At 69.8% G+C, this 57,671-nt stretch carries 45 protein-coding genes and 1 pseudogene (2 of these 46 cut by a window edge); 11 read left to right on the top strand and 35 right to left on the bottom strand.

The window, feature by feature from the left end:
- From ACWDEW_RS27775 to ACWDEW_RS27755, 5 genes and pseudogenes are all read right to left on the bottom strand, one after another.
- On the bottom strand, window positions 1-2,047 hold the 5' portion of the coding sequence (locus ACWDEW_RS27775; RefSeq protein WP_450515986.1) for a LamG-like jellyroll fold domain-containing protein. 1,490 nt of this gene lie to the left of the window's left edge; the window shows 2,047 of its 3,537 coding nt (coding positions 1-2,047); it begins with the start codon at window positions 2,045-2,047; the stop codon falls past the left edge of the window.
- Between the two features lie 1,133 nt (window positions 2,048-3,180).
- Entirely contained in the window at window positions 3,181-3,549 is a 369-nt protein-coding gene (locus ACWDEW_RS27770; protein ID WP_450515985.1) for a hypothetical protein, read from the bottom strand.
- Window positions 3,550-3,617: 68 nt separating this feature from the next.
- On the bottom strand, window positions 3,618-4,391 hold the full coding sequence (gene istB, locus ACWDEW_RS27765) for an IS21-like element helper ATPase IstB (protein ID WP_450515983.1): 774 nt from the start codon (window positions 4,389-4,391) through the stop codon (window positions 3,618-3,620).
- Entirely contained in the window at window positions 4,388-5,983 is a 1,596-nt protein-coding gene (gene istA / locus ACWDEW_RS27760; protein ID WP_450515982.1) for an IS21 family transposase, read from the bottom strand. The genes istB and istA overlap by 4 nt, the downstream gene beginning before the upstream one ends.
- 534 nt (window positions 5,984-6,517) lie before the next feature.
- Window positions 6,518-6,643, bottom strand: a pseudogene (locus ACWDEW_RS27755) (citrate synthase/methylcitrate synthase); the annotation flags it as partial.
- 97 nt (window positions 6,644-6,740) lie between these two features.
- On the opposite strand from ACWDEW_RS27755, the gene ACWDEW_RS27750 reads away from it, so the two are divergent.
- The 4 genes from ACWDEW_RS27750 to ACWDEW_RS27735 all read left to right on the top strand — a co-directional run bounded on the left by ACWDEW_RS27750 (window position 6,741) and on the right by ACWDEW_RS27735 (window position 11,476).
- Window positions 6,741-7,997, top strand: coding sequence for a citrate/2-methylcitrate synthase (locus ACWDEW_RS27750; protein ID WP_450515981.1), 1,257 nt, complete (start codon window positions 6,741-6,743; stop codon window positions 7,995-7,997).
- A gap of 54 nt (window positions 7,998-8,051) precedes the next feature.
- A complete protein-coding gene (locus tag ACWDEW_RS27745) occupies window positions 8,052-8,990 on the top strand; it encodes a sucrase ferredoxin (RefSeq protein WP_450515979.1) in 939 nt (312 codons plus the stop codon).
- A 138-nt stretch (window positions 8,991-9,128) separates the two neighbouring features.
- Window positions 9,129-10,799: a sensor histidine kinase gene (locus ACWDEW_RS27740; RefSeq protein WP_450515978.1), complete on the top strand. Its 1,671-nt coding sequence runs from the start codon at window positions 9,129-9,131 to the stop codon at window positions 10,797-10,799.
- Window positions 10,796-11,476 carry a response regulator gene (locus ACWDEW_RS27735; RefSeq protein WP_450515976.1) on the top strand — a complete coding sequence of 227 codons (681 nt, stop codon included), beginning with the start codon at window positions 10,796-10,798 and terminating at the stop codon, window positions 11,474-11,476. The genes ACWDEW_RS27740 and ACWDEW_RS27735 overlap by 4 nt, the downstream gene beginning before the upstream one ends.
- A gap of 13 nt (window positions 11,477-11,489) precedes the next feature.
- Here ACWDEW_RS27735 and ACWDEW_RS27730 read toward each other — a convergent pair whose 3' ends face one another.
- The 3 genes from ACWDEW_RS27730 to ACWDEW_RS27720 form a co-directional block, all read right to left on the bottom strand.
- Entirely contained in the window at window positions 11,490-12,551 is a 1,062-nt protein-coding gene (locus ACWDEW_RS27730; protein WP_093629563.1) for an ABC transporter substrate-binding protein, read from the bottom strand.
- A 75-nt stretch (window positions 12,552-12,626) separates the two neighbouring features.
- Complete coding sequence (locus ACWDEW_RS27725) at window positions 12,627-13,505, bottom strand: ABC transporter permease (RefSeq protein ID WP_450515973.1); 879 nt, start codon at window positions 13,503-13,505, stop codon at window positions 12,627-12,629.
- Complete coding sequence (locus ACWDEW_RS27720) at window positions 13,495-14,310, bottom strand: ABC transporter ATP-binding protein (protein WP_019072927.1); 816 nt, start codon at window positions 14,308-14,310, stop codon at window positions 13,495-13,497. Before ACWDEW_RS27720 ends, ACWDEW_RS27725 begins: the two co-directional genes overlap by 11 nt.
- A 159-nt stretch (window positions 14,311-14,469) precedes the next feature.
- Here ACWDEW_RS27720 and ACWDEW_RS27715 point away from each other — a divergent pair, with 159 nt between their 5' ends.
- Window positions 14,470-15,162, top strand: coding sequence for a response regulator (locus ACWDEW_RS27715; protein WP_450515972.1), 693 nt, complete (start codon window positions 14,470-14,472; stop codon window positions 15,160-15,162).
- Between the two features lie 49 nt (window positions 15,163-15,211).
- On the opposite strand, the gene ACWDEW_RS27710 is transcribed toward ACWDEW_RS27715, so the two are convergent.
- The 6 genes from ACWDEW_RS27710 to ACWDEW_RS27685 form a co-directional block, all read right to left on the bottom strand.
- Window positions 15,212-16,804, bottom strand: a complete 1,593-nt coding sequence (locus ACWDEW_RS27710; protein ID WP_450515970.1) for a solute symporter family protein — start codon at window positions 16,802-16,804, stop codon at window positions 15,212-15,214.
- Window positions 16,801-17,361, bottom strand: a complete 561-nt coding sequence (locus ACWDEW_RS27705; protein WP_450515969.1) for a DUF485 domain-containing protein — start codon at window positions 17,359-17,361, stop codon at window positions 16,801-16,803. The genes ACWDEW_RS27710 and ACWDEW_RS27705 overlap by 4 nt, the downstream gene beginning before the upstream one ends.
- Window positions 17,362-17,430: 69 nt before the next feature.
- Window positions 17,431-18,117: a response regulator transcription factor gene (locus ACWDEW_RS27700; RefSeq protein ID WP_450515967.1), complete on the bottom strand. Its 687-nt coding sequence runs from the start codon at window positions 18,115-18,117 to the stop codon at window positions 17,431-17,433.
- On the bottom strand, window positions 18,114-19,265 hold the full coding sequence (locus tag ACWDEW_RS27695) for a histidine kinase (protein ID WP_450515965.1): 1,152 nt from the start codon (window positions 19,263-19,265) through the stop codon (window positions 18,114-18,116). The genes ACWDEW_RS27700 and ACWDEW_RS27695 overlap by 4 nt, the downstream gene beginning before the upstream one ends.
- Complete coding sequence (locus ACWDEW_RS27690; RefSeq protein WP_450515963.1) at window positions 19,262-19,786, bottom strand: DUF1453 domain-containing protein; 525 nt, start codon at window positions 19,784-19,786, stop codon at window positions 19,262-19,264. The genes ACWDEW_RS27695 and ACWDEW_RS27690 overlap by 4 nt, the downstream gene beginning before the upstream one ends.
- Window positions 19,787-20,035: 249 nt before the next feature.
- Window positions 20,036-22,156 carry a DNA gyrase/topoisomerase IV subunit B gene (locus ACWDEW_RS27685; protein WP_450515962.1) on the bottom strand — a complete coding sequence of 707 codons (2,121 nt, stop codon included), beginning with the start codon at window positions 22,154-22,156 and terminating at the stop codon, window positions 20,036-20,038.
- 441 nt (window positions 22,157-22,597) lie between these two features.
- On the opposite strand from ACWDEW_RS27685, the gene ACWDEW_RS27680 reads away from it, so the two are divergent.
- Entirely contained in the window at window positions 22,598-22,831 is a 234-nt protein-coding gene (locus tag ACWDEW_RS27680; RefSeq protein WP_019072919.1) for a DUF7455 domain-containing protein, read from the top strand.
- A 115-nt stretch (window positions 22,832-22,946) separates the two neighbouring features.
- Here ACWDEW_RS27680 and ACWDEW_RS27675 read toward each other — a convergent pair whose 3' ends face one another.
- From ACWDEW_RS27675 to ACWDEW_RS27640, 8 genes are all read right to left on the bottom strand, one after another.
- Entirely contained in the window at window positions 22,947-23,804 is an 858-nt protein-coding gene (locus tag ACWDEW_RS27675; protein WP_450515960.1) for a S1 family peptidase, read from the bottom strand.
- Window positions 23,805-23,936: 132 nt separating this feature from the next.
- A complete protein-coding gene (locus tag ACWDEW_RS27670) occupies window positions 23,937-25,478 on the bottom strand; it encodes an RNA polymerase sigma factor (protein WP_450515958.1) in 1,542 nt (513 codons plus the stop codon).
- A 430-nt stretch (window positions 25,479-25,908) separates the two neighbouring features.
- On the bottom strand, window positions 25,909-26,796 hold the full coding sequence (locus ACWDEW_RS27665) for a FadR/GntR family transcriptional regulator (RefSeq protein ID WP_086022045.1): 888 nt from the start codon (window positions 26,794-26,796) through the stop codon (window positions 25,909-25,911).
- A 162-nt stretch (window positions 26,797-26,958) separates the two neighbouring features.
- Entirely contained in the window at window positions 26,959-29,070 is a 2,112-nt protein-coding gene (locus ACWDEW_RS27660; RefSeq protein WP_450515955.1) for an ATP-binding cassette domain-containing protein, read from the bottom strand.
- 91 nt (window positions 29,071-29,161) lie between these two features.
- Window positions 29,162-29,920 carry an NUDIX hydrolase gene (locus ACWDEW_RS27655; protein WP_019072914.1) on the bottom strand — a complete coding sequence of 253 codons (759 nt, stop codon included), beginning with the start codon at window positions 29,918-29,920 and terminating at the stop codon, window positions 29,162-29,164.
- A gap of 130 nt (window positions 29,921-30,050) precedes the next feature.
- Entirely contained in the window at window positions 30,051-32,024 is a 1,974-nt protein-coding gene (locus ACWDEW_RS27650; RefSeq protein ID WP_450515953.1) for a glycogen debranching N-terminal domain-containing protein, read from the bottom strand.
- Between the two features lie 431 nt (window positions 32,025-32,455).
- The gene (locus tag ACWDEW_RS27645; protein ID WP_450515951.1) at window positions 32,456-33,958 is read right to left on the bottom strand and encodes a DUF4192 domain-containing protein; all 1,503 of its coding nucleotides are present in this window, start codon (window positions 33,956-33,958) and stop codon (window positions 32,456-32,458) included.
- A gap of 167 nt (window positions 33,959-34,125) precedes the next feature.
- Complete coding sequence (locus ACWDEW_RS27640; RefSeq protein WP_450515950.1) at window positions 34,126-36,285, bottom strand: RecQ family ATP-dependent DNA helicase; 2,160 nt, start codon at window positions 36,283-36,285, stop codon at window positions 34,126-34,128.
- Between the two features lie 392 nt (window positions 36,286-36,677).
- Here ACWDEW_RS27640 and ACWDEW_RS27635 point away from each other — a divergent pair, with 392 nt between their 5' ends.
- On the top strand, window positions 36,678-37,313 hold the full coding sequence (locus ACWDEW_RS27635; protein WP_019072910.1) for a hypothetical protein: 636 nt from the start codon (window positions 36,678-36,680) through the stop codon (window positions 37,311-37,313).
- A 288-nt stretch (window positions 37,314-37,601) separates the two neighbouring features.
- Here ACWDEW_RS27635 and ACWDEW_RS27630 read toward each other — a convergent pair whose 3' ends face one another.
- The 3 genes from ACWDEW_RS27630 to ACWDEW_RS27620 form a co-directional block, all read right to left on the bottom strand.
- Window positions 37,602-38,243 (bottom strand): hypothetical protein, encoded by a 642-nt coding sequence (locus tag ACWDEW_RS27630; protein WP_450515949.1) that lies wholly within the window; start codon window positions 38,241-38,243, stop codon window positions 37,602-37,604.
- A 68-nt stretch (window positions 38,244-38,311) separates the two neighbouring features.
- A complete protein-coding gene (locus ACWDEW_RS27625) occupies window positions 38,312-39,013 on the bottom strand; it encodes a ribonuclease HII (protein WP_450515947.1) in 702 nt (233 codons plus the stop codon).
- An 82-nt stretch (window positions 39,014-39,095) separates the two neighbouring features.
- Window positions 39,096-39,719 carry a TetR/AcrR family transcriptional regulator gene (locus ACWDEW_RS27620; protein ID WP_450515946.1) on the bottom strand — a complete coding sequence of 208 codons (624 nt, stop codon included), beginning with the start codon at window positions 39,717-39,719 and terminating at the stop codon, window positions 39,096-39,098.
- A gap of 187 nt (window positions 39,720-39,906) precedes the next feature.
- On the opposite strand from ACWDEW_RS27620, the gene ACWDEW_RS27615 reads away from it, so the two are divergent.
- On the top strand, window positions 39,907-41,454 hold the full coding sequence (locus ACWDEW_RS27615) for an MFS transporter (protein ID WP_450515944.1): 1,548 nt from the start codon (window positions 39,907-39,909) through the stop codon (window positions 41,452-41,454).
- Between the two features lie 240 nt (window positions 41,455-41,694).
- On the opposite strand, the gene ACWDEW_RS27610 is transcribed toward ACWDEW_RS27615, so the two are convergent.
- From ACWDEW_RS27610 to ACWDEW_RS27600, 3 genes are all read right to left on the bottom strand, one after another.
- Window positions 41,695-42,654, bottom strand: coding sequence for an ADP-ribosylglycohydrolase family protein (locus ACWDEW_RS27610; protein ID WP_450515942.1), 960 nt, complete (start codon window positions 42,652-42,654; stop codon window positions 41,695-41,697).
- A 12-nt stretch (window positions 42,655-42,666) separates the two neighbouring features.
- Window positions 42,667-43,326 (bottom strand): histidine phosphatase family protein, encoded by a 660-nt coding sequence (locus tag ACWDEW_RS27605; RefSeq protein WP_026179190.1) that lies wholly within the window; start codon window positions 43,324-43,326, stop codon window positions 42,667-42,669.
- Window positions 43,327-43,475: 149 nt separating this feature from the next.
- Window positions 43,476-44,081, bottom strand: coding sequence for a YdbC family protein (locus tag ACWDEW_RS27600; protein WP_450516053.1), 606 nt, complete (start codon window positions 44,079-44,081; stop codon window positions 43,476-43,478).
- Window positions 44,082-44,233: 152 nt separating this feature from the next.
- Between ACWDEW_RS27600 and ACWDEW_RS27595 the strand changes: the two genes are divergently transcribed.
- Entirely contained in the window at window positions 44,234-44,770 is a 537-nt protein-coding gene (locus ACWDEW_RS27595) for a TerD family protein (RefSeq protein ID WP_450515940.1), read from the top strand.
- A gap of 22 nt (window positions 44,771-44,792) precedes the next feature.
- Here ACWDEW_RS27595 and ACWDEW_RS27590 read toward each other — a convergent pair whose 3' ends face one another.
- The 3 genes from ACWDEW_RS27590 to nrdR all read right to left on the bottom strand — a co-directional run bounded on the left by ACWDEW_RS27590 (window position 44,793) and on the right by nrdR (window position 49,267).
- On the bottom strand, window positions 44,793-45,485 hold the full coding sequence (locus ACWDEW_RS27590) for a DUF6215 domain-containing protein (protein WP_450515938.1): 693 nt from the start codon (window positions 45,483-45,485) through the stop codon (window positions 44,793-44,795).
- A 170-nt stretch (window positions 45,486-45,655) separates the two neighbouring features.
- A complete protein-coding gene (locus ACWDEW_RS27585; RefSeq protein ID WP_450515936.1) occupies window positions 45,656-48,550 on the bottom strand; it encodes a vitamin B12-dependent ribonucleotide reductase in 2,895 nt (964 codons plus the stop codon).
- Window positions 48,551-48,715: 165 nt separating this feature from the next.
- The gene (nrdR, locus tag ACWDEW_RS27580; RefSeq protein ID WP_450515934.1) at window positions 48,716-49,267 is read right to left on the bottom strand and encodes a transcriptional regulator NrdR; all 552 of its coding nucleotides are present in this window, start codon (window positions 49,265-49,267) and stop codon (window positions 48,716-48,718) included.
- A 565-nt stretch (window positions 49,268-49,832) separates the two neighbouring features.
- On the opposite strand from nrdR, the gene lexA reads away from it, so the two are divergent.
- Window positions 49,833-50,612, top strand: a complete 780-nt coding sequence (lexA, locus tag ACWDEW_RS27575) for a transcriptional repressor LexA (RefSeq protein WP_026151025.1) — start codon at window positions 49,833-49,835, stop codon at window positions 50,610-50,612.
- A gap of 153 nt (window positions 50,613-50,765) precedes the next feature.
- On the opposite strand, the gene ACWDEW_RS27570 is transcribed toward lexA, so the two are convergent.
- The 3 genes from ACWDEW_RS27570 to ACWDEW_RS27560 form a co-directional block, all read right to left on the bottom strand.
- Window positions 50,766-52,754 (bottom strand): ATP-dependent DNA helicase, encoded by a 1,989-nt coding sequence (locus ACWDEW_RS27570; protein ID WP_450515932.1) that lies wholly within the window; start codon window positions 52,752-52,754, stop codon window positions 50,766-50,768.
- A 214-nt stretch (window positions 52,755-52,968) separates the two neighbouring features.
- Window positions 52,969-53,700, bottom strand: coding sequence for a GNAT family N-acetyltransferase (locus tag ACWDEW_RS27565; protein ID WP_450515930.1), 732 nt, complete (start codon window positions 53,698-53,700; stop codon window positions 52,969-52,971).
- A 65-nt stretch (window positions 53,701-53,765) separates the two neighbouring features.
- Window positions 53,766-55,811 (bottom strand): IucA/IucC family protein, encoded by a 2,046-nt coding sequence (locus ACWDEW_RS27560; RefSeq protein WP_450515928.1) that lies wholly within the window; start codon window positions 55,809-55,811, stop codon window positions 53,766-53,768.
- 297 nt (window positions 55,812-56,108) lie between these two features.
- Here ACWDEW_RS27560 and ACWDEW_RS27555 point away from each other — a divergent pair, with 297 nt between their 5' ends.
- Window positions 56,109-57,338, top strand: a complete 1,230-nt coding sequence (locus tag ACWDEW_RS27555) for a trypsin-like serine peptidase (RefSeq protein WP_450515926.1) — start codon at window positions 56,109-56,111, stop codon at window positions 57,336-57,338.
- 65 nt (window positions 57,339-57,403) lie between these two features.
- On the opposite strand, the gene hflX is transcribed toward ACWDEW_RS27555, so the two are convergent.
- Window positions 57,404-57,671, bottom strand: partial view of a GTPase HflX gene (hflX, locus tag ACWDEW_RS27550; RefSeq protein ID WP_362981215.1) — the final stretch only. The gene runs 1,226 nt beyond the window's last position; only the last 268 of its 1,494 coding nucleotides appear in the window; its start codon lies beyond the right edge, outside the window; its stop codon occupies window positions 57,404-57,406.

The following is a 57,671-nucleotide window of genomic DNA, read 5'->3' as shown; positions in this document are numbered from 1 at the left end:
CGTCGAAGCCCCAGACCTGGATGGTGTTCTCACCTGCCTGGTTCGGTGTGATCGTCTGGGTGGTGGCCGTGCCCTTGGCGACGGGGATCGGAGCAGAGACCGCGCCGCTGTTCAGCTTCCACTTGTAACTGACGACGTCCGACTGGATGCCGGCCGTGGTGGGGTTGGTGTCCGCGGGAGTGAAAGTGAACTGGCCCGGTGTGCCTACCCCTCCTGCGGCGGGATCGGTCTCGGCCGGCTTGTAGACGCCGTCCGCGCTGGTCACCACCGGAGGCGGCGGGGAATCGGTGTCGACCCGGAAGTAGCACCAGGACGACCAGGACGAATCCAGGACACCCGTGACGCCCCGGTCCGTCTTGTAGTACGCCTGCGTCTTGACCCGCATCCGGTAGTCCGTCTGCGCCGGCAACGCACTGGACGATGCGTTGCGCGACGCGTTGTCCGCCACCCAGGCGCCGTCCGGCGAGGCCGCGTACCAGGCACGGCTGGAGCCGTCGGCCTTCCACACCTCGAACAGGGCCCGCAGCTGGGCATTGGAGCCATCGGCCGACTGCACCGTGGCCAGCATCTTCGGCGTGGTGACGCTGGTGGCGAAGGGCAGCGAGGATGCGTTGCAGGCACGTCCGGTGGTGCCCTGTTGCACGCCGTACGAAGTCGGCTTGCCCGGGTAGGACACGTAGGTCACCGACAGCTTCGCGTCGTTGCGGAACCGCGCCCACGCGCCGGCGTCCGACTCGTCGTGCGCGGTCAGCGCGAAGGTGATCTGAGGATCCTTGTCGCTGGCGGCGGAGGCCAGCGTGGTCGTCAGGTTCTCGTTGGGTTCATCGGCCACGTTGTCGCTGAAGCGCACCCAGTTCGCCGGCTGTGACGGACTGCACAGGCTGCCCCGCCCGTAGGCCACGTTCCGGTCGCCCATCAGGTCGTCCGCCGCGGGGCGGGTCGACCACGTGGTGCTGGAGGAGATGCCCTTGGTGACATGGCTCAGGTCGTACCAGTGCGGGTCACAGCTGAAGGTCCAGAGCTGGTAGACCTCCATCGTCGCGTCCAGGACCTTCTTGCCGTGGATCGACGAGAGTGGGTACTCGAAGTACATGCGCTGGGTGTACGGGGTGTTGGAGCAGAGGTAGCCGGCATAGTTGGAGCACCGGCCCACCCCCTTGTCCCCGTCGAACTCCCAGTACTTGGTGCCGTTGGAGGCCAGAGCCGTCCAGTCACCCAGCACGATGCCCTTGGTCGGCGGGTCGATGTAGAGCGGGAAGACGGTGTCCTTGCCGTGAAGCAGCGCCGGATCGGGCGTGATCTCCAGGGTCGAGCCGACGACCTTGAGCGGGAGTTCGGCCGCCGTGTCGCCGGTTCCGGGGCCCTCCGAGGGGGTCGGCTCGCCGCTGGCAGCGGGCAGGGGGGTCTCGTCCGTCGGCGCCGGCTCCGGGGTTTCGGCTGCTGTCGAAGTGGCCACGCGGGAGAGCTGAGTGGTGACGTCGGCGGCCGGGGTGTCACCGGCCGAGTCCCACATCCGCCCAGCCGGGCTCTCGAAGACCGGGGTGCCATCGTTGTCACGCGCGACGAATCCGCCGTCTGCTGTCGGGGCGATGTCCAGGCCGCTGCCCGACACCGTCATCCTGATCGTCGCGAGCGCCGGGTTCTTCGCCGCCTCCGCGGTCTTGACCACGAGCACCGAGGTGTAGCCGGAGTCCAGCGCGGTCAACTTCAGGTCCACGTCCGGGAGAACGCCGGCGTAGGTGGCGGTGGCGCCGTCGAGCCGGGGCTCAGGGAGGACGGTGGGCCAGCCGAGCCGCAGCGCGTGCCCCTCGTCCTTGAGCGTGACCAGCCCGTCGCCGCTGCCGCCGCCCGAGAAGGTGAGACCGGCCGTGGTGTTCTTCGCCCGTGCAGAGCCGTCGGCTTCACGTACGAGGGTGGTGTCGATCGGGGCCCAGGTACCGTCGTCCTTGCGGGCGCGGACCGGGGCCGCGTTCATCTCCTGGGTGAAGGTGCCGTCCGGGTTGGCGAACACCTGGGACGACTCGGTCGTCGCTGCGTCCACGATCACTCGGTCGCCGGTCTTTGCAGCGAGAGAACTCGCCTGCGACTCCGGAGTCCTGTCAGCCGTTGCCGAGACCGGCTTGTCATCGGCGAGTGCCGCGGGCGCCCCGGCCACCGGAACCGCACATGCCAGGAGAGCGACGGCTATCGCCCCGTTCCGCACCGACTGGCGCCAACTGTGCCGCCGTTGTTGTGAAACCACACCCCACCCGTTTTCTTAACCTTTTCTTACAGGAAGCTGTGAGGATCATGTGTTGACCGATCATGGAGGTCAAGAGTGTCGGGTGTCACGTTGACCTGGCTTTATCTCGCGGGTATAGAGCGCTGGTTGGGCTGGTAGCTGTCGATGAGGAAAATGCCGACCATCGGTCTGACGGCCAAGCTCCACCGGATACCCGTGCCGTCTTCCCTGCCAACTGGCGCTGCGTCGGGCGCAGATCGGCTGCCGCTTGCAGTGCGGTGACATCCGCCCAGGTCGGGACTACCCCGCAGCAGCACCGCCAGAATTCGTGGTTCGAAGCGCCTGCCCGCGCCGTGGGGCTGCGGGACGGACCCATGCCATCGCTGACGCAATTCGAGCCGGGCTCGTAGCAGGCTCAGTCAAGATCCACCCGTCGCCGACACCAAATCGGGCCCCTACCCCGTCGCCTGCGCTGCGGCTTCCTGTTGAAGTTGCTTCAGTGAGCTGATTCCAACTTGAAAGCTGGCGGTCATGGGCCTGGAGTGAGCGAGCGATCGGGCGCTCGTGGTGGAGGCTGAGGGTCAGGGGCGGTTCAGACCCCCCTGATGAACGTACGACGCATATGCGGCAACTCCGGCTACGACAAGAGCACGCAAAGGCCGGACCCACAGATCCAGATCGAAGGGCCGCCTCCCTGCGACTCCCTCCCTTGGCCCGATGTCCTCACTCATGGAGGCACCTCCCCAGTGCACAACGGGTGCACACTTCCACGGGAACTCCCGGGAACTCACAGGTAAAAGCTGGAAGCCTCCGGGCACAGGAAAGGGCCCCGACCAGGCCATAAGGACAGGTCAGAATGTCGACGGTCAGCCGATTCCCCACCCCTCGTGGTCACGTAATTCCCCAGGTGGTGGCCGTAGCTGCGGCCGGGCCCCGCTGGTGATGCGGGGCCCGACGGGTCAGTCCTGCCAGTCCAGCTGTGGTTCGGGGATTCCGATGGAGCGTGCGTAGTCCTGCGCCTGTCGACGGCCTTCGGCCTGCTTGCGCGGATAGCGGAAGATCTTGTCGGCGAAGACCACGAACGCCTCCGCTGTGGTGTTGTAGTTGACATACCAGCCCCCGGTCGGGGCCAGGCAGGCGGCCAGCTGCTCGGCCAGACGCTCGGCGTCGGCCTCCTCGGCGGCGAAGTCCAGGAGAGTCCACTGCTGCGGCTGCTCGGCCGCCGCGTTGTTCACCTCCACTCTGGCGATCTTGGTGATGTGCAGCTGGACTCCGGCCAACTCCGTTCCGAGCCGCAGACTTTCCGCGATCAGCACGCCTTCAAGCACCTGGTCCTCCTTGATCTCGACGCGGTGAGAGTAGCGAGGACCTGTGACAGTGGCGGACCGGGATCGCATCAACCGTTTGCGGGGGTGCCCGGCTTCTCGGTGGGTCCCTTGGGCCGCTTGTTGGGCCGGTAGCTGGGGCCGTTCATGATGACCTGGTGGCTGGAGTTGATCAGCCGGTCCAGGAGCGATTCGGCGACGACGGGGTTGGGGAAGAGGGGATACCAGTCGCTGGGCGCCCTGTTGCTGGTGATGATCAGAGACCGGCCCTGCCGCTCGGAGACGAGTTCGTAGAGGTCGTCGGCCTGAGCGGCGGACAGCTGGCGCATGGCGAAGTCGTCGAGGATAAGCAGGTCGGGGCGGATGAGCTCGCGGATGCGTCGGTCCCAGGTGCGGTCCGCGTGGCCGCCGGCGAGCTCGGCGAGGATGCGGCTGGTCTTGGCGAAGCGGACGTTCGCGCCCTGGCGGACGGCCTGGTGGCCGAGGGCCTGGGCGACGTGTGTCTTGCCGACGCCGACGGGCCCGAACAGAATGACGGACTCGCCGGAGTGGAGCCAGCGCAGGGCCGCGAGGTCGCGGATCTGGGCGGCGGGCAGTTTCGGGGAGGCGTTGAAGTCGAAGCCTTCCAGGGTGGCCTGCTGCTCGAACTTGGCTTTGCGCAGGCGGCGTTCGAGCGCGACACTCTCGCGTCGGGTGATCTCGTCGTGACAGAGGACCTGGAGGAAGTCGAGGTGTCCGAGTTCGCCTTTCTGGGCCTGGGTGAGGCGGGCGTCGAGGGTTTCGAGCATGCCGGACAGCCGTAGGGTCTTGAGGGAATCGCGCAGGGCGGTGGTCATCACGCTCATCGGGCGGCCTCCTCGGCGTCACCGTGGCCCTGGTCGTCGGGGACGCTGCCGGGGGTCTGGGTGGGGATGCTGGCGGCGAACAGGCCCTCGGGCCCGTGCAGGAAGGCCGCGGCTCCGGCGTCGCCGGTCTCGGGTTCCGGATCGGTCTCGGTGCCGGCGACCAGGATGCCTTTGACGGTGCGGTAAGACGGGTCGCCGACCGCGATCGCCTTGCGGCAGGCGGCCTCCAGCCGGACGTCGCCGTACTTCTTGCGCAAGCCCAGGACCCCTTGGGCTGCGCGGAGCCGGTAGAGGGCGTTGACCTCCAGGAGCTGGTCGATCACCTCCCGGCAGGCGTCCCCGACCTGGGATGCCTGGCCGCGGCACCAGATCGGCGTCCGCATCTGGAAAGCGATCTTCTCGGGCGGGTAGTCGCCTCTGTCAGTGCGTTTGCCCTGTTCCAGGGCGGCGTGGGTCTTGACCAGCTCGCCCTCGTGGAAGATCTGCACCGTGACAGCGGTGGAGCGGACATCGACGCGGCGTCCGATCAGTTTCCAGGGCACCGAGTAGAGGGTGCGGCCGACCTTGATGTGGATGTCCGGGCCGACCGTCGCCTTCGACCATCTGGCCAGCACGAAGGGCTCGGCTGGCAGAGGGAGCAGGGCCTCGGCCTCGACCGCCTCGAACACCGACAGCGGCTTCGCGCCGTCCAGCGGCCGGCACTGCCGCTGACCAGCAACGTTTCTCGCCCAGAGCAGGGCCTCGGCCTGCATGTGCTCCAGCGAGGTGAACGTCCGCCCGCTCCAGAACGAGTCGCGGACATAAGGCATGGGCCGCTCCACTCTGGGCTTGTCCTTGGGCTTCGCAGCGCGGGCCGGGTCCACCAACGTGCCGTAGTAGGAGGCGAGTTCGGCGTACGACTTGTTGATCTGCGGGTCGTAGAGGTCCGGCTTGTCCACCCCGGTCTTGAGGTTGTCCGGCACCAAACGCCGCGGGATGCCCCCGAAGAAGCGGAAGGCTTCCGCGTGCGCCTCGGTCCAGGCGTGCTGGTCCATGTGCGCCACCGGGCGGACGAACATGTGCCGCGAGGCAGGCAGCACCATCACGAACGCCCAGATCCGGTGCCGCTTCCCGGTCGCCGGGTTGATCCACTGCCCCAGGAAGCCGTAGTCGATCTGGGCCTCCGAGCCCGGCTCGACGTTCTCCCGCAGCACCGTGACCTTCGAGCGGGCGGCCTCCTCGGGCAGGTTCTCGTGCACCCAGCGGCGGAACGTCGACAGCGACACCCTCAACTTGCCCTCGTCCCGCAGCCGTTGGTGGATCGTGGTGACCCTCGTGGTCTCCAGCAGGCTCTTGACGTAGTCCCGGTGCGGCTCGATCTCTGCCCACCGCACCTGGTTCAGCCTCCGGCCGGCCAGCTCCGGAAACCAGCTCTTGAGCAGTTTGGCCCAGTCCGCCTCGCTCATCGGCGGCCCTCCCGGAGTGATCCCGGCCGCCTCCGCCGGCGCCAGGTACTTCCTGATCGTCTTGCGGTCCACCCCCAGCGAAGCGGACACCTGACTTTTCGAGCGGCCCGCGTACCAGTGCACGTAGATCTCGACGATGTCGACCACGGTGAATGTTCTCCTTGCCATCCGGTGCGTCCGTCGGCCTCTCGGCTCGCAGATCGAGGGACCGCGGCGGCTCCGAGAGGCCAGGCCCTCAACCCGGGCACCGGCATGCCCATGGGGAACCCGACCGATTCGCAAGGCAGATCTAGAAGTTTCGCAAACCACCCAAAACAGGGAACATCAGGCTAGTTCGAGCGTGTTCAGCGGCACCATCGACGGTCAGCGTCCCCATGGGGAGTCGTGACCACAGGGGTGGGGAATTGGCTGACGCCGATCATGCAGATCGTGGGGAATTGTTTGACCGTCGACAGTCAGAACCCTGTCGACAGACGAGTCAGGCTGTACGCCCAGTTCTGTTCGAGCCGGAATCGATCCGAATTCGCCGATCGCCAACTCTCAGGATGAGACTCCCCAGCCATCCAGAGAATTGCCGTTTACTGCGCAGCCACTTCGACCCGGATTCGACCCCACACCTTCATGCGCCCCTGACGCACCCACCTGACCTGCACAAACAGCGACGGGAGGCAGTCAGAGGCCGTACTGGCGGTAGTGGTAGAAGCCCTCGGTCCCCCGGACGTCACCGATTCGGGTGTCGGTGACGACGACGCCCGCGAGTCCCCGCGGAACCTCGATACGAGCAGCAGCGGCCCTGTTGATGGACATGTTTCCTCCCTGGACTTGATTTCAATGTCCATGGTTGACTCAATCTCTGTCAATATTGATTCAATCAATATAATGAGGAGTGGATACGGTGACCTCCATGCGCGATCAAGAAACCGCTCCCGGTCACCCCGAGCGACGGCTGAGCACCAAGGAGACCGCCGAGCTGCTCGGCGTGAAGTCCGAGACCGTGTACGCGTACGTGAGTCGCGGGCAGCTGGGCAGTAGGCGCGAGCCCGGCGGCCGGGGCAGCACCTTCGACGCCAAGGAGGTGGAGGCACTCGCCCGGCGCAACAGGCGCGAGAGCAGCGGTAGTTCGAGGTCGGGAGGCGAGCTCTCCGTACGGACCCGGATCACGCTCATCGAGAAGGACCGGTACTTCTTCAGGGGCGTCGACGCGACCGAGCTGGCCGCGCGCCACTCCTACGAAGAGATCGCCGAGTGGCTGTGGACCGGGGAACTGCGTCCGGGGATCACGTTCACCGCACCCAGGGCGAGCGTCACCGTCGCCCGCCGCGCCGTGGACGCGCTGCCCGAACACACCGGCCCCACCGACCGGTTGCGGGTCGCGGCCATCGCGGCGGCGACGGCGGACCCGCTGCGCTTCGACCTGTCCGAGGACGCCGTGCTGGGCACGGGGCGGACCCTCATCCCCACCCTCGTCGCCGCCCTGCCACCGGTGCGGCGCGCGCATCGCGACGAGGGTCCGCTCGCCCACCGCCTGTGGGCACGGTTGAGCGGACAGACACCTGACGAGGCATCACTGCGCGCCCTGGACACGGCACTTGGCCTCCTCGTCGACCACGACCTGGCCGCGTCCACCCTCGCGGTACGGGTCGCAGCCTCGGCCCGCGCGCACGCCTACGCGGCCGTTTCCTCCGGCCTGGGCGTCCTCGAAGGCCCCCTGCACGGCGCGGCCAGCGGCCTGGCGCACCGGATGCTGCTCGACGTGCTCGACCAGGGCAGCGCCGCCCCGGTGGTCGCCGACGAACTGCGGGCCGGCCGCCGCATCCCCGGGCTCGGCCACCGGCTCTACCCGGGCGAAGACCCACGCGCGCGTGCCTTGTTCGCCCTCCTGAAGGACGTTCCCGGCGCCGGGCCCGCGCTCGCCGCGGCTCGCGACATCGTCGCCACCACGGCCCGCAACACCCCGCTGCACGCCAACGTCGACCTGGCACTCGCCGTGCTCACCGTCTCCTCCGGGATGCCCTCCACGGCAGGCGAGACGATCTTCGCGGTCGCCCGTACGGCGGGCTGGATCGCGCACGCCCTGGAGGAGTACGGCGAGCGCCCGCTCCGCATGCGGCCCAGCGGTCATTACGTCGGTCCGAAACCGCCTCAACCACTACCGGAGTAGGACATGAGCCCGGCCGGAAGTCACCCCGGGCCAAGTCAGGTTAGGCTCACCTCTGTGAGTACGTGCGCGACCGTCTCTCGGGACCTCGACGAGCCCATTTCCGGAACCGCGGCCACGGCGACGACGTGGCTGCTGCTGGAACAGCCCGGTCCTTGGGGTGCCAAGGCGCTCACTTCGAGCCACCTGGACCCCGCGCTGGGTCGCGCCCTGGAGACGGCGGCCGCGAACACGGGCGTACGGATCGCGCTCATCAGGCGTCCGGGGCGGCACGCCGACCCCGCGCCGTCACGGGTACGCCAGGTGTACGCGGCCCACACCGTTCCCGGAAACGCCTGGCTGCACAGCGCCACGACGACCGACCCGAGGCAGCTGCTCGGCCTCGACTTCGCGGCCCTCGGCGCGGGCGACCCGCACTCGTTCGGGTCGGCGCTCGGCGGACGGGTCCATACCGGCGATCCGCTCGCGCTCGTCTGCACCAACGGCAAGCGCGACCGCTGCTGCGCACTCCTGGGCCGTCCGCTCGCCGCCGAACTGGCGGCTTCCGGGGTCGACGGCGCCTGGGAGGTCACCCATCTGGGCGGCCACCGTTTCTCGCCCACCGTGCTCGTCCTGCCGTACGGCTACGCCTACGGGCGCGTCGGCGCCCATACCGTCAAGGAGATCCTCCAGGGCGTCCAGGAGGGCCGTGTGGTCGTCGAGGGCTGCCGGGGAGGTTCGGCCTGGGAGCGGCCCGGACAGGCGGCGGAGCTGGCCGTGCGGACGGCGGCGCGCGAGTACGCGACGGACGCGCTGAGTGTCGTACGGACGGACGGCGGAGCGCCCCGCTGGGAGGTGACGGTCGCGCACACCGACGGCCGCCACTGGCGCGTGATCGTCGCCCAGGGCGCTTCTCTGCCGCCCCGGCCGGAGAGCTGTGGGGCGTCGGTCCTCGGCGCGCCGGCGCGGATGGACGTGGTGGCGGTGCGTGAGCTGACGACCGCTCTGGCGGGCTGACTCGCCCTACGCCGGGCCGGGCGACCGGCTTCCACTGGAAACCGCCCTCTCCTGGAGGCTGCTTTCCCCAAGAATTGGTCAAGAGATCCACGCCACACCCCTGGGGCGGGCCCCGTCCCGGCACGTACCTTCGTGGGTATGAGCCCCACCCCTCTCGCACGCCGCCGTCGCCTCGGGCTGCCGCGGCGGGTGTTCTCGCAGGTGCTGCTGATGCAGCTGGCGATCGCCGCGGGAGTCGCGGTCCTGGCGACCGGGCTGTTCCTCGCGCCGCTGAGCAAGCAGCTGGACCAGGAGGCGATGAACCGCGCCCTGGCCATCGCCCAGACCACCGCGCAGCAGCCGCAGATCATCAAGGACCTGCAGAACACCCCTCCGCGCGCGGACGGACCCGTGCAGAAGGAGGCGGAGCGGATCCGCAAGGCCACCAAGGCCGAGTACGTGGTGGTGATGGACTGGCGGGGCGTGCGCTGGTCGCACACGACTCCGAGCGAGATCGGCCGGTTCGTCTCGACCTCCCCCGGCCAGCCTCTGGCCGGTCAGGAGGTCAAGGAGATCGACAAGGGCACCCTGGGCCGATCGGCCCGCGGCAAGGTGCCCATGCGCGGTGCCGACGGCACGATCATCGGGGCCGTCTCGGTGGGCATCAAGTACGACAGCGTCCGCGCACAGCTGATCAGCGCGATCCCCGGACTGCTGGCGTACGCCGGGGGCGCGCTCGCTGTCGGGGCGCTGGCGGCCTGGCTGGTCTCCCGGCGGGTCCAGCGGCAGACCCGGGACCTGGCCTTCTCGGACATCTCGGCGCTGCTCTCGGAGCGTGAGGCGATGCTGCACGGCATCCGGGAGGGTGTCGTCGCCCTGGACCGCGCGGGCCGCATACGGCTCCTGAACGACGAGGCGCGGCGGCTGCTGGGCATCGGTGACGAGGCGGTCGGCCGCTCTCTGGACGAGGCGCTCGGCGAGGGCCGTACGACCGACGTCCTGGCCGGCCGGGTGACCGGCACCGACCTGCTCGCCGTGCGGGGACAGCGGGTCCTGGTCACCAACCGGATGCCCACCGACGACGGGGGCGCCGTCGCCACCCTGCGCGACCGCACCGAACTGGAGCAGCTGGGCCGGGAGTTGGACTCGACGCACGGCCTGATCGACGCCCTGCGCGCCCAGGACCACGAGCACGCCAACCGGATGCACACCCTCCTGGGGCTGCTCGAACTGGAGATGTACGACGACGCCGTCGATTTCGTCGGAGAGGTGGTCGGCGATCACCGGGCCACCGCCGAACAGGTCACCGAGAAGATCCAGGATCCCCTGCTCGCCGCCCTGTTGGTGGGCAAGGCGACCGTCGCGGCCGAGCGGGGCGTCGCCCTGTGGATCTCCGACCGGACCTGGCTGCCGGACCGTCTGATCGACCCACGGGGGCTGGTCACGGTGGTCGGCAACCTGGTGGACAACGCGCTCGACGCCGTCGGAGGCACACCGCACGCGCGCGTGGAGGTCGAATTGCGGACGGAAGGGCGGACGACGGTGCTCCGGGTGCGGGACACAGGGCCCGGAGTCCCGGAGGAACAACGGGATTTGATCTTCACGGAGGGGTGGTCCACGAAGAAACCCCCGGCCCACGGCAAACGCGGGATCGGCCTCTCCCTGGTGCGCCGGCTCGCCGAACGGCAGGGCGGCAGCGCGATGGCGACCGAGGCGTTCGGCGGGGGCGCGGAGTTCGTGGTCGTGCTGCCCGAGGCGCTGACCGAACCGGGCCTGGAACCCGCTCTCACCGCCTCCGGGGAGACCGCCGCCGAGGAGGACACGCGATGATCGAGGTCCTGGTCGTCGACGACGACACCCGGGTGGCACAGGTCAACGCCGCCTACGTCGAGAAGGTGCCGGGCTTCCATGTGGCCGGCGAGGCCCACAACGCGGCCGATGCGCTGCGCCAGTTGGAGACGCTGCCCCGCCTCGACCTGGTCCTCCTGGACCATTACCTGCCCGACGAGACGGGCCTGGCGGTCGTCCAGGAGATGCGCCGGCGCGGCCACCAGACCGACGTGATCATGGTGACGGCGGCCCGGGACGTGACGACCGTACAGGCGGCGATGCGGCAGGGCGCGTTGCAGTACCTGGTGAAGCCGTTCGCCTTCGCGGGGCTGCGGGCCAAGCTGGAGGCGTACGCCGAACTGCGCCGCACCCTCGACGGCGGCGGCGAGGCCGAACAGGCCGAGGTGGACCGTATCTTCGGCGCCCTGTCCGCGCCGTCGGAGCCCGGGCTGCCCAAAGGGCACTCCCCCACCACCGCGGAACTCGTGCGTCAGTCCCTGATGAACGCCGAAGGCCCCCTGTCCGCCCAGGAGATCGCCGACCGCACCGGGGTGAGCCGGCAGACCGCCCAGCGCTATCTGAAGCTCCTGGAGCGCACCGGACGGGCCAGGCTGACGCTCAAATACGGCGACGCGGGCCGCCCGGAACACCGTTACGTGTGGGCGACCCGCGCCTGAGAGGCACGGCCGGTCAGCCGGTCGCGTTCTTCACGAACTCGGTCGTGTACGTCTTGTCGAGGTCCACGTCGGCGTTCTTGATGGTGGGGTTGAACGCTTTGAGCACCTTCTCGACGGTCTCCGGCCCGTTGGCCGGCATCACGCCGTCCTTGGTGAACATCGGCAGCGTGCTCTTGATCGCGGTGGCGTAGAGCGTCTTGTTGCCCTGGGAGTAGTCGGCGGGCATCTTGTCGGCGATCTCGGTGGCACTGTGCGTGGACATCCACTTGAGCGTCTTGACGAATGCATTGACCATCTTCTGCACAGTGGACTTGTGGCTGTTCACCCAGTCCGTCTGCATGTACAGACTTGACGACGGGTACGGCCCACCGAGCGCCGCCTGCGATCCCTCGGGCGTCCGCATGTCGACGAGGATCGTGCCGGCCTTCTTGTCGAGGATCGTGGCGACGGTCGGGTCGGTCGTCATGCCGGCGTCGATGGAGCCCTGCTGGAGCGCGGCGACGAAGGTCGGTCCCGCGCCCACGGCGACCGGGGTGAACTCGCTGACGTTGACGCCGTTCTTGACGGCGAGGTACTTGGTGAGGAAGTCCGTGGAGGACCCGAGGCCGGTCACGCCGAGCTTCTTGCCCTTGAAGTCCTTGGCCGACTTGACCTTCCCGGCCGCCTTGGTGGACACGACCTCCACCTCGCCGGGCGCCTGCGAGAACTGCACCACGGATTCGACCGACTTGCCCTTGACCTGCAGGTCGAGCGTGTGGTCGTAGAAGCCTACGGCTCCCTGGACCTGCCCGGAGACGAGCGCGGTCTCGGCCTGGACGCCGGCCGGTTCGCTCAACAGCTCGACGTCGAGGCCCTCGGCGTCGAAGTAGCCGAGCCGCTGGGTGAGCATCGCGGGCAGGTAGATGACCTTGTCCAGGCCACCGACCATGATCTTGACCTTCTCGCCCTTGCCGTCGCCCTTGGCGCCGGAGCCGGTGGAGGCGGTGCTGGCCGCGTCGTTGGCGCAGGCGGTGAGCGAGGAGAGGGCGAGCAGGCCCGAGGCGGCCAGGGCGGCGTATCTGGCGGTTTTGCGCATGGCGGTTCACGTCCTTGTGAGGGTGCGGTGCGGGGAAGAAGGGGGCTCTTGAACAGGGGCCCCAGAAGGGGCCGTTCAGCTGTCGGAGCCCGACGGCTTCCAGCGGAAGATGCGGTTCTCGGCGAAGGTGAGCAGCCCTTCGGCCACGAGGGCGACGACCGCGAGGATCACCATCGCGGCGTACACACCGGCCGCGTTGAAGGTGCCCTGGGACTGCGCGACGAGCAGGCCGATGCCCTTGGTGGCGCCGATGTACTCGCCGACGATCGCGCCGATGAGGGCGAAGCCGAAGCTGACGTGGAGGCTGGTGAAGATCCAGGAGGTCGCGGACGGGATGACCACCTGAAGGGTCACCCTGCGGTCGCTGGCACCGAGGATGCGGGCGTTGGCGACCAGGTTGCGGTCGACCTCGCGGGCGCCCTGGAAGGCGTTGAAGAACACCGGGAAGAAGACGAGTACGACGGCGGATGCGACCTTGGAGGCCGGTCCGAGCCCGAACCAGATCACGAAGATCGGGGCGAGGACGATCCTCGGTATGGAGTTGAGCACCTTGATGTATGGACCAAGGATGTCGGCGAGCAAGGTGATCCGCCCCAGAGCAATACCGAACACGACACCGGCGATCACACCGATGATCCAGCCCAGCAGCGCCTCCTGGAGCGTGAACCAGATCTGCTCCCCCAGGGAGCCGAGCGCGGTCCCGTGCATCACCCAGGTGTAGATCTGGTCCCAGATCTTCGAGGGCATCGAGAAGTTGAACGGATCGATGACCTTTGCCCGGGAGAGCGCCTCCCACAGACCGAGAACGGCGACCAGGAGCAGCACTCTCGCCGCCCCCACACCGAGCTTGCGTTTACGGGCGGCACGCGCGCGTGAATGGGCTCGCTCCGTCTTGCCGCCGGGCTCGACCGCGGTCGCCACGACCCGGTCCTCGGGCATGACCTCAGGCGACATTGGCCGCACCCCTCTCGCGCGTGATGCGGACCTCTTCGCCGAGCGACTCCCAGATCTCGCGGTAGATCTCGATGAACCGCGGCTCCAGGCGTACGGATTCGACCTTGCGGGGCCGTGGCAGGTCGATGTCGAAGACCTGCTTCACGGTGGCCGGACCGGCGGTCATCACGACGACCTTGTCGGCCAGCGCGATGGACTCCTCCAGGTCATGGGTGACGAAGACGACCGAGGCGCCGGTGCCCTCCCACAGCTCCAGGAGTTCGTCCGACATCAGGGCCCTGGTCTGCACGTCGAGCGCCGAGAACGGCTCGTCCATGAGCAGGATCTCGGGGTCGTTGACGAAGGTCGCGGCGAGCGCGACACGCTTGCGCATACCGCCGGAGAGCTGGTGCGGATAGCGGTCCTCGAAGGCCGAGAGCCCGACCCGGGCCAGCCACTCCCGCGCCTTCGCCTTGGCCTCCGCCTTCGGTACGCCGCGGAAGCGCGGGCCCGCCATGACGTTGGAGAGGACCGTGCGCCAGGGGAAGGTGGCGTCCTGCTGGAAGACGAAACCGACCTTGTCACCGACGCCGGAAACGGGCTCCCCGGCCACCAGCACATCGCCCTCGGAGGGCTCTTCCAGTCCGCTGACAAGGGTCAGCGTGGTCGACTTGCCGCAGCCCGTGGGGCCCACGACCGCCACGAACTCGCCACGCCCTACGGTGAGATCAAGCCCCCGTACGGCCGTGTGCAGACCCCCCGACGGGGTCCTGAAGGTCTTGCTCGCGCCCCGCAGCTCGATGGCGGGGCTGGTGTCTGCGCTCATGGCCGGGACCGTAGATGTGGCCCGGACCACAACAGGAGTCTTCTGGGCGCAAGCCGTTCTTTTGCTCGCAAGAGCCTGTTGTGCTCGTTTTGCTCGCGCTACAACTGCGGAGCCGAAACACGGGCTTAACGCTCGCCTGGCCTTGAGGAAAGAGGCCCAATGATTGACGTCATGGTCGTGGACGACGACTTCCGCGTCGCCGAGATCAACGCGAAGTACGTGGGGAAGGTTCCCGGTTTCCGGGTCGCCGCCCGCGCACACAGCGCTGCCCAGGCGCTGGCCACCGTGGAACGCGGAGCCATCGACCTGGTGCTGCTCGACCACTATCTGCCCGACCAGACAGGCCTCGAACTCGTCCACCGCATGCGCCAGCAGGGCCACACGACCGACGTCATCATGATCACGGCGGCCAGCGATGTGACGACCGTGCAGCGGGCGATGCGGCTCGGCGCCCTGCACTACCTGGTCAAGCCGTTCACCTTCGCCGCCCTGCGCACCCGCCTGGACTCGTACGCCGCCCTGCGCCGCACCGTCGACCGCGTCGGCGGGCGCGGCATCGCCGGCCAGGAGCAGGTCGACCGCATCTTCGGCGCCCTGCGCACGACGACCGCACCGGCCTCCCCCGGTCTGCCGAGCGGCCACTCGGAACCGACCACCGACCTGATCTGCGGCGTCCTGCACAGCGCCGGCCACCCGCTCTCGGCCCACGAGGTCGCCGCCGAGACCGGCCTGAGCCGCTCCACGGCGCAGCGCTACCTCCGCCACCTGGAACAGGCCGGCCGCCTCCGCCTCTCCCTCAAGTACGGCGACACGGGCCGCCCCGAACACCGCTACGCCTGGGTGGCACCGTAGCCGCGCGGGGTCGGCAGCGGCTTCCGTACGACGGCGGTCGGCGCCCCGGCTACACGGCCCCCGCCCCCGTCAGTGCCCGTACCTCGGTCTCCGCGTGTTTGGCCTCGTCCGGGATCTCCGGCGAGGTGACCGTGCCGAGCCAGCCGGCCAGGAAGCCCAGCGGGATCGAGACGAGGCCGGGGTTCTGGAGCGGGAAGAACTGGAAGTCGACGCCCGGGAACAGGGAATCGGGGCTGCCCGACACCACCGGCGAGAGCAGCACGAGGGCCAGCGCGGGGATCAGCCCGCCGTATACGGCCCAGACGGCGCCGCGGGTGGTGAAACCGCGCCAGAACAGGGAGTAGAGCAGCACCGGGAGGTTCGCGGAGGCGGCGACGGCGAAGGCGAGGCCCACCAGGAAGGCGACGTTGAGGTCCCTGGCGAGCAGGCCCAGCGCGATCGCGACCACACCGATGCCCACCGCCGCCGTGCGAGCCACCGCGACCTCGCTGTACGGCTTGGCGCGGCGGCGGCGTAGCGAGGCGTAGAGGTCGTGGGCCACGGATGCCGAGGAGGCCAGCGTGATCCCGGCTACCACCGCGAGGATCGTGGCGAAGGCCACGGCGGCGACGATCGCGAACAGGACCGTGCCGCCCGTGGAGTCGGCGCCACCGCCCAGGTCGAGTGCCAGCAGCGGGACCGCGGTGTTCCCCGCCGCGTTCGACTTCTTGAGGGCCTCCGGTCCGACGACGGCGGCAGCGGCGAAACCGAGCACGATCATCATCAGGTAGAAACCGCCGACGAGCCCGATCGACCAGACCACCGAACGGCGTGCGGCCCGCGCGGTGGGCACGGTGTAGAAGCGGGACAGGATGTGCGGCAGTCCGGCCGTCCCCAGTACGAGTGCCAGGCCCAGGCTGATGAAGTCGAACCGCGCGGTCCAGTCCCCGCCGTACTTGAGCCCCGGTGCCAGAAACGACAGGCCGTGGCCGCTGCGATCGGCGGCGGTGAGCAGCAGCTGGTCGATGTTGCCGTGGAAGCGCAGCAGCACCAGCACCGTCAGTGCGACGGTGGTGCTCAGCAGCAGGATCGCCTTGACGATCTGGATCCAGGTGGTGGCCCGCATCCCTCCCAACGACACATAGATCACCATGAGCGCGCCGACGCCGATGACGGTCCACGCCCGCGCGGCCGGGCTCGTCCCGCCCAGCAGCAGTGACACCAGGCTGCCCGCGCCCACCATCTGTGCCACCAGATACAGAACGGACACGGTGACCGAGGAAGTTCCCGCCGCGATCCGCACGGGCCGCTCGCTCATCCGCGCGGCGACCACGTCGGCGAGCGTGAACCGCCCGCAGTTGCGCACCAGTTCGGCGACCAGGAACAGCACGACGAGCCAGGCGACGAGGAAGCCCACCACGTACAGCATGCCGTCGTAGCCGTACAGCGCGATGAGCCCGGTGACGCCGAGGAAGGAGGCGGCCGACATGTAGTCGCCCGCGATGGCAAAACCATTCTCCATCGGGGAGAAGAGCCGCCCGCCCGCGTAGAACTCCTCTGCCGAACCGTGCCGGTTGCGACTCACCCAGGTCGTGATCCCCAGGGTGACGGCGACGAACCCGCTGAACAGCAGCAGCGCCAGCGTCTGATGATTGCCGGTCACAGAACACCGCCTCGCACACCACGCGTCAGTTCCTGGGTGTCCCACCGCAGTTCGAGCGCGGCCCGGTCCCTGCGCAGCCGCGCATGGCGGGCGTACGCCCAGGTCAGCAGGAACGTGGTGAGGAACTGCCCGAGCCCCGCGACCATCCCCACGTTCACGGCACCCGCCACGGGCCGGGCCATCAGTCCGGGCGCGGTCGTCGCGGCCACCACGTACGCCACGTACCAGGTGAGGAAGACGATCACGCCCGGCACCACGAACCTCAGATACCGGCTGCGCACCTCCTGGAAGGCTGCACTGCGCTGCACGTCGAGATACACGTCCCCGGCCCGCCGCACCGGTCCCCCGTCCTCCCTGCGTGCGGCAGGCACCTCGGGAGCGGGAACGCCCGTGCCGTCCAACTCGCCCCAGCCGGACGCGAGTGCGTCGTACCACGGGTCGTGGTACCTCACCTTTCCGGAAGCCTCGGCGGGGGTCAGGTCACGACCTTCGTGGTTCTCGGCCGGACCCTCGTGACCACTCGCGCCACCGCGGGGACGACCGTTGCTTGACTGCATGCCCAAGGATGGACAGAACGGGAAGATCCCCGACTCTTCTTCTCCCGGGTCTTCACCCCATCAGGTGACTCAACCCGCTGGTGGCCGCACCAGTCCCTTCCCGTAGGCGTAACGCACCGCCTGCGCACGGTCCTTGAGCCCGGTCTTGCCGAACAGGTTGTTGATGTGGGTCTTCACCGTCGCCGTGGAGACATGCAGTTCGCGGGCGATCTCCTGGTTGGTCAGGCCCTCGGCGATCAGCACCAGCACCTCGGTCTCCCGCGCGGTGAGCCCGTCCGGCGGCTCGGCAGGACCCGGCGGGGGCTGCGGCCCGGGGTCCGACAGGCGTTCCAGCAGCCGCCGTTGGATGCTCGGCGACAGGCCCGCGTCCCCGGAGAGCACGCTCTCCACGGCCCGTACGATCTCGTCGCCGCCCGCGTCCTTGGTGAGGTAGCCGCGTGCTCCCGCGCGCAGCGCCGGGAAGAGTGACTCGTCGTCCGCGAAGGTCGTGAGCACCACGACCTGCGTACCGGGATGTTCCGCGCGGATCCGCCGGGTCGCCTCGACACCGTCGCAGCGGGGCATGCGCAGGTCCATCAGGACGACGTCCGGGGCGAGTTCGGCGACGAGTCGCACCGCCTCGTCCCCGTCTCCCGCGGCGCCGACGACCTCGATCCCGGGCAGCAGTCCCAGCAGCATCACGATGCCTTCGCGTACGACGGTCTGGTCGTCCGCGACCACGACCCGCGCGGCCCTCTTCACGGCCTCCTCCGTCATGCGGGCACCTTCAGCGTCACCACGAATCCCTCCTCCTCCGGTTCGGCCCGCAGTGAACCGCCCAGCAACTCGGCGCGTTCCCGCATGCCCAGCAGACCGTATCCACCTCCCGCACCGGTCAGTTCACCGGGCGAACCGCCCGAGTCCCGTACGTCCAGCCGCACTTCGTGCTCGCCGTACTCCAGCCGAAGCAGCACTTTGGCGCCCGGGGCATGCTTGCGGACGTTCGTCAGGGCCTCCTGGGCGACCCTGCGCACGGCCTGCGAGGCCTCGGCCGAGAGCTGCCGCCGGTCACCCGTAACGGTGACCTCGGCACCGGCGGTCGTAGCGACGATCTCGGTCAGGAAGTCCTCCAGCGGGGTCATCTCGCCCCGCAGCGCGGACAGGGCCTGCCGGGTCTCGGCGAGGCCGTCCCGGGCCATTCCCCGGGCCGCCACGACCCGTTCGAGGATCGTCTCCCGGTCGGCGCCGCGCTCGATCAGCAGCCGGGCCGCCTCCAGGTGCACGAGCTGGGCCGAGAGGCTGTGTGCCAGCACATCGTGGATCTCCCGGGCTATACGGGCCCGCTCCGCCAGGGCGGCGGACTCCGCCTCGGCCGCGCGGGCCATGCGTTCCTGGGCGAGCAGTCGCTGGGCGTTGCCCCGGGCCTCGGCGTCGAGGCGGAGCGTGTAGCCGGCGAGGGCCAGTCCGGCTGTCGTGACCGCGGTGGTCAGCCATACGTCGTTGTTGACCGCGGCGTAGGTCGCGAGGGAGACCGATGTCACGGGCAGGGCCACCGCGATGGGCAGCCGCTCCAGCGAGCTGACCGCGCAGCCGCACCAGACGACGAGGGCCGGGACGGTGAAGCCGGCCGCCTGGCCCGCTATGGCGATTCCGAGGAGCGCGGCGATGAGTGCCAGCGACGGCCAGAGCCTGTGGGCGAGGGTGGTGCGCCAGAAGCCCCAGGCGAGCGCCGCGGTCAGGAGGATGCCGGCGATGCCGCCGGCGAGGGCCCAGCCGTGGAGGTGGTGGCCGGTGAAGGCGCCCCACAGCAGCATGCCGAGCACCAGCACCCGGACGGCCCAGGCGAGCAGCCGCCGGGGCCGTGAGACGCCTGCTCGGCTCAGCGCCTCCCGCGAGGGCCAGCGTGTCCACGCGTTCTCCGTCACGCGCGCTCCTTCCGGGCGGGCGGCGCCATGGCGAAACCGTACGCCGGGGCGGATCCGGACGTTCCGGTGAAGGACTGCGCCCGCCAGACCAGGACGCCGGAGCGGACCAGCAGCGTTGCCGCGAGACCGAGCATCAGGGCCGAGCTGTTCTGGTGCACGCCGATCAACGCGCCCAGGGCGACAAGGCCGACGCGCAGGGCTATGCCGACGATCCAGACACCGCCGCTCGCCTTGGTGCTCTTGCTCCACACGGAACCGTCCGTCTCGACCCACAGGCGAGTGGTCCAGGCCCAGCCCGCTCCGGTGGCCAGCGCGATGAGCAGTTCGACGCCGAGCAGGAGGGCCGACTCGGTGTGGTGGTGCGCGTCGAGTATGCCGGGCTCGCGGAGGGCGACGACCGCGAGGACGGCGGGCAGGACCCACCAGCGCCGGTCGGTCCCGATCTGGCGAGCGCTGAACTGTCGCACGATCACCAGGGCGGCGACGGCCACGATCACCAGCACGTTGACGAGCCCGGACATCAGAGCCTCCGTGAGCGGAAGGGGATGTCGGCGGCGAGCGCTGCCGACGTCTTCGAAGCTACGGAAATTCGCAGGTCGGCAGATCGGCGCCAGGGTGGATCGTGGGTGGATTCGCCAACCGTACCGACCTCCACCCACGGGTGGAGCAGACCGACGGCGCCGGGCTTCGGCCGGTTCGGTTCCGGGCCCGGGTTGGGCTCGGAACGGAACCGGAGCCGATGCCCGGCGCCGTCGGTCGCACGTCGGCGGTCACGCGTCGATGCGCGACCGGTCCAGTGTCGCGGCCGAGCTGGAGATGAACTCCTTGCGCGGTGCCACGTCGTTGCCCATCAGCAGATCGAAGACCTGCTCGGCCGCTTCCAGGTCGGAGAGGTTGATCCGGCGCAGAGTGCGGTGACGGGGGTCCATCGTGGTCTCGGCAAGCTGGTCGGCGTCCATCTCGCCGAGACCCTTGTAGCGCTGGATGGAGTCCTTGTACCGGACTCCCTTGCTCTGGAACTCCAGGAGCTTCTCGCGCAGTTCGCGGTCCGAGTACGTGTAGACGTACTTGTCCTGGCCCTTCTTGGGCTGGACGAGCTCGACGCGGTGCAGCGGCGGCACCGCGGCGAACACCCGGCCGGCCTCGACCATGGGCCGCATGTAGCGCTGGAAGAGGGTCAGGAGCAGACAGCGGATGTGTGAGCCGTCCACATCGGCGTCGGTCATCATGATGATCTTGCCGTAGCGGGCCGCGTCGATGTCGAAGGTGCGGCCCGATCCCGCTCCTATGACCTGGATGATGGCGCCGCACTCGACGTTCTTCAGCATGTCGGTGACGGACGACTTCTGGACGTTGAGGATCTTGCCTCGGATCGGCAGCAGCGCCTGGAACTCGGAGTTCCGGGCGAGCTTGGCGGTACCGAGCGCGGAGTCTCCCTCGACGATGAACAGTTCGCTGCGCTCGACGTCGTCGCTGCGGCAGTCGGCGAGCTTGGCGGGCAGCGAGGAGGACTCCAGGGCCGTCTTGCGGCGCTGCGCGTCCTTGTGCTGCCGGGCCGCGATACGGGTACGGGCCGCGGCGACGGCCTTCTCCATGACCACTCGGGCCTGGGCCGCCGCGTCGCGCTTCGTCGAGGTCAGGAAGTCCTTGAACTCCTTGGTGACCACGTTGGTGACGATACGGCGGGCCGCCGATGTACCGAGCACCTCCTTGGTCTGCCCCTCGAACTGGGGTTCGGCGAGCCGGACGGTGACGACCGCGGTGAGACCTTCCAGGGCGTCGTCCTTGACGACGTCGTCCTCGGCGACGCGCAGCAGCTTCTTGGCGCGCGCCACCTCGTTCATCGTCTTCACGATGGCCTGCTCGAAGCCGGCGACGTGGGTGCCGCCCTTGGGGGTGGCGATGATGTTGACGAACGACTTGAGGGTCGTGTCGTAGCCGGTCCCCCAGCGCAGCGCGATGTCGACACCGAGTTCGCGTGTGACTTCGGTGGGCGTCATCTGGCCGTGGTCGTCCAGGACGGGCACGGTCTCCTTGAAGGTGCCCTGACCCGTCAGACGGAGGATGTCGCAGACCGGCTTGTCGCTCGCCAGGTACTCGCAGAACTCGCTGATGCCGCCGTCGAAGCGGAAGGACTCCTCACCCTTGCTGCCGCCCTCGCCGAGGCCGTACTCGTCGCGGACGACGATGGTCAGCCCGGGCACCAGGAACGCGGTCTGGCGGGCCCGCTGATGCAGGTTCTCCAGAGAGAGCTTGGCGTCCTTGAGGAAGATCTGGCGGTCGGCCCAGTAGCGCACACGTGTGCCCATGCGGGTCTTGGGGATCCGCTTGGTCTTGCGCAGACCACCGGGCTCGAAGGCGGCGTCGGGGCCGGCGCCCGCGAAGGAGCCGGGCACACCGCGCCGGAAGCTGATGGCGTGGACGCTGCCGTTGCGGTCGACCTCGACGTCGAGCCGCGCGGACAGGGCGTTCACCACGGAGGCACCCACGCCGTGCAGACCGCCGGAGGCGGCGTACGAGCCGCCGCCGAACTTGCCGCCGGCGTGCAGCTTGGTCATGACGACCTCGACACCGGAGAGGCCGGTCTTGGGCTCGACGTCGACCGGGATGCCCCGGCCGTTGTCCCGCACCTCCACCGAGGCGTCGTCGTGCAGGATCACCTCGATGTGGTCGCAGTAGCCCCCGAGGGCCTCGTCCACGGAGTTGTCGATGATCTCCCACAGACAGTGCATCAGGCCACGGCTGTCGGTCGACCCGATGTACATGCCCGGGCGCTTGCGTACGGCCTCTAGCCCCTCAAGGACGAGCAGGTGCCGCGCGGTGTAGTTGGAACCGTCCCGGTCTGCTCCTGCCAGCAGCGCTGTCGACGGCACGGACGTTTCGGCGGTCACGCGGTTCGCTCCTCGCTGAATTTCAGATGAGGCCCTTTTGGGTAAGGGCCCGGCTTCGGTTGCCGCTCAGAGGGTACCGAGGCCTGGTAGAGCCGTTGTAACGCCACCCTCGTCTCCTCCTCACACTAGTCCAGGGTCGTATACCTGTTCGATCCCTCGATGGAGTGAAGTACATATCACGTTCCCTTCGGGGCATGAACCATTTAGGCTCCGGGCACGTCCTCATGAACAACCGGCAACCCAGCCGGGAGGACCGACCCCGACCCACAGCGCGAACCCGTACAGACACATAGACACGCAATACGGCACATTCGCCGCCAACCGGCAGCAGACAGCCGCCCCGGAAGAATTTTTCGAGGAAAAGCCCAGAGCGGGAACGTTTTCGGGCTGGTTGGATGTTGACCCTGGTACGACAGCTCGTCGAGCTAGAGAAGAGGCGACGTGACTACTGTTCTGACCCCCGCGAGCCCGCTGACGGCCGCCGATCGCTGCGACCGCTGCGGCGCCCAGGCATACCTGCGCGTCGTGCTGCTCAGCGGCGGAGAACTGCTCTTCTGCGCCCACCACGGCCGCAAGTTCGAGCCGGAACTCAAGAAGATCGCCGCTGAGATACAGGACGAGTCGGAGCGACTGACCGCAGCTCCCGCAGCAAGCACTCCTGAAGAAGAGCGCTGACACTTCGCGTCCACGACGAGCCAGCACCGGCACAGGCCGGCGACGGGCGGCCCCGCTCCTGAACCACAGGAGCGGGGCCGCCCGTCCTCGTATCCACCGATGCCCTCAGCGGTCGTCAGGCGCTCTTGTGCGGGCCCGGTGCACCGCGATGGCGGCCGAGCGTCCGCAGGACGTCGGACACCCGCGTGTAGACGCCGGGGCTCCCGGCCCGGCCGCACCCGCTTCCCCACGACACCAGCCCGATCAGCCGGCCCTGGGCGACCAGCGGCCCCCCGCTGTCCCCCTGACAGGCGTCACGGCCCCCCTGGGGCTCTCCGGCGCACACCATGGCCTCCGGGAGGTAGGTGCCGTCCGCACCGCCCGGATACGCCTCCTCGCAGCGGGCGTCGGGCAGCACATGGACACGCGCGGCGTGCAGGCTGCCCGCGTAGTCGCCGCCGCCGCTGAGATCGCCCCAGCCGTAGACGGTGGCGGCCGTGCCCGGCCGGTAGGCCGTGTCACCCGTGGCCGCCATCCCGATCACCGAGCTCTGGGGCAGCGGCGAAGCGAGGGTGAGCACGGCGAAGTCGCCGGCGTTGCTGACGGTGTCGTAGTCCGGGTTGACCCACACGTCCCGTACCGCTACCGCCTGGCCACTGCCCGAGAGCAGGTCCGTACGGCCCGCGACGACCTTGAGGTCGCCCGCGCGGTTCGGTGGCGCACCCAGGACGTCGTCGCCCATGCAGTGGGCCGCGGTCAGCACGGTGGTCCGGGCCACGGCGACACCGCCGCAGAACTGTCCCGCCCGGGTACCCCCGAACCGGTCACGGCTGGACAGCGCCACCGTCCACGGGCTCACGGAGACATCGACCGGGAACCCGCCGACGACGATGCTGTCGGCGGCCACGGGGGCCGCGGAGACCAGCGGTATGGCGGACGCGGCAGCCGCCAGGACCAGCGGCCGGGCCAGCGCCCGGGCAAAGGGACGACGCATGCACGTTCCTCACTCTGGGGTGGTGATGAGAGACCCAGAGTGATCCAGCACGCCGTGCCGCGCACCTGCGGGCAGCACGAAGGCCCGGCTCCCCGAGGGGAAACCGGGCCTTCCGTGACGTACGACTACGGCCTAGTCGAGGTAGTCGCGCAGCACCTGCGAGCGCGACGGGTGGCGCAGCTTCGACATGGTCTTGGACTCGATCTGGCGGATGCGCTCACGGGTGACCCCGTACACCTTGCCGATCTCGTCGAGGGTCTTCGGCTGACCGTCGGTGAGACCGAAGCGCATCGAGACCACACCGGCCTCGCGCTCGGAGAGGGTGTCCAGGACGGAGTGCAGCTGCTCCTGGAGGAGCGTGAAGCTGACCGCGTCGGCCGGGACGACGGCCTCGGAGTCCTCGATGAGGTCACCGAACTCGCTGTCGCCGTCCTCGCCCAGGGGGGTGTGCAGGGAGATCGGCTCACGGCCGTACTTCTGGACCTCGATGACCTTCTCCGGGGTCATGTCGAGTTCCTTGGCCAGCTCCTCCGGGGTGGGCTCGCGGCCCAGGTCCTGGAGCATCTGGCGCTGCACGCGCGCGAGCTTGTTGATGACCTCGACCATGTGCACCGGGATACGGATGGTGCGGGCCTGGTCGGCCATCGCGCGGGTGATCGCCTGACGGATCCACCAGGTGGCGTACGTCGAGAACTTGTAGCCCTTGGTGTAGTCGAACTTCTCCACCGCGCGGATGAGACCGAGGTTGCCTTCCTGGATGAGGTCCAGGAAGAGCATGCCGCGACCGGTGTAGCGCTTGGCCAGGGAGACCACCAGACGGAGGTTGGCCTCCAGGAGGTGATTCTTGGCGCGGCGGCCGTCCTCGGCGATGATCTCCAGCTCGCGCTTGAGCTTGGGGGCGAGCTTGTCGGCGTTGGCCAGCTTGTCCTCGGCGAACAGACCGGCCTCGATGCGCTTGGCGAGCTCGACCTCCTGCTCGGCGTTGAGGAGGGGGACCTTGCCGATCTGCTTGAGGTAGTCCTTGACGGGGTCGGCGGTGGCACCGGCAGCGGCGACCTGCTGCGCGGGCGCGTCGTCCTCGTCCTCGTCGGAGAGCACGAAGCCGGCGCTCTCGGCGCCCTCGGGCTCGTCACCGGTCTTGCCGGGGGTCTCCTCGACGGCCTCGTCGTCGACGAGCTCGGCGTCGTCCTTCTTGGCGCTGGTCTTCTTGGCCGCCGCAGCGGTCGTCTTCTTGGCGGCGACCTTCTTGGCGGCCGCCTTCTTGGCGGGCGCCGCCTTCTTGGCTACGGCCTTCTGGGCGTCGTCCTCGGCGGGAGCGTCGGCGAGAGGCGCCGCCGGAGTCGCGGTGGCGGTGGCCTTCTTGGCGGTCACCGTCTTCGCGGCGACCGTCTTGGTGGCGGTGCGCTTGGCCGGACTCTTCGCTGCGACGCTCTTTCGGGTGCGCTTGGGCTCCGCGGCACTGACCATCAGCGTCACACCCTCTTCCTCGAGGATCTGGTTGAGGCTGCGCAGTACGTTCTTCCACTGAGTGGCCGGAATCTGGTCAGCTTCGAAGGCCCGACGCACGTCATCGCCGGCGATCTGCCCCTCAGCCTTTCCCCGCTCGATGAGCGCCATGACAGAGACGGACTCGGCGATCTCCGGCGGGAGCGTACGGGATGTGCTGGCCGACACGAACAACCTCTCGGAACGATGGAAAACGGCTTCCGGCCCCGTCCGGTACGGACAGGAACCGACGACCGCCGACTTGGGGATGGGCCGGCGGCGCGGGCTGGGGCCGGGAAGAATCACAGCGCCTTGAACGGCGTCCGTATTCCCTTCCGCGGCTGTCACCTCTTAGGTCATCGCGCAGTTCCCGCGAGCGTTACGCCCAATCTGCGTGGCCCGAGTCACACCCCGTAAGCGCTCAAAAACGGTCAGACGCGGGCAGAGGAGGTCACCCAGGGCCCCGCGAGGCACTTCTCGGCGAGATCCGGCGCCCGTCACACCGCCGGACCCCGCCGGTCCCCTGGAGGATCCTGCGGGGTCCGGCAGAAGGCGGCGACCGGGCCGGGCGGCGCCACGGAAGCGCGGCGCACCTCGACCGCGCCTGCCACCCGGCGCGTCAGTGCTCGCGCGGGGCGGGCACCACGCGCTCCACCTCGGGGTGCACGATGAGCAGCTGCCGCATGGCCGCCTCGGCCGCCGCGCCGTCACCGGCGGCGAGGGCGTCGACGATCCGGGCGTGGTGCGCCAGGGACGCGTCGTTCGGGCGGTCACAGCCCGTGACCGGGCCGCCGGAGACCTGGAGGGCCGACGAGACGATCCCGGAAAGATGCTCCAGCATGCGGTTGCCCGCGACCTGGATGAGCAGCGAGTGGAACTCGGCGTCCGCGCGGGAGAAGGTCAGCGCGTCGCCCTGCGCCATGGCGTGACCCATGATCTCGACCATGTCGGAGAGGCGCTGCTGGACGTCCTCGCGCCCGTGCCCGGCGGCGAGGCGCGCGGCGAGCGGCTCGATCGTCCAGCGCAGCTCGCTCAGCTCGCGGCGCTGGTTGTCGCGCTGCGGGCCGAAGGCGCGCCACTCGATGATGTCCGGGTCGAGGAGGTTCCAGTCGCTGACGGGACGCACGCGCGTGCCGACGTTCGGGCGGGCGCTGACCAGGCCCTTGGCCTCCAGGACGCGCAGCGACTCGCGGACGACGGTGCGGGAGACCTCGAAGCGCTGGCCGATCTCCTCGGGCACCAGCGGGCGGTCGGCGCCCAGATCACCGGAGACGATCATCTGACCCAGCTGCTGGACGAGTTGGCCGTGCAGTCCGCGTCCGCGGCTGCCCGCGGCACGACGGCCCACGCGGCCCAGCTCGGGGTCGGAACCGTCCCAGGAAGGGGCTCCGAGGCGCTCGGTGACGGGCGCCTCGGCATAGGGGTAGCGGTCGAGTTCGCCCGGGCCGGCGAGACCGGAGTCTGCGGAGCGGGCGGCGGTCATCATGGTGTGCGCAAGGGTACTCACGGATCCTTTGTCGGCGTTGGTCCCAACTCCCTTGAGGTCTTTGGTGAAAAGCACACGAAAGGGTGATCGCTCACCCCGTCGCAATTGACGCCTTATCGGAAAGAAATGGGCTTTCTCCGGGGAGTTGTGCGCAGAGCGGGACCTGAAGGGCGCGCACGGCCGTCATCGGACCCTGCTACGCAGGGTCGTGAGCAGATACGCGCAGAGCAGTGCGGTCAGCGACAACGTCAGTGCCCCGCCCACGGGTTGGACGATCACTCGCGCCACCGCGGACAGGTACCGCTCACCCCCGAAGGGCCACTGCAGCAGGAACACCTTCCGCAATCGCAGGGGAAGGCCCGCCGCGGCCCGCACGGCCGGCCCTTCCAGCGCCTTGTGCACGAGGGGTACGACGAGAACCGGTACGGCGACCACCGCGGCGAGCCCGGCCGTGGTGGACCGGAAGATGCCCGCGGCCAGCACTCCGGCCCAGGCGCACCCGACGAGCAGGCCGGTCCAACTCGCGCTCGCCGAAAGCCAGTCGGCGGGAACCTGCGCGAGCTCCCGACCGTATACGAGATAGAGCACTTCGGCGTCGCAGCCCACCGTGAGGAAGCCCAGCAGCAGCGCGGTGGCCGCGGAGACGAGGAGCTTCGCGAGGAGCAGCCCCATCCGCCGGGGGACGGTGCCGCGGTCCGCCGCCAGGGCAGGGTGCCGGAACTCGTCGCCGAAGGCGAACGCCCCGAGCAGTCCCGCGCCGAGGGCCGCGGGCGGCAGCGGCAGCTCCCGCGGCCACGCGGCCAGCAGGCGCGGCTGCGGGGTGTGCCCGATGCGGGCCAACAGCAGTGCGGTGAGGGCGGAGACGACCAGTACGGCGGCCCCGGTCAGGAACCCGGTGCCGATACCGGTGGCACGGCGCAGCTCGTAACGGAGCGGGCGCAGTGGACTGGGGGCGGAGCGAACGGAGATGGGGGGTGGGAGCGGGGACAGGGCGTCGAGGGTGGCGGCTCGCGAGGGGCGCGTGGCACGCGCGCGAGGCAGAGCGCCCGTTGCCTCTGCGGGGTCGATGAGAGGGACCAGTCCTGTGCGGGCTGGACTCGGCGCGCCGGGGCCGCGTGTCGCAGGGACGCCTGCGGTGGTCGGCTGAGCGACGGGGTCAACGGCGATGTCGCGCAAGGGGCTGACGGCAGCCGCCTGTTCCTCGTGCGGCGGGTGGGCTTGGGCGACGGGTTCCGGTTCTTCGGCCTCCTCGGCAGCCGCGGGCCCGGCGGTGGGCAGGGCAGGTGTGGTCAGGGACGACGGCGGCTCGGCGAACGGCACGTCCGTGAGAGGCGACGCCGTCGCCGCCGGTGACGAGGGGGCCGGCACTCGCGGCTCGTCACTGGATTCCGCCTCCCCCTTAGGGGACGTACCGGCCCCAGGCCCCATGTCGCCGATCTCGTCGGCGAGTTGGTGTACGAGGATGTCGTGCCGGAACGCCGTCTCGCCGACCTCCGCGCACGTGCTGCCGTACACGGAAAGGCGGTTGCCCTCCTCCCGTACGACTTCGACGGAGCGGTGCGCGGTGCGGGCCTCCTTGGCGAGGAGAGCGGCGAGGCGGGCGGCGTGTGGGGTGCGGACGGCGACGCGGGGGCGCAGCCGGGTGCGGGCGAAGTCTCCGGCCTCCTGGTCGGCGAGGAGTCTGCCCTGTTCGAGGGTGACGACCCGGTCGGCGCTGCGGGCGGCCTCCTTGGGGTCGGCCGTGGTGAACAGGACCGTGCCGCCCTGCGCGGCGTGCGCGTGCAGCATGCCGTACAACCAGCGGCTTTCGCGGGCGGAGAGCTCGCCGGCGGGTTCGTCCAGCACCAGCGTGTGCGGGTCGGACAGCAGGGCACAGGCGAGGCCGAGGCGGCGGTCCATGCCGCGGGCGAGGCTGCCGAGGCGTTCGTCGCGCAGGCTGACGAGGCCGACCACTTCGAGGACCTCGTCGGCCCGCCGGGCCGGAACACCCGCCGCGGCACACAGCATCCGCAGATGGCCGCGGACCGAGCGGGCCGGATGTCCCGGCACGTCGCCCAGGAGCACGCCGACCTCGCGCGACGGGTGAGCGATGCGATGGAGCGGGCGGCCCCTGAAGTAGGTGATTCCACGCCCCTGTTGGAGTTCTAGCATGAGCCTGAGCGCGGTCGTCTTCCCCGCACCCGGTACTCCGAGGAGTGCGGTGACGCAGCCCGCACGGGCCTCGAAGGAGACGTCGTCGACGGCGGGCGGATGCTCCTTGCGGGCGTTGCTGGTCAGTCCGAAGGCCTGGATCACCCACAGCAAGATAGCGCGCTATGTCCGTTTTTTCGGGCATCGAACGGCCCGCACCGCAACGCTTGGTCACCCGGTTCGCGGTGCTACGACGTCACACCTCGGGGCGCAGCATCGGCGGGTTGAGCAGCGTGGCCCCGCCGGCCCGGAACAGCTGCGCCGGGCGTCCGCCCTGACGGGTCGTCGTACCGCCGGTCGGGACGAGAAAGCCGGGCGTGCCGGTCACCTTGCGGTGGAAGTTGCGCGGGTCGAGCGCCACGCCCCACACCGCCTCGTAGACGCGGCGCAGTTCACCGACGGTGAATTCGGTGGGGCAGAACGCCGTGGCCAGAGACGAGTACTCGATCTTCGAACGGGCACGCTCCACCCCGTCGGACAGGATCTGCGCGTGGTCGAAGGCGAGCGGCGCCACCGGGTCGCCGTCGCGTCCGAAGCCGCCCTGTTGCAGCAACTCCTCTACGGGCGCCCAGCGCGCGTTGCTGGCGTCACCTCCGGCGCGGGGTGCGGGCAGGTCGGGGGCGAGTGCGAGGTGGGCGACGCTGACGACACGCATCCGCGGGTCGCGTTTGGGGTCGCCGTAGGTCGCGAGTTGCTCCAGGTGCGCTCCGTTGTCCTGGGCGGGGACCGCCGGATCGTGGGCACGCAGTCCCGTCTCCTCGGCCAGTTCACGGGCGGCGGCCTGGGCCAGGTCCTCGTCCGCCCGCACGAAGCCGCCTGGCAGCGCCCAGCGTCCCTGAAAGGGCGGCTCGCCCCTGCGTACCGCCAGCCCGCACAGAGCATGGCGGCGCACGGTCAGCACGACCAGGTCCACGGTGACGGCGAAGGGCGGATACGCTGACGGGTCGTAGGACATGCGGCGATCATAGTCGTCTGCCTGACGATAAACACTCCCTTCGCCGGTACCGCCGTGACTGATCCACTTCGGTGCGATACGCGATTGATCCTCCGCTTACGGCCCTCGGCCGACACGGACTCGTGCGAGGTCACGCTCCCAATTGCAGTCCGGCGGCCGCCTCCTCGACCATGGCGACACCGAGTCGGCCGACCCGTACGGAGAAGGGGGCGCCCGCGATTCGCAGTCCCGTCAGGCCGATCTCGCCCAGGGGCGCGCTGCGGACCGGACGGAGGGTGACCGTCCCGGCGGGGGCGTCGGGGCGGATGCCCGCGAGGGTGGTCAGCAGCAGTACTCCGGCGGCTGCCGCCGTGGCCGCCGGGCGGCAGGCGGCCGGGTGAGGAACGGGAGCGCTCCCCTCCGTCCGCTGCTCCCCCGCGTACATCTCGGGGAGCCGGTGTCCGAACGCCTCGGCCGCCGCCAGGACGCCCCGCAACAGTGAGGTCGCCTCCTTCTCGTGGCCGCCGGCGGCCAGGCCCGCGACGGCGATCGCCGTCTCCTGCACCCGCACGGCGCCGCTCCGGTGACCGAACGGGCTGAATCCCGGTTCCTTCGCGCCCAGGCCGCGCAGCCCCCAGCCCGAGTCCATGGCCGGGCCTCCGAGCAGCCGGGCGAGTTGTTCGGTCCGCGCCTTGTCGAGCAGGCCGGGTGCGTACTCACCGCCGCCCAGCAGTCCGGTGTCGAGGAGATGGGCCGCGGTCGCACCGAGGTGTGGCACGAGGCGTCCGTCCGGAAGCCGGGCCGCCGCCGGACGACCGCCGCCCAGGTCCCCGATCCAGAAGTCCGCGCGGAAGACGGTGCGCAACTCCTGTGCCCACTGCCGGAGTTCGACACCACCGGGTCTGCCGAACGCGTCCAGCAGATCGGCTCCGAGCAGTGCTGCCCGGTGGGCGTGGGCCTGTGTCTCGCACCGGACCGGTCCCCCGGGCTGCGGATCACGCAGATAGGTGCCGTCGCCCACGGTGGTCCGCAACCAGGTCAGACAGCGTTCGGCGGCCGGCAGCAGCTCCCGTGTCTCCTGCTCCGGGAGCCCCCAGCGGCGGGCCTCCGCGAGGAGCACCGGGAAGAGCAGGGTCGCCTCCGTCCCCGTGCAGCCCGGCGGCAGATGGGCGCCGGCGTCGCGGCGCGGTCCCGGGATCATTCCGAACTGTGCTCCGGGGCGCGGGAGTTGGGTCCGGGCCAGGGTCCGCAGTGTGCCCGCGGCGAGCCGTGTGCCGAGGGGCAAGGTCATGCGGGCCGCCGTGAGCGACTCCGCCGGGGCCAGACCGCACCGCCAGGGCGCCCCGGCCGCGAGGTGTGTGTCGGAGGGGTGCGCGGGGTCGCGCAGCAGCAGTGCCTGGAGATCCTCGACGCTGGTTCGCAGCAGCACCTGGACCCGGGGGTCGTCACCGGCCGCCCGTGCGGAGGCCAGTGGGCTGGTCGCCCCGTGGCCCACGGCCCGGACCGGTCCCGCGCCGTCCGGCCGTACCCGCAGTTCCACACTCGCCGTACCGCCCGGCGGCAGTTCGAACTCCCAGCGCAGCAGCCCCGCAGAGGCCAGCGCGTCGGCGGGCGGCGGATCGGCGGTGACCGTCGAACTCCCGGTGGCACCGGACCAGCGCAGCCCGGCGTCGTGCACGGTGGCGGGGAGTTCGGGTCCCGTGCCGCCCGCGGCGATCGCGCCCAGGTCCGCCAGGTCCGTGCCGAGCGCCACCTCGACCGGCAGGCGCAGCGGGCGCCAGGACACGCTGCGCAGGGTGATGCGCTCCATACCGCCGGCGTGCCGGGTCCGCTCGACCACGAGGTCGGGGTCCGGGCCGCAGTCCGGGGACACCCTCACCGTCCCCACGAAATGCGCACGGTCGGCCCCCGTCATCCTGGCCTGCACCGCCAGCGGCTCACGTCCGGCCACCCGCACCTGACAGCGGGAGAGCACCCGCCGACCCGCACGGTAGAACCCCTCCAACCCCCGGCCGTTCAGCTGACCTTGCTCGGTGGAGACGGCGAGGCCCGGGAGGGCGACGCAGATCAACGTGTTGTGGGTGGGTGGCAGTTCGACGGAACGGCGGGGCGCCGGACGAGGCATGTGCGGAACAGAATTCTGGGGCGGGGAGAGGGAAGAGGACCGAAGCGGGGACGGTGCCGGAGACCGGGCCGGGGGTGGCGGTGGACGGCGAATGTGGCCGGGCGCCAAACCCTCCGCCTCCCGTTGCGACGGCTGCGACGGCTGCGACGGCTGCGACAAGCTTCCGCCAGGGCGGTCACGGGCATCGGAGGGCGGAGTCGGCTGATGCATGGGCGGCTTCTTCTGCGCTCTGTGCGCCTCGGACGTGTTCGGCGCCGGATGGAGAGTCCCGGAAGGACAAGGGCAGTACGGCGACACGACCCGATCAGGCGTTCCGCCACTCAGGTGAACGGAGCCGGACTCCTCCTGGTCACGCCCGCGGCCCGGGAAGCCGACCGAATGGCGGTGGAGCGAAGGAGACGGACGCGCGGCATCGGTCCCCCATGTCTTGATCACCCGTCCCCCTCAATGCCGTTGCTCCCCGGCAGAGGCCGCTCCGAGCAGGTGTCACGGCGCCGCGAACCGCTCTTCCCGGAAGCGCGGGCACGCGTGCCGCCGGGACGTGCGGTGCTCTGCGCCGGTGTGCGAGGGCGGGAGCCGTCCGGTTCGGCGGAACGCGGACGGCCCTCGACTCCGTCGGCGGTACGCGCGCGGCGCCGACGGCGGGAAGCCGAGGGCGTTCCCACCGGTGCCGGGACGTCGCCGGAACCGCTCGCGCCCCGCGGCGCCGAACCGTCGGCGGCCTGCGCGTCGCCCGCCCCACCGGCATCCGCACCCGCACAGTCCTTCCGTTCCGCGCGCAGGCAGCGGCGGATCGACTCCGGGTCCAGGCCCTCGTTGCAGGCCTGGTGCAGGAGGCGGGCGAACAGGTAGTCGGAGTCGGCGCCCAGGGCCATGGCCAGGGCTTCCCTGGCCTCCAGGTCGTCTCCCGTCGACCAGGCGACCCAGCCCGCGAGTGTGAGTGGAGCCGCGGCATGTTCGCCGTAGGGCCCGACACAGCGGCGGGCCAGCGCGCGCCAGAGGCGCAGAGCCGGAACCGCCTCGTCGCCCTCCATCCATTCGGCCGCGCGGTCGCGGGTCGTACGGTCCTGGAGACCGAGGATCAGTGTGGCCGCTTCGTCATGGGCCAGCAGTTGGTCGTCGCGCAGGTCCGACTGGTGGGTGCCGGACACGGGTGGTGCCGCGGCGAACCGGTTCAGGACCAACCGGGCGAGGTCCAGCGTCTCGTGTGCCACGTCCGCGCGGTAGGCGTCGTCGAGGATGCGAGGGACCAGGGCCGAACCGGCGGCGTCGAGGGCGGCTTCCTGCTCCAGCGCGGCGGCCGTCTCCCAAGGTTGCAGCCTGCTGCGCAACTCGCGGAGTGTGCCGCGTACTTGGAGCCCCGCGTAGGTCGCCGCGGCGGCCAGCACGGAGGTGCCGGGCAGGCCCATCGGGGATCCGTCGACCGGGCAGCATCCCTCGATCGGGCAGCAGTAGGACCAGAAGCGGCCGTCCGAGATGCAGAGCGCCTCGATGACCGTCACATCGAGACGGCCGCACTCGGTGCGCAGGTTCTGCACCAGCGGACGCAGACGCTCCATGACCTGGCGCCCCGACTCGCCGGGTGCCGGTTCCTGGCAGACGTAGGCGATCATCTGCTCGGGCCGGGTGCCCCTGCGCTCGCTGCCGGTCACGAGGCCGTGGGCCAACTGCCGTGCCACGGACGCCCAGTCGTCCGCGCCGGCGGGAATGCCGAGCCGGGCTCGGCCGCCGAAGCGGCCCCGGCCGCCTCGATCGTGCAGGGCGACGAGGACGATGCTGTCCTCGGGGCGGTACCCGAGGAGGTACGGGAGGGCGTCGGCGAGTTCGGCCGGGGTGCGCAGGGTGACCTGGTGGTCGGCGCCGTGTCGGTCGTACGCGGTGGGCTCGATGTCGCCGTTTTCGGAGGATCCGGTCGTTTCGCTGTGATTCGTCATGCGTTGACGATCTCGCGAATCGCCCCGTTCCGCTTGAGCCTGTGGATAAGTCCGGTCAGGGGCACGTCATGTGGAGTTCGGTGTGGCCAAGTCGGCCCGGACGACCGGGACTTACGCACCGGAATCGCACGCTCAGCCGCCCGACAAGGCAATCCCCGTACGGAATCTCAGCCCGCCGCCGCAAGAACCAGCGGAAGCACCTGTTCGCCGCCTGCACGGCGGAGCAGGCGGGCGGCGACCGCCAGGGTCCAGCCGGAGTCGGTGTAGTCGTCCACGAGGAGGACGGGACCGGGATTGGCGGCCAGGGCGGCGGCCAGTTCCCCGGAGACGGCGAAGGCGTCGGACAGTGCCCTGAGGCGTTGAGCGGAGTTGCTGCGGCGGGCCGCGTGCGTGCCGTCCGGGGCGGTGTGCGTCAGGGTTCCCAGGAGGGGGAGGCGGCCGATGGTCGCGATGCCCTGGGCGAGGGAACCCACCAGTTGCGGACGGGCCAGGGACGGTACGGCCACGACCCCCACGGGGCGGGCGGAGGCGTCGGTGACATTCGGCGCCCAACCACCGGGAGAACGCGCCCAGTCGGCGAGGACCGCCACCGCGGCCTTCAGGACGTCGTCGGGGACCGGGCCGTCGGGTGCGTTCTCGGCCAGCAGGGGGCGCAGGCGGTTGCCCCAGCCGATGTCCGAGAGCCGTCCCAGGGCACGTCCGGTGGAGCACTGGTCCTTCGCCGGGATGCGGCCCTTGAGGTCGACGCCCAGCGCGGCCATCCCGGTCGGCCACATCCGGCGCGGCTCGATCTCCGTGCCCGGGCGGTCCAGTTCCTTCGTCGCCCCTGTCAGCGTCTCCGCCGAGACGGAGGAGCCGATCCAGGCACCCGCGCAGTTGTCGCAACGGCCGCAGGGCACCGCCCCTTCGTCGTCCAGCTGCCGGCGCAGGAACTCCATCCGGCACTGGGACGTACTCACGTAGTCGCGCATCGCCTGCTGCTCGGCCGCTCGCTGCTTGGCCACCCAGGCGTACCGCTCGGCGTCGTACTCCCACTCGGCTCCCGTGGCCGCCCAGCCGCCCTTGACGCGCTTGACCGCTCCGTCGACGTCGAGGACCTTCAGCATCGTCTCCAGGCGGCTGCGCCGGAGATCCACCGCTGTCTCCAGGGCCGGTACGGACAGCGGCCGCCCCGCGTCGGCCAGGGCCGAGAGGGTCTGGCGGACCTGTGTCTCGGGCGGGAAGGCCGTATCGGCGAAGTAGCGCCAGATGGCCTCGTCCTCCCGGCCCGGCAGGAGCAGTACGTCGGCGTGGGCCACACCGCGCCCCGCACGGCCCACCTGCTGGTAGTAGGCGATCGGCGAGGAGGGCGAGCCGAGGTGGACCACGAAGCCCAGGTCCGGCTTGTCGTAGCCCATCCCCAGGGCCGATGTGGCGACCAGTGCCTTGACCCGGTTCTCCTGGAGGTCGATCTCGGCCTGCAGCCGGTCGGCGTTCTCCGTCTTACCGGTGTACGAGGCGACCTTGAAGCCGCGCTGCCGCAGAAACGCGGTGGCCTCCTCGGCGGCGGCCACGGTGAGCGTGTAGATGATTCCGGAGCCCGGCAACTCGTCCAGGTGCTCGGCGAGCCAGGCCAGGCGGTGTGCGGCGTCCGGGAGTTGGACCACCCCGAGTCGCAGGCTCTCCCGCTCCAGCGGGCCGCGCAGCACCAGTGCCTCACCGGCGCCGGTGCCCAACTGCTCGGCCACATCGGCGGTCACGCGCGCGTTGGCGGTCGCGGTGGTGGCCAGCACCGGTACGCCTGCGGGCAGTTCGCCCAGCATCGCCCGCAGCCGGCGGTAGTCCGGGCGGAAGTCGTGTCCCCAGTCGGAGATGCAGTGCGCCTCGTCGACCACCAACAGGCCTGTCGTGGCGGCGAGTCTGGGCAGCACCTGGTCCCGGAAGTCCACGGAGTTGAGCCGCTCCGGGCTGACGAGGAGGACGTCGGTCTCGCCCTTTTCGACCTCTCCGTAGATGCTGTCCCACTCTTCCGGGTTGGCCGAGTTGATGGTGTGCGCCCGGATGCCGGCCCGTGCCGCCGACTCGACCTGGTTGCGCATCAGGGCCAGCAGCGGCGAGATGATCACCGTGGGCCCGGAGCCGCGCCGGCGCAGCAGGGCGGTGGCGACGAAGTACACCGCCGACTTGCCCCAGCCGGTGCGCTGCACCACCAGAGCACGCCGGCGCTCCTCCACGAGGGCGGCCACCGCCTGCCACTGGTCCTCGCGCAGCCGCGCCGTACCGCTCGGATCACCGACCAGCTCGGCGAGGACGGCGTCGGCTTCGGCACGCAGCTCCTGGTTGCTCATGCCCCCATGCAACCTCACACCACTGACAACGGCCCAATCCTCCGCCGCGGTGCACAGGCGCTTCCGGCCGTCCTGACCGTCTGTCCCGGGCGCCCCACGCCCCTGGCCCACCTGCGCCCTCTGGACCTTCCGCACCTCGATGGCGTACGAAAGTGTCGTGCTCGAACGTCCCAGGCGTCGACGGACGGCGCATTGGGTAGGGATATAAGCCACAGACCATCAGATAAGGGGCTGTGGCCCCATTTGCTCGTTGCCGCATCCCAGTTCGACAGCAAGAATTGGAGTCCGCTCCCCGCACGGTTCGTCCGTGATCCGGTAGGGCTCTGCTGCGGTGTGCGCTCCCCCGAATCCGACCTCGCCCGCAGTGTGGGCGCGTAGCCGAAGGGAGGACCGTGACCTTCGGATTCGCTCCGTCCTCCGCGGCATCCACGTCGACGTCAGCCGACCTGTCCGCCGCTTCCGCCAACCCTCTGGCCCGTATGCTCGAACCCTCCGAGTGGGCCGCCGCCGGAATCCCCTTGCTGCGCAATCCCCGCGAGGTCGTCAGCGGGCTGCACTCCCGGCACCGCCCGAGACCGGCGACCGCGATCGTGGCCGTCCTCGACCCGGACGAGCGGCTGCTCGCGAGCGCCTCGTTCGTCCGCCGGTCCGCCCCGGCCGACGGCTGGATGTTCCGCAACGCGCTGCTCGCGCAGCTGCGCCGGGTCATCCCGCACGACCTGCGCCGCCGCACCCCGGTGCGCACCGCCGTGCTGCTCTACTGCCGTGAGGGCGACGCGCGTTGGACGGAGGAGGACGGGGCGTGGATGTGGGGGCTGCGTGACGCCTGCACGCTGCACGGGCTGCGCTGCGGGGCGTACATCACGCTGACCCGTGACGGGTGGCAGGTGCTCGGTGAGGGGCGTGGCGGCCGACGCCCGAGCGCGGACTCGACGCCGGAACCTTTCGCCATGTCCGAGGTCCCGCCCCTGCTGCCCCGCACCGGCGGCGCCGCCTCGGAGGTCCTGCGCCGCGCCGCGGCCCGCTGAAACACGGTCCGGGCTCCGCGCCCGGACCCCACGGCGGTACGAGACCGCTGCTGAAGAGTGCGTACGACGCCGGGAGAGTCCGTACGACACCGGGCCGCCCCGGGTGGGGACTCCCGCCTTGCCGGGCCGCCGCGCAGAGAGTGGAACGCCTGCAGAAGGCACCCTTCGTCAACCGCGCCCGGTCTTCCGGGCACGGCGAATCGCTCACCGTGCACAGCCCGACGCGACGGCGCCCGAGGTGGCCACCGTCGGTCTCCGAGAGCCTTCCGGACATTCCGGGGACGGCTCTCAGACGCCGGCGCCCAGAACCGAGTTGATCTGCTGCGGGTCGCCGCAGACGATCAGCAGGGCACCTGCCCGGCCGAGGGCCAGCGGCAGTGCGGTGGCGGCAACTGTGTCGAGGCCTCCGTTGACGGCGACCACGACGACGGGTCGGGACGCCGCCCGGCCCGCGACGGCGGCGTCCGCGTAGAAGACGTCGTCGCGCGCGTCGTGCTGCGCCCAGTAGGACGCTTCGCCGAAGGACAGTTCATGGGCGGCCCACGGGTGCGGCTCGCCGGTGGTGATCACCAGCACGTCACCGGGGGTACGACCAGACTCCAGAAGCAGGTCCACGGCTTCCTCGGCGGCGTCGAGCGCACCCTCGGCCGAGGCCGGGACGAGCTGGATCTGCGGGGTCGCCACAGCGGTGCCGGAGGCGGCGGGGGCAGCCGGACCGGACGGCCCGGGCTTGGCAGCGGCCACGTCGCGCGGCGTGCGTTGCACCGGCGCCGTGGGCCGCAGAGGGCCGGGGCGACCGGGACGCGGCGGCGCCGCGGGGCGGGGGCCGGGTACAGGACGGGGGGTCGGCGCGACGCGGCCGCTGGCCGGAGTGGCGCGGGGACCCTGGGCACTCTCGTGAATCTGAGGCTCCTCGGGAATGAGAGGCATGAGCTGATTTTTATCAAACGTTGGCGCCGCTCGCGTCGGCGGGTGGCACATGAGTGCGAGCGGAACGGTCAGAAGTCGAAGCCGAGCTGCCCCTCGATCTCCGGAACGTTTCCCTCCGCCCAGCTGCGGGCCTTCTTGAGGTGCCGCCACTGAGGCAGCGCATCAAGGTAAGCCCACGACAACCGGTGGTACGGGGTGGGGCCCCGCTCCTCCAGCGCGGCCTTGTGCACGGGTGACGGATACCCGGCGTTGGCCGCAAAAGCGAAGTCTGCATGGTCGATGCCCAGTTCGGCCATCATTTTGTCGCGCTGAACCTTGGCGATCACCGAAGCGGCAGCCACGGCCACGCACGACTGGTCGCCCTTGATCACCGTACGGACCCGCCAAGGGGCCCCCAGGTAATCGTGCTTCCCGTCGAGAATGACCGCGTCCGGGCGAACCGGCAAGGCCTCAAGGGCACGTACTGCGGCGAGCCGCAGCGCGGCCGTCATCCCGAGGTCGTCGATCTCCTCCGGGGAGGCGTGCCCCAGGGCGTACGCCGTGACCCACTTGCGGAGTTCCTCGGCGAGCTGGGTACGCCGCTTGACCGCGATGAGCTTGGAGTCGGTGAGGCCTTCGGGGGGCCGGCGGAGTCCGGTGACCGCCGCGCAGACGGTGACGGGGCCGGCCCACGCGCCGCGCCCCACCTCGTCGACGCCGGCAATGACCTTGGCTCCGGTCGTGGCGCGAAGTGAGCGCTCGACGGCGTGAGTAGGTGGTTCGTACGGCATGGCGACCTCAGGGTACGCCGCCCGGGACGGCCTGCGACACCCCGGCTTCCACAGGCCCCCTCAGGACCGTCCCGGCCCGGCTTCACGCACCGCCCGGCCGGAGCAGCGGAAGCATCAACTGGTCGAGCATTTCCTCGATCTCCTGGTCGCTCCATTCGCTGCCGCACACCTTCGATCGGTACATCATCATCGCCGGGATGGCGTCGAAGACATAGCCGTTGGAGGCGTCGGGGCGAACCTGACCTCGCTCGATTCCCCGGTCGACGGCGTCGCGGATCAGTCGGAGCGTCGGCTCCACGACCCCTTCGACGATCACGCCGTGGAAGCGCTCCGCCTGCGCCATGTCGCATTCGTGAATCACGGAGCGCAGGGCGGATCCGGGGCGCGAGAACATGGCGTCGCGCGCCCGCGTGCACAGCGCCAGCAGATCCGCGCGCACATCGCCGAGGTCGGGCATCTCTTCCAGATTCGGCAGTCCGGCCTGCAACGCGTCCGCGACGAGGTCCTCTTTCGAGGACCAGCGGCGATAGACCGCGGCCTTGCCCGTCTGGGCGCCTGCTGCGACGCCTTCCATCGTGAGGGCGTTCCATCCGACCGTACTGAGTTGCTCCAGTGCGGCGTCCAGGATCGCGCGTTCGAGCACGGCGCCGCGACGACGGAGGGAGGTCGCCTGAGCGGGGGCGGCCGTCCAGCCCGAAGTAGCCATCTGAGTCTCTCCAGCGAGCAGTGGAATGGGGAATTCCGGGGATCGGGGACACATCGCGCGGCAGCGACGGGGGATGCGTCGTGCGTGGGCGAGTTAAGTGAACGCTTGCGTTCACTGTGGGGGACTCACTACCGTTGACGCGGCAGTGAACGCGGGCGTTCACTAACACACTTGTGGGGGACCCATAGTGACAACCTCTCAGTTGACCCAGAAACCAGAACCAGGAGCGGCCCGCCGGGAGGGACATCCCGGCATCGCGCTCGCGGTCATCGCAGCCTGCCAACTCATGGTGGTACTCGACGCGACGATTGTGAACATCGCCCTCCCGCACATTCAAGCCGCGCTCAGCTTCAGCACCACCGACCTCACATGGGTCGTCAGTGCCTACACGCTCACCTTCGGCGGCCTGCTGCTTCTCGGCGGCCGGGCCGGCGACATCCTCGGCCGGCGCCGGGTGTTCATCACCGGCATCCTGCTCTTCACCTTCGCCTCGCTGCTCGGCGGACTCGCCCAGGAACCCTGGCAGTTGCTGGCCGCACGCGTCCTGCAGGGCGTGGGTGGCGCGATCGCGTCGCCCACCTCGCTGGCGCTCATCACCACCACCTTCCCCGAAGGGCCGGAACGCAACAGGGCGTTCGGTGTGTTCGCCGCGGTCTCGGCGGGCGGCGGCGCGATCGGTCTGCTCGCGGGCGGCATGCTCACGGAGTGGCTCGACTGGCGCTGGGTGCTCTTCGTCAACGTGCCGATCGGTCTGCTGATCGCCGTACTCACACCGCTGTACATCAACGAGTCCGAACGGCACACCGGCCGCTTCGACATCGCGGGCGCGCTGACCTCGACGGCGGGTATGGCATCCCTCGTCTACGGCTTCATCCGCGCGGCGGACAAGGGCTGGCGCGACAGCCTGACCATCGGGTCCTTCGGCGCGGCGGCCGTCCTGCTGGTGGCCTTCGTGATCATCGAGTCCAGGGCGAAGGAACCGATCACCCCGCTCAGGATGTTCGCCGACCGCAACCGCTCGGGCACATACGTGATCATGCTGAGCCTGGCCGCCGCGATGTTCGGCATGTTCTTCTACATCGTGCTCTTCGTGCAGAACGTGCTGGGGTACAGCCCGATCCAGGCGGGTCTCGCGTTCCTTCCGGTGACGGTCGTGATCGCGGCCGGCGCGGGACTGTCCCAGCAGTTCCTGCCGCGGTTCGGACCAAGGCCGTTCATGCTCGTCGGTTCGGCCCTCGCGGTGATCGGGCTGGCCTGGCAGACCCTGATCAGCTCGGACAGTTCGTACGCCGGCGGAGTGCTCGGCCCCATGCTGGTGTTCGGCTTCGGCATGGGCCTGAACTTTGTGACGCTGACGATCACCTCGGTGTCCGGTGTCGCCCCGCACGAGGCGGGCGCGGCGTCCGCGCTGCTCAACGCCATGCAGCAGGTGGGCGGTTCGCTCGGTCTGTCCATCCTGACCACGGTGTTCGGCTCGGCCAGCCGGGACGAGGCGAAGAAGCAGCTGCCGAAGTTCCTGGCCAATGGATCGGCAGAGCAGAAACAGGAGTTCGCCAAGTCGCACCAACTGCCCGCGCCTTGGGGGCACGAGGTGCTCGCCCACGGCATCTCGACGGCCTTCATCCCTGCCGCCGCGATGGCCGTACTCGCCCTGGTCACCGCCTGGTTGGTGATCCGGGTCCGCAAGAGCGACCTCGACGCCCTCGCAGGCACTGCGGGTCCGGGGATCGGCTGACCGGTCGGGCCCGGCGAGGGCCCGGCCGACCGGCACCAGCACCGGCACCAGCACCAGCACCAGCACCGACGGAAACCTCATGGCACCCCCACACCTCCCCAGCCCTGTCTGTTCTGTGTGGACCCATGTGTCACACAGCAGCTGCCAGGACAACGGCCGGGTGGTCACACAGGGTTCCCAGCAGGCACAGAGAGTTTCCATGACGTGTGGGGAGCGCTGTCGATGAGGAAGACGGAGCGGTCAGACCGCCGTCGGCGCCCAGCCCGGCAGCGCCTCCGTCCACTCCGTCCACTCGACGGGTGGCGTCCCGGCCCTCCCGCCGGCGATCACGCCGCCCACGATGGCGCAGGTCGTGTCCACGTCGCCACCGACCTGCGCGGTGGTCCAGAACGCCTCCGCGTAGTCGCCGAGGCCGCGAGCGGCCGACCAGAGCGCGAAGGGCACCGTGTCGTGCGCTGTCGTACGACGTCCGCAGCCCAGCACCGCGGCGACGGTGTCGGCATCGGCGTAGTCGAGCATGTCGCGGGCGCGCCGCAGTCCCGTGCCGACCGCGCTCTTGGGGACGAGGGCGATGACGCCGTCGAGGAGTGCCTCGGCGCTGGGCGGGCCGCCGGGGGCGGCGGCCAGCGCGGCTGCCGCAGCTACGGCCATGGCGCCGACGACGCCCTCACGGTGCTGGTGCGTGGGGTAGGCCGAGATCTCGGCCTGGTGGCTCGCCTGCTCGGGGTCGTCCGCGTACCAGGCACCCAGGGGTGCGATCCGCATCGCCGCGCCGTTGCCCCATGAGCCCTGCCCGTTGAAGAGCGCGGCGGACAGCTCACGCCAGTCGCCGCCTTCGCGGACGAGGCGGAGCAATCGGTTGACGGCGGGGCCGTAGCCGCGGTCGAAGTCGTGGCGCTGCGCGAAGGAGTGGGCCAGGGCGTCCTGGTCGACGCGGCGGTGGGCAGCGAGGACCGCGACCACGGAGCAGGCCATCTCCGTGTCGTCCGTCCACTGCCAGGGCGCCGGGGGCAGCTCACGACGCTTGAGGAGCGGGTAGTTCACGGGGACGAAGAACTGGGAGCCCAGCGCGTCCCCCACGGCGAGTCCGCGCAGGCTGGCCAGGGCGCGGCCCAGGCGCCCGCCGGGAGAGTCAGGAGAATGGGAAGGGTTGGAAGCGTCGGAGGAGTCGAAGGAGTTCGCATAGGAGTCGGCTGTCATCGGTCCGCCAGCCTACCCACTGATCCCGTACGGCTCCGGATCCCGCCAGCTGTCGAACGGCCTGTCCAGCGCGTACCGGCCGTCGTCCCCGAGAACGAGCATCCGCATCTCGGCGTTCCCCGGATTGGACAGCGACTCGAACTCCGCGACCGTCCAGTGGAACCAGCGCATGCAGAAGAGTCGCATCGCCAGGCCGTGCGTCACCAGGAGCACGTTGGGCGGGTGGTCCGGGGCCTCGAAGCTGCGGTACAGGCTCTCCAGGAAACCACCGACCCGGTCGTAGACGTCTGCGCCGGACTCGCCCTGGGCGAATCGGTAGAAGAAGTGCCCGTAGGCGTCCCGGTACGCCTTCTGGAGGCGTACGTCGTCCCGGTCCTGCCAGTTCCCCCAGTCCTGTTCGCGGAGCCGGGGTTCCTCGCGTACACGTACGAGGTCGGGATCGAGATGGAAGGCGCGGAAGGTCTCGTGGGTGCGGCGGTACGGGGAGACGTACACGCTGATGCGCTCGCGGCCGAACACCTCCCGCAGCCGCTTGCCGGTCTCCTCGGCCTGACGCCATCCCTGGTCGGTCAGCGCCAGGGCATGGTCGGGTTCACGCTCGTACACGGTGTCATCAACATTGCCCGTTGACTCGCCGTGCCGGACAAGGACGATGCGCCGTGGTCGTGCCATGCCAAAACCCTAGATCCAGTGGTGGCATATCGAGCACTCGCACGGGCTCCATACGGCGTAGGTCACACGAATTCTGCCCGATGGGCCACATAGAGGCGCACGATTCACACACCGGGACATCGGTGACGGCATCCCCGTCAGTCCGGAATTCAAACCGTCCAGCTCGGTTCCAGCTGCACGATGTCCCCCGTCAGGGACGCCACGTCCGCCTCGATCTGGGCCCTCAGGGCGAGCCGTTCCACTCGCTCGGTGCGGTATTTGCCGTGTTCGGCGGCCGAGTGCCACATCGAGAGCACCATGAACTCGTGTCCCGGGGCCTCGCCGAACAGCCCGCGGAGCATGCCCGGGGAGCCGGCCATCGCAGGGTTCCACACCTTCTCCTGCATCAGCGTGAAGTGCTCGGCGCGCTCCTCGTGGACACGGCACAGGGCCACCCGCACCAGATCGGCGTCGGTGAAGCGCGGCTCGAAGCCGGTCTTCACGTCGAAGCGATGGTCGAACAGCTTGACCTGCGCGTCCTTGAAGGTGCCCGCCTGAGCCGACGCCAGCCGGTCGTGGGATCGGGCCATGAAGGAGTCGTAGAAGGCACGGCTTTCCCAGAACGCGAAAATGTGTGCCACTCCTGGCCGCGCTCTGCTCCAGCCTCCCCCCTGTCCCCGAAATCCCGGCTCCCCCAGAAGCCCCGCCCACTTTCGCTGCCCGCGCTCGAAGCCGCGACGGTCCATCACGGTGCAGCGAATCCACTTGACCAGCACCGCGCCATCGTAAGGCCACGGAGCGTGGCGCCGGTCACGCTCCGGCGGAGATCGTCCGCGCATACGCCCCCGCGCGCGTGGCACGATGGACAACAAACGCTGATCGCCCGGCAGTTGGGGCGCGCGATCGAGGCGCACGGGGAAGGGGAACTGTGGTTAACGGCCTCAACAAGGGGATCCGCAAGGCGGAAGTCGGTCTCCAGTGGGATCCGAGTCCCACCGGGCAGCCGCCTGTCGATCTGGACATCGTTGCCACCACGTATGTGGCGAGTGATCTCCACGGCACTCCCGCGTACGCGGTGTATTTCGACAGCCGGTCCCCCGACGGCACCATCTATCTCAACCGGGACAGCAAGGACGGCAAGGGCTTCGGCTGGGACGAGGTCATGACGCTGGAGCTCGACCGGCTCGCCGACCGGTACGCGCGCGTGGTGGTCGGTGTCGTCATCCAGCAGCGGGTCGCCCACCGCACGTTCGTGAACGTCCTCAACCCGAAGCTGCGCATCCGCGAGGGGTACAGCGTCCTCACCGAGGAGGACTTCGGTGACGTCCTCGGTGCGACGGCGGCGACGGTAGGGGAGTTCACCCGGGACGAGTCAGGAAGCTGGGACTTCCATCCCGGCATCCAGGGCTTCGACGACGATCCGGCGACCTTCACCAGGACGATGGGCAGGGCTCGGCAGTCCTGAGCCCTGCCCCCGGGGTAGCTCGTCAGCCGGCGGTCCAGCCCGGGACCGTCGGCAGCACCTCCTCGGCGATGCGGAACAACGCCTCGTCGTCCGGCGGCACGTCGTCCTGGCGCCAGATGGATATCTCGAAGGAGTCGCCGCCGTCCTCGGCGCTCGTGGAGACCAGCAGGCTCCGGGCGATGCCTCCGGGGCCCGTACTGGCCTTGCCGCCGCCGAGGTTGAAGCTGATGGCGACGGTCCGGTCGGAGTAGAGGACGGCCGGGTGCCCCAGGACCTTCTTCACCTGCGAGGTCGAGTCCACGTAGCGGGCCGCCTGGGCGACGGGAATGTCGTCGTAGGACGCCGACAGCCGCACGGAGTACGTCCTCAGGTCGACGTCCGCCTCAGGGCTGGCAATCTTGGTGCCGCCTGCCAGGGTCATCCAGCCCGCGCTGCCCGAGGCGGTCTCCGCATGCTCGTCCGGAGTCCCCAGAAGCACCGGCAGGTCCGCACGGTTCAGCGCGGTGCAGAGCGCTGTCGGCGAGACGTAGTTCGCCGGCAGGTTTTTGTCCGTACTCGCCGAGCAGACCGCCGGCTTGGTGTCCTGCGTCGTCTTCGGCAGGACTCCCCCGAGCCCCCACAGAGCACCCACGACACCGCCGACCACCACTATCGCCGCGACTGCCTGGGCCCCCGCCCGCATACCCTTTTCGGGCTCGACGAAATCGTCGGCCATGTCCCCCACCCTCCCCTGTGCGCACGCTATGCGCGCTGAGGGAGATTAACCGCTGATCGTTCTGCTGGGAAACCGGATTCTCCCCGAGGCGGGAAAAGTCGAGGGCGGCGAAGCCGTAATACCGACTCCGCCGCCCTGACCAGCTAGTTCACTTCAGACAGATGCCCTGCTCAGCTGCACCCGCTGGTGGAACCGCACCCCTCGCAGATGTAGCAGGAACCGGCCCGCTGCATCTTCGTACCGCAGGAGAAGCACAACGGGGCGTCGGCCTGGATGCCCAGCTGCATCTCCACCAGTTCGGCGCTGGTGTGCGCCTGCTGCGGAGCGGGCTTGGCCGCCTCGACGACGGCCTGCGGGGTGGCCACCGCCTTCAACTCCTGGGCGCGCGGCGCCGACTGGGCCAGGCCCTCGACGTCGACCTCGTCCTCCGTCGGCTCGTACGAACCGGTCTCCAGGTGACGCTGACGCTCCTCGGCGGAGTGGATGCCGAGCGCGGAGCGCGTCTCGAAGGGGAGGAAGTCGAGCGCCAGGCGGCGGAAGATGTAGTCGACGATCGACTGCGCCATCCGCACGTCCGGGTCGTCCGTCATGCCGGCCGGCTCGAAGCGCATGTTGGTGAACTTCGAGACGTACGTCTCCAGGGGGACGCCGTACTGAAGGCCCACGGAGACGGCGATCGAGAAGGCGTCCATCATGCCCGCGAGGGTCGAGCCCTGCTTGGACATCTTCAGGAAGACCTCGCCGAGACCGTCGTCCGGGTAGGAGTTGGCGGTCATGTAGCCCTCGGCGCCGCCGACCGTGAAGGAGGTCGTGATGCCGGGGCGGCCCTTGGGGAGGCGCTTGCGAACCGGACGGTACTCGACGACCTTCTCGACCGCGGTCCGGATGGTCTCCTCGGCCTTGGCGGTGACCTCGACCTTCTCCTTCTCCTTGGTCTTGGCGGAGAGAGGCTGGCCGACCTTGCAGTTGTCGCGGTAGATCGCGAGCGCCTTGACGCCCAGCTTCCACGCCTCGAAGTAGACCTCCTCGACGTCCTCGACGGTCGCCGTCTCCGGCAGGTTGACCGTCTTGGAGAGCGCGCCGGAGATCCAGGGCTGGATGGCGGCCATCATGCGGACGTGGCCCATCGCGGAGATGGAGCGCTCGCCCATGGCGCAGTCGAACACCTCGTAGTGCTCGTGCTTGAGGCCCGGGGCGTCGATCACATTGCCGTGGTCGGCGATGTGGGCGACGATCGCCTCGATCTGCTCCTCCTGGTAGCCCATGCGACGCAGGGCCTGCGGGACGGTGCCGTTGACGATCTGCATCGAGCCGCCGCCGACGAGCTTCTTGAACTTGACCAGGGCGAGGTCGGGCTCAAGTCCCGTGGTGTCGCAGGACATCGCGAGACCGATGGTGCCGGTCGGGGCGATGACGGACGCCTGCGAGTTACGGAAACCGTTCTTCTCGCCGAGGCGCAGCACGTCCTGCCAGGACTCCGTGGCGGCGGCCCAGACGGGCGTGTCCAGGTCGTCCGCGCGCGGGGCCACGGCGTTGGCGTCGGCGTGCTGCTTCATGACGCGCAGGTGCGGCTGCTCGTTGCGGGCGTAGCCGTCGTACGGGCCGACGACCGCGGCGAGTTCGGCGGAGCGCTTGTACGACGTGCCGGTCATCAGGGAGGTGATGGCACCCGCGAGGGCGCGGCCGCCGTCGGAGTCGTAGGCGTGGCCGGTCGCCATCAGCAGGGCGCCGAGGTTGGCGTAGCCGATGCCGAGCTGGCGGAACGCGCGCGTGTTCTCGCCGATCTTCTGCGTCGGGAAGTCCGCGAAGCAGATGGAGATGTCCATCGCGGTGATGACGAGCTCGACGACCTTGGCGAAGCGCTCGACCTCGAAGGACTGGTTGCCCTTGCCGTCGTCCTTGAGGAACTTCATCAGGTTCAGCGAGGCGAGGTTGCAGGACGTGTTGTCCAGGTGCATGTACTCGCTGCACGGGTTCGAGCCGTTGATACGGCCGGACTCCGGGCATGTGTGCCACTGGTTGATGGTGTCGTCGTACTGGATGCCCGGGTCGGCGCAGGCCCAGGCGGCCTCGGCCATCTTGCGGAAGAGCTCCTTGGCGTCGACCTCCTCGATGACCTCGCCGGTCATGCGGGACGTCAGGCCGAACTTGTCGCCGTTCTCCACGGCCTTCATGAACGTGTCGTTCACGCGGACCGAGTTGTTGGCGTTCTGGTACTGCACCGACGTGATGTCGTCGCCGCCCAGGTCCATGTCGAAGCCCGCGTCACGAAGGGCGCGGATCTTCTCTTCTTCCTTGACCTTGGTCTGGATGAAGTCCTCGATGTCGGGGTGGTCGACGTCCAGGATGACCATCTTGGCCGCGCGGCGGGTGGCGCCACCGGACTTGATGGTGCCCGCGGAGGCATCGGCACCGCGCATGAAGGAGACCGGTCCCGAGGCGTTGCCGCCGGAGGACAGCAGTTCCTTGGAGGAACGGATGCGGGACAGGTTCAGGCCGGCGCCGGAGCCGCCCTTGAAGATCATGCCCTCTTCCTTGTACCAGTCGAGGATCGACTCCATGGAGTCGTCGACGGCCAGGATGAAGCAGGCCGAGACCTGCTGGGGCTGGGGGGTCCCGACGTTGAACCACACGGGGCTGTTGAAGCTGAAGACCTGGTGCAGGAGGGCGTACGCCAGCTCGTGCTCGAAGATCTCGGCGTCGGCGGGCGAGGCGAAGTACTTGTGGTCCTCGCCGGCCTTCCGGTACGTCTTCACGATGCGGTCGATGAGCTGCTTGAGGCTCACCTCGCGCTGCGGGGTGCCCACGGCACCGCGGAAGTACTTGCTGGTGACGATGTTGACCGCGTTCACCGCCCATTCGGCGGGGAACTCGACGCCACGCTGCTCGAAATTGACCGAGCCGTCGCGCCAGTTGGTCATGACGACGTCACGACGCTCCCACTCCACCTCGTCGTACGGATGCACGCCGGGGGTGGTGTGAATACGCTCGATGCGCAGTCCCTTGGTGGTCTTGGTGCCCTTCGCGCGGGAACCTCGTGCCGGACCGCTCGCCGTCTCTGTCATGCCGCCTCCCTGTACAGGCAAAAACGCCCTGAAATGCCACGATGTTCCCGTGGCAGAGTGTTTGTCTGGTGTCGCGGCAGCCAACACGCTCATGGCTCCGCGACAAGTCCTGGTCCGCCGCCGTCCGGCCGGATCCGGGGTCTCCGCCCGGTTCCGGCCCGCCGGTCAGTCGGCGGAGTGGGCGGGCACCGGGACATGAACAGTCCCTCCGGGCCCGCCGTCGTCTTCCTGGCTTCCCGATCCCGCGTCTTCGTCGTCCGCGGCGGGGCCTGGCGTCGCTTCCCTCAGTTCCACGATCGCGGCCTCGAAGTCGTCCAACGAGTCGAACGCCCGGTAGACGGAGGCGAATCGCAGATAGGCGACGAGGTCGAGTTCCTGCAACGGGCCGAGTATGGCCAGCCCGACGTCATGGGTGGTCAGTTCGGCACTTCCGGTGGCCCGCACCGCCTCTTCGACCCGCTGGCCGAGCTGGGCGAGTGCGTCCTCGGTGACAGGCCGTCCCTGGCATGCCTTGCGCACACCGTTGATGACCTTGGTACGGCTGAAAGGCTCGGTGACTCCGGACCGCTTGACCACCATGAGCGAGCACGTCTCTACGGTCGTGAAACGACGGGAGCAGTCTGGGCACTGGCGGCGCCGGCGGATCGACGTGCCGTCGTCCGTCGTACGGCTGTCGACGACACGGCTGTCGGGGTGCCTGCAGAAGGGGCAGTGCATGATCTCCAACCCTTCCTCACAGCAGACTCAGTAGCCTCGTAAGACCCCTTGGGCCTCTCGAAGCAGCCCCAAGCATAGGCGATGGCCGAGACGATGGAGACCCGGGGGACCACAACTTCTGGGCTGCTGCCGCAATCCAACCACTAGATGTGGTGATTGGCTCACACAAACACGCCGTACGCGCGTGTCACACCCGTATTGGCATGTGCCATACGGCCATACCGTCGCCCGGAACACGCGGGCGCACACCCGTACCGCCAGGGCACTTACGGAGATACCGTGAGCGCGGCACGGAGAAGACGTGGGACTCCCGCACAGACCCGGACCGGGCCCCGGTCGCCGGGACACCGGGTGGCAGACTGGGGCGACAACCCGCAAGGTCACCACCCGCGCGGCGAAGAGCCCGACAATGGGCCTCTTTGTCCGCCAGGTGACACATCGGCCATACACCCAAACGCACGATCGCGACGGGCTATCCGCGTTTTTTCACTCGAACGTGTGTTTGGCGCAACCTTTCGAAAGCAACTACCGTTGTCCAGCAGGGAGAACATCGAGAGGGGCCGACGTGACCACCACCGCAGACAGCGCCACCATCACTGCCCAGGATCGCTCCCAGGGCCGACTCGAACCGGTGCATGCAATGAACGAAGCCGCGAATCCCGAGGGACACAAGCGCTCCCTGCCAGGCCGACCTCCCGGCATCCGGGCGGACAGCTCGGGGCTCACGGACCGGCAGCGTCGGGTGATCGAGGTCATCAGGGACTCGGTGCAGCGCCGGGGCTATCCGCCGTCGATGCGCGAGATCGGCCAGGCCGTCGGCCTGTCCAGCACGTCCTCTGTCGCACACCAGTTGATGGCCCTGGAGCGCAAGGGCTTCCTGCGCCGCGACCCGCACCGCCCACGCGCGTACGAGGTCCGCGGCTCCGACCAGTCCTCGTCGGTGCAGCCCACGGACACCGCGGGCAAGCCCGCCGCGTCGTACGTCCCCCTGGTGGGCCGGATCGCCGCCGGTGGCCCGATCCTCGCCGAGGAGTCGGTCGAGGACGTCTTCCCTCTCCCCCGCCAACTGGTCGGTGACGGCGAGCTGTTCGTCCTCAAGGTCGTCGGTGACTCGATGATCGAGGCCGCGATCTGCGACGGCGACTGGGTCACCGTGCGCCGCCAGCCGGTCGCGGAGAACGGCGACATCGTGGCCGCCATGCTGGAGGGCGAGGCCACCGTCAAGCGCTTCAAGCGCGAGGACGGCCATGTCTGGCTCCTCCCGCACAACTCCGCGTACGAGCCGATCCCCGGCGACGACGCGACGATTCTCGGCAAGGTGGTGGCGGTGCTGCGGCGCGTGTGACGCCCGCGGCGGGCGGGGCCCCACCGGCCCGGCCCCCTGACCGGACCCCGGGACCCCTGCGCCGGTTCCGGGGTCCTGCGCTGTGCGGACTCCGGTAGTGGCCAGCCATGGAGCCGGTGTCGGCCCGGCGCTCCGGACCGACACCGCCCCGAATCACTCCGATTCGGCCTCGGCCTCCTCCTGCTTCGCCTTCGCGTCGATCGCGGCCAGCGACCTCCGGGCCTGGTTACGGTCCGTGGTGTACCAGAAGTCGGGCAGTGACGCCTTGAGATAGCTGCCGTAACGGGCGGTGGCGAGCCGCTGATCCAGTACGGCGACCACACCCCGGTCGCCCGACGCCCGGACGAGACGGCCCGCGCCCTGGGCCATGAGCAGCGCCGCGTGCGTCGCGGCCACCGCCATGAAGCCGTTGCCCCCGGCGTCCTCGACGGCCTTCTGGCGGGCGCTCATCAGCGGGTCGTCCGGGCGCGGGAACGGGATCTTGTCCATGACGACCAACTGACAGCTGGGGCCGGGGACATCCACGCCCTGCCAGAGCGACAGCGTGCCGAACAGACAGGTCTTCGGGTCGGCCGCGAAGTTCTTGATCAGCTCGCCGAGCGTCTCCTCGCCCTGGAGGAGGATCGGGTACTCGGGGATGCGTGAGCGCAGTTCCTCGGCGGCGAGTTGGGCACCCCGCATCGAGGAGAAGAGGCCCAGCGTGCGACCGCCCGCTGCCTGGATCAGCTCCGTCAACTCGTCCAGCATGTCGGCGCGATCGCCGTCCCGCGCGGGGCGCGAGAGGTGCTTGGCGACGTACAGGATGCCCTGCTTCGGGTAGTCGAAGGGCGAGCCCACGTCGACGCCCTTCCACTGCGGGAGGTCGTCGCCCGCCGTGCCCTCGGGGGCGAGGCCCAGGGACGCTCCTACGCCGTTGAAGTCGCCGCCGAGCTTCAGCGTCGCGGAGGTCAGGGTGACCGAGCGGTCCGCGAAGAGCTTCTCCCGCAGCAGGCCCGACACGGACATGGGGGCGACGCGCAGGGAGGCACCGAAGCGGTCGTGGCGTTCGTACCAGACGACGTCCCACTCGGAGCCGTTGCTGATCCGCTCCGCCACGTCGTGCACGGACTCCACGGAAGCCAACGCCTGCTTGCGGACCGCGTCCTCGTCCTGCACGGACTTGTCGCGGGTGGCGCCGATCCCGGAGATCACCGTACGGCAGGCGTCCCGCAGCGCCATGAGCGCGTATCCGAGGTCCTCCGGGATCTCCTCCAGGCGGCCCGGCAGGGCGAGCTCCATGAGCCGCTCGAAGCCCTCGGCGGCGGTCTGGAGCTGGTCGGCGGCCTTCTCGTTGACCAGCTTCGCGGCCCGGCGCACCGCGCGGTTGACCTGGCCCGGGGTGAGCTCGCCGGTGGCAACTCCGGTGACGCGCGAGACCAGTTCATGGGCCTCGTCGACGATCAGCACCTCGTGCTGCGGGAGGACGGGAGCGCCTTCGATCGCGTCGATCGCAAGCAGCGCGTGGTTCGTGACGACGACGTCGGCGAGCTTGGCGCGCTCGCGGGCCGCCTCGGCGAAACACTCCGCTCCGTAGGCACACTTCTGGGCGCCCAGGCACTCGCGCGAGGACACCGACACCTGCGCCCACGCGCGGTCGGAGACTCCGGGCGTGAGGTCGTCGCGGTCGCCGGTCTCGGTCCCGTCCGTCCAGTCGCGCAGCCGCAGCAGGTCCTGGCCCAGCTTGCTGGTGGGGGCCGCCGCCTCGAACTGGTCGAAGAGGCCCTCCTCCTCGTCCTGCGGCACGCCCTCGTGGAGGCGGTGCAGGCACAGGTAGTTCGACCTGCCCTTGAGCATCGCGAACTGGGGACGGCGGCGCAGCAGGGGATGCAGTGCGTCGACCGTGCGCGGCAGGTCGCGCTCCACCAGCTGGCGCTGGAGCGCGAGGGTCGCGGTCGCCACGACCACACGCTCCCCGTGCGCGAGCGCGGGCACCAGGTAGCCGAGCGACTTTCCGGTACCGGTGCCGGCCTGGACCAGCAGATGGGAGCCGTCGTCGATCGCCTCCGCGACGGCTTCGGCCATGGTCACCTGGCCGGGGCGCTCCGAACCGCCGACGGCAGTGACGGCAGCATGCAGGAGTTCGGGGAGTGAGGGCTTCGTCATAGCGCGACCAACCCTACGGGGCGGGACTGACAACCGGGCGATCAAGGCTGAGGGAGGGGCCGGGTCAGGACCGGCGGCTTTCGGATGGGAGCGGGTTGCGTTCGGGCGGGGATCGGATGGAGATCGGGTCGGATCGGACGGGGACCGGTTTGGGCGAGGTGGAACCGGATCGGTCCGAGCGGTGTACCAAAAGTGATGGCGCGGCCATGCGGCGCTACAGCAGATCGCGCAGGGAACGGTCCCGGATCATGAGGGCGGCCCGCTTGGCCGGCAGGTCCACCTCGGCGGAGAACCGGAAACCGGCGCTCAGGAATGCGGCTACGGAGGGGGTGTTGCGAAGGTCCGGTTCCGCGACGACGCGGGCGCAGGCATGGCGCTTGTCGAGTACGAGGTCGGCGACGGCCCGGAGGAGGGCGCTGCCCACCCCTCGTCCCCTGTCGACGGCGTCACCGATGAGCAGGTGGATGCCCGTGTCGTGCGGTCGGGCAGGGTAGTGGCGGGCCAGGGGGTCGAGGTCCGCGCGGTAGATCTCCCAGTAACTCATCGGGGTGTCGTCGAGCACACCGAGGCAGGGAACGCTGCGCCCGTCGCCGGCGAGTTGGGCGCGCAGATGGGCCTCGGTGCGCGTCTGAGGGCCGTCCAGTTCCCAGAACGCCGCGACTGCGGGGTCGTTCATCCAGCGGGTGATCAGCGGCAGGTCGCGTTCGATCCGTACGGGGACGAGTTGGAAGGCTCCCACGGACGTACGGGTCCTCCCCCAGTCTCCGACGCGGTCGAGGAGTTCGTCGCGGGCGGCGTCCGCGTCCGCCTTGGTGCAGAGCGCGAGGAACTCCTCGGGCAGGCGGAGGTGGAGGGTGTCCTCGCCGTCCGTGGCCGGGCTCCGACCGGCACTCGCGTCGGAGTCGGGGGCGGTCTCGGTGTCAGCGCTTGCGTCGGTGGGAGGCACGGTCGCGCTCCTCTCGGGAGACGGGGTGGGTCATGTTCCTCAGGAGCGAAGGAAGGTGAGGGCGGTCAGCAATGAAGGGGGCTGACGATGGTGACGTAGACGGACTGGGTGTCGACCGGGCCGACGAGCTCGTCGAGGCCGTGCAGTCGGGTGAGGAGGTTGGCCTTGCAGCGCAGGACGGGTGAGTCGAGCAGGCGAACCGGGAGGGAGGTGCGGAGCCGGGCGGGACCGGAGGCCACGTCGCGGAGGAAGCGGCGGAAGGCGGAGAGCAACAGCCCTTCGTCGGCGAGCCCTTGCGAGCCGAACGCTCCGACGAGACCGAGAACGTTGTTGATCGCGAGGTAGTACCCGAAGCGTTCGTCGGTGACCTCGTCGGAGACGAAGGTGTCGCTGTGTTCGCCGATGCCGGGCAGGCGGGCGTCGAGTTCCGCGCGCCGGGATGCGCGGAAGTAGTAGCCCTGGTTGTCGCGGTAGCGGCCCCCCGCGGGCCAGCCCGCAGCGTCCAGCAGGAGCAGCGTGTTCTGCTGGTGCGCCTCCAGCGCGATGCCTGCCTCGCCGTCCAGCCACAGCACGGGACGGACGACGTGCTCCAGGTAGCGCAGGAACCACTCGGCGGCGACTGCTTCACGGGGCCGACCGGTCCGCTCGGCGAGGCCGGTGACGACCTCGGCCAGCCGGGACCGCAGCGGGGGCGCACCGGACGCGGAGTGGCCGGAGTCGCCGGTGTGCGAAGTCGCCCGCGGTCCGCCGGCGTTGGCACTCCGCCCGGTGTACGGCCGAGGTGAGACGAGCCCGGCGACGCAGGAGACGTCGTCGGACGGGCTGAACGGGTTGTGCCGGATCACCACGTCGATTCCGGCCACGGGCGCACGGGTACCGTCCGCGCCCCCTTGGCCACCGTCCGCACCGCACCCGTCCGCCTGCGCGTCGACGGCCAGCCACGCCGGGTCGCGGACGATGTCGAAGCCCGGGTGGACGGCCTGCCACTGCTGGGACAGGCCGCTGCGCAGCAGGCGGTGCACTTCTACGCCGCGATGGAGTTCTTTGCGGAGGTTCTCACGACGGGAGTTGGTGATGCGGAGGCCCAGGGACAGCTTGAGCATGGCGGGGGCGCCGGACTGGTGGACGGTTCGCACGGAGGACGTGGGGTGCCACGGGGTGCCGTAGGGGCCGAGGTCCTGGATCGATCCGGCGTCGAGCAGGGCGGCGATGTCGGCACGGTGTCGGAGCTCACGCCACTGCCAGGGGTGCAGGGGCAGCGCCGCGTGTCCGTCCGGCAACGGCAGCCCGGTTCCGGCGAGTCGGGCCGTGAGCCGGGCGGCGGAGACCGGCCGGCCGCGTTCCGTCCAGGCCGAGTCGGTGGCGAGTACGGAGGGGGCGACGGACAGCCAGTGCAGTGCGAAGGAACCGCGCAACTCCGGTGAGTACAGCCGGGCTTCGGCCTCGCAGAGACCCTCGCGACTCTTCGGGGTCGGGTGGAGCGGGTGTCCGAGGAGCAGTGCCTGTTCGGCGGAGAGGAAGAGGTCGGGGCCGTCGGCCGGATGCGCGCGACGGTCGGTGATGAAGGTGACGGTACGGCGGAGGGAGTCGGCGACCCGGGCCACCAGATCGGTGCCGGTGTCGGGGCGGCCGATGCGAGACGCTTCCGTTCGGGGTGCCGTCGCAGCCGCCACCGCCGCATCCCGTGCGGACCCGCCGTCGCGCGCGGCCGTCTCCCTGGCGAGCAGTGCCGCGACCGTCACCGCGTCGGCCGGTGGTGCGCTGTGGGGAGCGTCGGACAGATACGGAGGGCCGAAGCGGTGCCAGCCCGTCGGGGACCAGTAGTGGACCTGGGCGTGCAGGACCGTGCCGCTGGCGGGGAGGGGGATGCGGAGGGTGCCGTCGTCGGGGACGGGGAGGTTCACTTCGCGCACCCAGCAGCGCAGCAGGTTCTCAACGGCCGCGGCCTGGGCGGCGGTTCCGGGGTCCGGATGCTCCAGGAGGTCGGTACCCGTGCCCCGGGGCCGGCCCGACTCCGGGCTGCGCGGCTGCTGCCGGGGGACGGACTCGCTCGACGCCACTGCCAGGGTATGCGGGTGAGAGTGGCTGTCAGAGGTGGATGTGGGGTTCAAGGCTGTTCCTCGGGATGTGAGATCTCGCGTCGCCCAGGGCACAGCGGACCACGCACCGACAGCAGCCCCCTCCGCCCGTGTCGAAGCCAACTCCCGTACCGCCCAACGGGTTACGGGTTGCTTCAAGATCCTTGCCGTAGCGAAACCGTTGCTGTTCCGTCGGAAGTCCCCCACAGCGAGCGCATAGTGTGTGATGCCGTTCCCGAAGGTCGTGAGTTCGGCGTGAACTCACCATGAGGTCCGGCTGAGATCACAGCCGTGGCGCACCATCCGTTCACTCCAGGGGGAGTCAAGACCATGCGATCGATACGGCCGTCCTTCACCGCCCGGCGCGGGAGGGGTGCGCGTCGCGGAACCACCCCCGTGCTGGCCGCCGTCGCCCTCGCCTCGGCGCTCGCGCTCACCGCGACGGCCTGCGGCTCCGGTGACACCAAGGCGGACGGCCAATCCACCGCGTCGGCGACCAGCGGTGACACCGGCGACGGCAAGATCAAGATCCCGGACGACATCAAGAACAAGCTCAAAGAGCACGGGATCGACATCGACAAGTGGAAGAACGGCGCCTGGAAGAACTGGGACAAGGACGACTGGCTGCGCGAGGCCGACGACTACATCAACCCGATCATCAAGGGGCTGTGGAGCTCGGGCCGGATGCGGGACGCCAACGACCCGGACAAGGGCGTCGACACCAACGACATCTCCGGTGACCAGGGCGTGACCGACCCGACGCCCGCGGTGGTGGACGCGAAGGCCGTGTCGCCTACGTACCACGCCAACGCGGCGACGGCGGGCAAGGTGTTCTTCGACTCCCCCGAAGGCACGATGGTCTGCTCGGCGACGGTCGTGGAGGACCCGGCGCACCCGGGCAAGTCCAACCTGGTGTGGACGGCGGGCCATTGCGTGCACGCCGGCAAGAAGGGCGGCTGGTACCGCAACCTCGCGTTCGTGCCGTCGTACAACAACTCGGGTATGACGACAGCCCAGTTGGAGACGGCCACCCGGGCCCAGGTAGCTCCGTACGGCGTCTGGTGGGCCGACTGGGCGCAGACCTCTCAGCAGTGGATCGACCAGGGTGGCGAGACGGGCGGGCAGGGATCGTCGTACGACTACGCCGTGATCCATGTGACGCCCGAGAAGGGCAGTGGGGGCAAGTCCCTTGAGGAGACGGTCGGTTCGGCATTGCCCGTGAACTTCAACGCGCCTGCCGTGCCGAAGGTGTCGAGCATCACGGCGACCGGCTACCCCGCGGCGAAGCCGTACGACGGTTCGACGCTGTACCAGTGCGCGGACAAGCCGGGGCGGCTGTCGATCAACGCCGCGGACCCGACGATGTACCGCATCGGCTGCAGCATGACCGGCGGTTCGTCCGGCGGCGGCTGGGTGGAGACGGGCACGGACGGCAAGCCGGCGCTGGTGTCCAACACCTCGATCGGCCCGGTGACTTCGGGCTGGCTGGCGGGCCCGCGGCTGGGCGATGTGGCCAAGGGCGTGTACGACTCGGTGAGCAAGAAGTTCGCCGGGCAGTAGACACGGCAAAGGCTCGCCCCGGGTGATCCGGGGCGAGCCTCAGGACGTGCTGTGCTACGGGCCCGTCAGGCCAGCGGTGCCGGGACGTACGGCGCGAGTTCCGCCGCCAGTTCCTCGTGCACCCGCAGCTTGAGCTGGGTGCCCTCCGGGGTGTGCTCCTCGGAGATCACCTCGCCCTCGGAGTGGGCGCGGGCGACCAGCTTGCCGTGGGTGTACGGCACGAGCGCCTCGATCTCGACCGAGGGGCGCGGCAGTTCGGCGTCGATGAGCGCGAGCAGCTCGTCCATGCCCTGGCCGGTGCGGGCCGAGACGGCGATGGACCGCTTCTCGTTC

Source organism: Streptomyces sp. NPDC001100 (genome assembly GCF_053598575.1).
This window is presented reverse-complemented; position numbering and strand designations above follow the sequence as displayed.

Coding starts and splice junctions, on each gene's coding strand:
- ACWDEW_RS27690 (WP_450515963.1), bottom strand. CDS start 19,786: ATGTCCGGGCTCGTCAACGTGCTGGTGATCGTGGCCGTCGCCGCCCTG.
- nrdR (WP_450515934.1), bottom strand. CDS start 49,267: ATGCACTGCCCCTTCTGCAGGCACCCCGACAGCCGTGTCGTCGACAGC.
- ACWDEW_RS27625 (WP_450515947.1), bottom strand. CDS start 39,013: ATGCCGTACGAACCACCTACTCACGCCGTCGAGCGCTCACTTCGCGCC.
- ACWDEW_RS27675 (WP_450515960.1), bottom strand. CDS start 23,804: ATGCGTCGTCCCTTTGCCCGGGCGCTGGCCCGGCCGCTGGTCCTGGCG.
- ACWDEW_RS27640 (WP_450515950.1), bottom strand. CDS start 36,285: ATGAGCAACCAGGAGCTGCGTGCCGAAGCCGACGCCGTCCTCGCCGAG.
- ACWDEW_RS27585 (WP_450515936.1), bottom strand. CDS start 48,550: ATGACAGAGACGGCGAGCGGTCCGGCACGAGGTTCCCGCGCGAAGGGC.
- ACWDEW_RS27720 (WP_019072927.1), bottom strand. CDS start 14,310: ATGAGCGCAGACACCAGCCCCGCCATCGAGCTGCGGGGCGCGAGCAAG.
- ACWDEW_RS27605 (WP_026179190.1), bottom strand. CDS start 43,326: ATGGCACGACCACGGCGCATCGTCCTTGTCCGGCACGGCGAGTCAACG.
- ACWDEW_RS27650 (WP_450515953.1), bottom strand. CDS start 32,024: ATGCCTCGTCCGGCGCCCCGCCGTTCCGTCGAACTGCCACCCACCCAC.
- ACWDEW_RS27590 (WP_450515938.1), bottom strand. CDS start 45,485: ATGGCCGACGATTTCGTCGAGCCCGAAAAGGGTATGCGGGCGGGGGCC.
- ACWDEW_RS27730 (WP_093629563.1), bottom strand. CDS start 12,551: ATGCGCAAAACCGCCAGATACGCCGCCCTGGCCGCCTCGGGCCTGCTC.
- ACWDEW_RS27735 (WP_450515976.1), top strand. CDS start 10,796: ATGATCGAGGTCCTGGTCGTCGACGACGACACCCGGGTGGCACAGGTC.
- ACWDEW_RS27620 (WP_450515946.1), bottom strand. CDS start 39,719: ATGGCTACTTCGGGCTGGACGGCCGCCCCCGCTCAGGCGACCTCCCTC.
- ACWDEW_RS27750 (WP_450515981.1), top strand. CDS start 6,741: ATGCGCGATCAAGAAACCGCTCCCGGTCACCCCGAGCGACGGCTGAGC.
- ACWDEW_RS27715 (WP_450515972.1), top strand. CDS start 14,470: ATGATTGACGTCATGGTCGTGGACGACGACTTCCGCGTCGCCGAGATC.
- ACWDEW_RS27725 (WP_450515973.1), bottom strand. CDS start 13,505: ATGTCGCCTGAGGTCATGCCCGAGGACCGGGTCGTGGCGACCGCGGTC.
- ACWDEW_RS27700 (WP_450515967.1), bottom strand. CDS start 18,117: ATGACGGAGGAGGCCGTGAAGAGGGCCGCGCGGGTCGTGGTCGCGGAC.
- ACWDEW_RS27655 (WP_019072914.1), bottom strand. CDS start 29,920: ATGTCCTACGACCCGTCAGCGTATCCGCCCTTCGCCGTCACCGTGGAC.
- ACWDEW_RS27645 (WP_450515951.1), bottom strand. CDS start 33,958: ATGACGAATCACAGCGAAACGACCGGATCCTCCGAAAACGGCGACATC.
- istB (WP_450515983.1), bottom strand. CDS start 4,391: ATGAGCGTGATGACCACCGCCCTGCGCGATTCCCTCAAGACCCTACGG.
- ACWDEW_RS27570 (WP_450515932.1), bottom strand. CDS start 52,754: ATGACGAAGCCCTCACTCCCCGAACTCCTGCATGCTGCCGTCACTGCC.
- ACWDEW_RS27555 (WP_450515926.1), top strand. CDS start 56,109: ATGCGATCGATACGGCCGTCCTTCACCGCCCGGCGCGGGAGGGGTGCG.
- ACWDEW_RS27705 (WP_450515969.1), bottom strand. CDS start 17,361: ATGCAGTCAAGCAACGGTCGTCCCCGCGGTGGCGCGAGTGGTCACGAG.
- ACWDEW_RS27630 (WP_450515949.1), bottom strand. CDS start 38,243: ATGCCTCTCATTCCCGAGGAGCCTCAGATTCACGAGAGTGCCCAGGGT.
- ACWDEW_RS27740 (WP_450515978.1), top strand. CDS start 9,129: ATGAGCCCCACCCCTCTCGCACGCCGCCGTCGCCTCGGGCTGCCGCGG.
- ACWDEW_RS27610 (WP_450515942.1), bottom strand. CDS start 42,654: ATGACAGCCGACTCCTATGCGAACTCCTTCGACTCCTCCGACGCTTCC.